Origin of the sequence: Streptomyces montanisoli, assembly GCF_017813245.1 — a bacterium.
Lineage (GTDB): Bacteria > Actinomycetota > Actinomycetes > Streptomycetales > Streptomycetaceae > Streptomyces > Streptomyces montanisoli.
On the sequence record NZ_JAGIQL010000030.1, the window covers coordinates 1 to 54,470 of the forward strand.

Annotated in this window: 50 protein-coding genes and 1 pseudogene; 31 read left to right on the top strand and 20 right to left on the bottom strand. The window is 73.6% G+C overall.

Annotation, left to right across the window (positions count from 1 at the left end):
• Positions 1 to 280: 280 nt before the first annotated feature.
• Complete coding sequence (locus tag JFN87_RS10195) at positions 281 to 2,695, top strand: ATP-binding SpoIIE family protein phosphatase (RefSeq protein ID WP_209339628.1); 2,415 nt, start codon at positions 281 to 283, stop codon at positions 2,693 to 2,695.
• Positions 2,696 to 2,774: 79 nt separating this feature from the next.
• Here JFN87_RS10195 and JFN87_RS10200 read toward each other — a convergent pair whose 3' ends face one another.
• Positions 2,775 to 2,966 (bottom strand): DUF1918 domain-containing protein, encoded by a 192-nt coding sequence (locus JFN87_RS10200; protein WP_209339671.1) that lies wholly within the window; start codon positions 2,964 to 2,966, stop codon positions 2,775 to 2,777.
• 255 nt (positions 2,967 to 3,221) lie between these two features.
• Between JFN87_RS10200 and JFN87_RS34320 the strand changes: the two genes are divergently transcribed.
• On the top strand, positions 3,222 to 3,692 hold the full coding sequence (locus JFN87_RS34320; protein ID WP_209339629.1) for a hemerythrin domain-containing protein: 471 nt from the start codon (positions 3,222 to 3,224) through the stop codon (positions 3,690 to 3,692).
• A gap of 24 nt (positions 3,693 to 3,716) precedes the next feature.
• On the opposite strand, the gene JFN87_RS10210 is transcribed toward JFN87_RS34320, so the two are convergent.
• Positions 3,717 to 4,409, bottom strand: a complete 693-nt coding sequence (locus JFN87_RS10210) for a chloramphenicol phosphotransferase CPT family protein (RefSeq protein WP_245179126.1) — start codon at positions 4,407 to 4,409, stop codon at positions 3,717 to 3,719.
• A 196-nt stretch (positions 4,410 to 4,605) separates the two neighbouring features.
• On the opposite strand from JFN87_RS10210, the gene JFN87_RS10215 reads away from it, so the two are divergent.
• The gene (locus JFN87_RS10215) at positions 4,606 to 5,838 is read left to right on the top strand and encodes a serine hydrolase domain-containing protein (RefSeq protein ID WP_209339630.1); all 1,233 of its coding nucleotides are present in this window, start codon (positions 4,606 to 4,608) and stop codon (positions 5,836 to 5,838) included.
• A 14-nt stretch (positions 5,839 to 5,852) separates the two neighbouring features.
• On the opposite strand, the gene JFN87_RS10220 is transcribed toward JFN87_RS10215, so the two are convergent.
• From JFN87_RS10220 to JFN87_RS10230, 3 genes are all read right to left on the bottom strand, one after another.
• A complete protein-coding gene (locus JFN87_RS10220) occupies positions 5,853 to 6,518 on the bottom strand; it encodes a DUF305 domain-containing protein (RefSeq protein WP_209339631.1) in 666 nt (221 codons plus the stop codon).
• 83 nt (positions 6,519 to 6,601) lie between these two features.
• Positions 6,602 to 7,042 carry a DUF6153 family protein gene (locus tag JFN87_RS10225; protein WP_245179128.1) on the bottom strand — a complete coding sequence of 147 codons (441 nt, stop codon included), beginning with the start codon at positions 7,040 to 7,042 and terminating at the stop codon, positions 6,602 to 6,604.
• Between the two features lie 87 nt (positions 7,043 to 7,129).
• Complete coding sequence (locus JFN87_RS10230; protein ID WP_209339633.1) at positions 7,130 to 7,561, bottom strand: VOC family protein; 432 nt, start codon at positions 7,559 to 7,561, stop codon at positions 7,130 to 7,132.
• Between the two features lie 156 nt (positions 7,562 to 7,717).
• Here JFN87_RS10230 and JFN87_RS10235 point away from each other — a divergent pair, with 156 nt between their 5' ends.
• The 8 genes from JFN87_RS10235 (at position 7,718) to JFN87_RS10270 (ending at position 15,510) form a co-directional block, all read left to right on the top strand.
• Positions 7,718 to 8,590: an SDR family NAD(P)-dependent oxidoreductase gene (locus tag JFN87_RS10235; protein WP_209339634.1), complete on the top strand. Its 873-nt coding sequence runs from the start codon at positions 7,718 to 7,720 to the stop codon at positions 8,588 to 8,590.
• Positions 8,591 to 8,745: 155 nt separating this feature from the next.
• A complete protein-coding gene (locus JFN87_RS10240; protein ID WP_209339635.1) occupies positions 8,746 to 10,158 on the top strand; it encodes a cellulose binding domain-containing protein in 1,413 nt (470 codons plus the stop codon).
• Positions 10,159 to 10,241: 83 nt separating this feature from the next.
• Positions 10,242 to 10,943, top strand: a complete 702-nt coding sequence (locus JFN87_RS10245) for a type 1 glutamine amidotransferase (protein ID WP_209339636.1) — start codon at positions 10,242 to 10,244, stop codon at positions 10,941 to 10,943.
• Positions 10,944 to 11,068: 125 nt separating this feature from the next.
• On the top strand, positions 11,069 to 11,920 hold the full coding sequence (locus tag JFN87_RS10250; RefSeq protein WP_209339637.1) for a hypothetical protein: 852 nt from the start codon (positions 11,069 to 11,071) through the stop codon (positions 11,918 to 11,920).
• A gap of 43 nt (positions 11,921 to 11,963) precedes the next feature.
• Positions 11,964 to 12,500 (top strand): chloramphenicol phosphotransferase CPT, encoded by a 537-nt coding sequence (gene cpt, locus JFN87_RS10255; RefSeq protein ID WP_307865386.1) that lies wholly within the window; start codon positions 11,964 to 11,966, stop codon positions 12,498 to 12,500.
• Positions 12,501 to 12,681: 181 nt separating this feature from the next.
• Entirely contained in the window at positions 12,682 to 14,349 is a 1,668-nt protein-coding gene (locus tag JFN87_RS10260; RefSeq protein WP_209339638.1) for an MFS transporter, read from the top strand.
• A gap of 152 nt (positions 14,350 to 14,501) precedes the next feature.
• Positions 14,502 to 14,867, top strand: a complete 366-nt coding sequence (locus JFN87_RS10265; protein WP_209339639.1) for an STAS domain-containing protein — start codon at positions 14,502 to 14,504, stop codon at positions 14,865 to 14,867.
• 148 nt (positions 14,868 to 15,015) lie between these two features.
• Positions 15,016 to 15,510 carry a spore-associated protein A gene (locus JFN87_RS10270; protein ID WP_372449213.1) on the top strand — a complete coding sequence of 165 codons (495 nt, stop codon included), beginning with the start codon at positions 15,016 to 15,018 and terminating at the stop codon, positions 15,508 to 15,510.
• Positions 15,511 to 15,622: 112 nt separating this feature from the next.
• Here JFN87_RS10270 and JFN87_RS10275 read toward each other — a convergent pair whose 3' ends face one another.
• Positions 15,623 to 17,995: a glycoside hydrolase family 65 protein gene (locus JFN87_RS10275; protein WP_209339641.1), complete on the bottom strand. Its 2,373-nt coding sequence runs from the start codon at positions 17,993 to 17,995 to the stop codon at positions 15,623 to 15,625.
• The gene (locus JFN87_RS10280; protein ID WP_209339642.1) at positions 17,992 to 18,729 is read right to left on the bottom strand and encodes an HAD family hydrolase; all 738 of its coding nucleotides are present in this window, start codon (positions 18,727 to 18,729) and stop codon (positions 17,992 to 17,994) included. Before JFN87_RS10280 ends, JFN87_RS10275 begins: the two co-directional genes overlap by 4 nt.
• A gap of 157 nt (positions 18,730 to 18,886) precedes the next feature.
• Between JFN87_RS10280 and JFN87_RS10285 the strand changes: the two genes are divergently transcribed.
• The 8 genes from JFN87_RS10285 to JFN87_RS10320 all read left to right on the top strand — a co-directional run bounded on the left by JFN87_RS10285 (position 18,887) and on the right by JFN87_RS10320 (position 29,049).
• A complete protein-coding gene (locus JFN87_RS10285) occupies positions 18,887 to 19,513 on the top strand; it encodes an alpha-ketoglutarate-dependent dioxygenase AlkB (RefSeq protein WP_209339643.1) in 627 nt (208 codons plus the stop codon).
• A gap of 81 nt (positions 19,514 to 19,594) precedes the next feature.
• Complete coding sequence (locus tag JFN87_RS10290) at positions 19,595 to 20,800, top strand: cysteine desulfurase-like protein (protein WP_209339644.1); 1,206 nt, start codon at positions 19,595 to 19,597, stop codon at positions 20,798 to 20,800.
• 12 nt (positions 20,801 to 20,812) lie between these two features.
• Positions 20,813 to 21,295, top strand: coding sequence for a MarR family winged helix-turn-helix transcriptional regulator (locus tag JFN87_RS10295; protein ID WP_209339645.1), 483 nt, complete (start codon positions 20,813 to 20,815; stop codon positions 21,293 to 21,295).
• 62 nt (positions 21,296 to 21,357) lie between these two features.
• Positions 21,358 to 22,629, top strand: a complete 1,272-nt coding sequence (locus JFN87_RS10300) for an MFS transporter (protein WP_209339646.1) — start codon at positions 21,358 to 21,360, stop codon at positions 22,627 to 22,629.
• Positions 22,630 to 23,058: 429 nt separating this feature from the next.
• Complete coding sequence (locus JFN87_RS10305; protein WP_209339647.1) at positions 23,059 to 24,564, top strand: FAD-linked oxidase C-terminal domain-containing protein; 1,506 nt, start codon at positions 23,059 to 23,061, stop codon at positions 24,562 to 24,564.
• 1 nt (position 24,565) lies between these two features.
• Positions 24,566 to 25,708 carry an FAD-binding oxidoreductase gene (locus JFN87_RS10310; RefSeq protein WP_209339648.1) on the top strand — a complete coding sequence of 381 codons (1,143 nt, stop codon included), beginning with the start codon at positions 24,566 to 24,568 and terminating at the stop codon, positions 25,706 to 25,708.
• Positions 25,709 to 27,310 carry a (Fe-S)-binding protein gene (locus JFN87_RS10315; protein WP_209339649.1) on the top strand — a complete coding sequence of 534 codons (1,602 nt, stop codon included), beginning with the start codon at positions 25,709 to 25,711 and terminating at the stop codon, positions 27,308 to 27,310.
• A 44-nt stretch (positions 27,311 to 27,354) separates the two neighbouring features.
• On the top strand, positions 27,355 to 29,049 hold the full coding sequence (locus JFN87_RS10320) for an L-lactate permease (protein WP_209339650.1): 1,695 nt from the start codon (positions 27,355 to 27,357) through the stop codon (positions 29,047 to 29,049).
• A gap of 21 nt (positions 29,050 to 29,070) precedes the next feature.
• Here the strand turns inward: JFN87_RS10320 and JFN87_RS10325 are convergent, their stop codons facing one another.
• Positions 29,071 to 29,904: an aldo/keto reductase gene (locus JFN87_RS10325; RefSeq protein ID WP_209339651.1), complete on the bottom strand. Its 834-nt coding sequence runs from the start codon at positions 29,902 to 29,904 to the stop codon at positions 29,071 to 29,073.
• Between the two features lie 165 nt (positions 29,905 to 30,069).
• Here JFN87_RS10325 and JFN87_RS10330 point away from each other — a divergent pair, with 165 nt between their 5' ends.
• Positions 30,070 to 30,459, top strand: coding sequence for a DUF805 domain-containing protein (locus tag JFN87_RS10330; protein WP_209339652.1), 390 nt, complete (start codon positions 30,070 to 30,072; stop codon positions 30,457 to 30,459).
• Here the strand turns inward: JFN87_RS10330 and JFN87_RS10335 are convergent.
• Complete coding sequence (locus JFN87_RS10335; RefSeq protein WP_209339653.1) at positions 30,434 to 31,306, bottom strand: serine hydrolase; 873 nt, start codon at positions 31,304 to 31,306, stop codon at positions 30,434 to 30,436. The two genes, JFN87_RS10330 and JFN87_RS10335, sit on opposite strands and share 26 nt — an antisense overlap.
• Positions 31,307 to 31,364: 58 nt before the next feature.
• Positions 31,365 to 32,669, bottom strand: a complete 1,305-nt coding sequence (locus JFN87_RS10340; RefSeq protein WP_307865387.1) for a D-arabinono-1,4-lactone oxidase — start codon at positions 32,667 to 32,669, stop codon at positions 31,365 to 31,367.
• A 124-nt stretch (positions 32,670 to 32,793) separates the two neighbouring features.
• On the opposite strand from JFN87_RS10340, the gene JFN87_RS10345 reads away from it, so the two are divergent.
• The 3 genes from JFN87_RS10345 (at position 32,794) to JFN87_RS10355 (ending at position 35,293) form a co-directional block, all read left to right on the top strand.
• On the top strand, positions 32,794 to 33,510 hold the full coding sequence (locus tag JFN87_RS10345; RefSeq protein ID WP_209339654.1) for a YoaK family protein: 717 nt from the start codon (positions 32,794 to 32,796) through the stop codon (positions 33,508 to 33,510).
• A 135-nt stretch (positions 33,511 to 33,645) separates the two neighbouring features.
• Entirely contained in the window at positions 33,646 to 34,416 is a 771-nt protein-coding gene (locus JFN87_RS10350; RefSeq protein ID WP_209339655.1) for a sulfite exporter TauE/SafE family protein, read from the top strand.
• Positions 34,417 to 34,507: 91 nt separating this feature from the next.
• Complete coding sequence (locus JFN87_RS10355) at positions 34,508 to 35,293, top strand: VOC family protein (protein ID WP_209339656.1); 786 nt, start codon at positions 34,508 to 34,510, stop codon at positions 35,291 to 35,293.
• Here the strand turns inward: JFN87_RS10355 and JFN87_RS10360 are convergent.
• Positions 35,274 to 35,600 carry a UBP-type zinc finger domain-containing protein gene (locus JFN87_RS10360; RefSeq protein ID WP_245179133.1) on the bottom strand — a complete coding sequence of 109 codons (327 nt, stop codon included), beginning with the start codon at positions 35,598 to 35,600 and terminating at the stop codon, positions 35,274 to 35,276. The two genes, JFN87_RS10355 and JFN87_RS10360, sit on opposite strands and share 20 nt — an antisense overlap.
• A gap of 219 nt (positions 35,601 to 35,819) precedes the next feature.
• On the opposite strand from JFN87_RS10360, the gene JFN87_RS10365 reads away from it, so the two are divergent.
• Together JFN87_RS10365 and JFN87_RS10370 are read left to right on the top strand one after the other, a co-directional pair.
• The gene (locus JFN87_RS10365; RefSeq protein WP_209339657.1) at positions 35,820 to 36,779 is read left to right on the top strand and encodes a hypothetical protein; all 960 of its coding nucleotides are present in this window, start codon (positions 35,820 to 35,822) and stop codon (positions 36,777 to 36,779) included.
• Between the two features lie 50 nt (positions 36,780 to 36,829).
• A complete protein-coding gene (locus JFN87_RS10370; protein WP_209339658.1) occupies positions 36,830 to 37,306 on the top strand; it encodes a hypothetical protein in 477 nt (158 codons plus the stop codon).
• 64 nt (positions 37,307 to 37,370) lie between these two features.
• Here JFN87_RS10370 and JFN87_RS10375 read toward each other — a convergent pair whose 3' ends face one another.
• Positions 37,371 to 38,168, bottom strand: a complete 798-nt coding sequence (locus tag JFN87_RS10375) for an alpha/beta fold hydrolase (RefSeq protein WP_209339659.1) — start codon at positions 38,166 to 38,168, stop codon at positions 37,371 to 37,373.
• A gap of 200 nt (positions 38,169 to 38,368) precedes the next feature.
• Between JFN87_RS10375 and JFN87_RS10380 the strand changes: the two genes are divergently transcribed.
• Positions 38,369 to 38,878 (top strand): SRPBCC family protein, encoded by a 510-nt coding sequence (locus JFN87_RS10380; RefSeq protein ID WP_209339660.1) that lies wholly within the window; start codon positions 38,369 to 38,371, stop codon positions 38,876 to 38,878.
• 152 nt (positions 38,879 to 39,030) lie between these two features.
• Positions 39,031 to 40,461 (top strand): SpoIIE family protein phosphatase, encoded by a 1,431-nt coding sequence (locus tag JFN87_RS10385; RefSeq protein ID WP_209339661.1) that lies wholly within the window; start codon positions 39,031 to 39,033, stop codon positions 40,459 to 40,461.
• 25 nt (positions 40,462 to 40,486) lie between these two features.
• Here JFN87_RS10385 and JFN87_RS10390 read toward each other — a convergent pair whose 3' ends face one another.
• Positions 40,487 to 41,980, bottom strand: a complete 1,494-nt coding sequence (locus JFN87_RS10390) for a DNA-binding protein NsdB (RefSeq protein WP_209339662.1) — start codon at positions 41,978 to 41,980, stop codon at positions 40,487 to 40,489.
• 230 nt (positions 41,981 to 42,210) lie between these two features.
• Between JFN87_RS10390 and JFN87_RS10395 the strand changes: the two genes are divergently transcribed.
• A complete protein-coding gene (locus JFN87_RS10395; RefSeq protein WP_209339663.1) occupies positions 42,211 to 43,326 on the top strand; it encodes an aminoglycoside phosphotransferase family protein in 1,116 nt (371 codons plus the stop codon).
• A 52-nt stretch (positions 43,327 to 43,378) separates the two neighbouring features.
• Here JFN87_RS10395 and JFN87_RS10400 read toward each other — a convergent pair whose 3' ends face one another.
• Together JFN87_RS10400 and JFN87_RS10405 are read right to left on the bottom strand one after the other, a co-directional pair.
• Positions 43,379 to 43,879, bottom strand: a complete 501-nt coding sequence (locus JFN87_RS10400; RefSeq protein WP_030902223.1) for a glycosyltransferase family protein — start codon at positions 43,877 to 43,879, stop codon at positions 43,379 to 43,381.
• Between the two features lie 120 nt (positions 43,880 to 43,999).
• Positions 44,000 to 44,728 (bottom strand): alpha/beta fold hydrolase, encoded by a 729-nt coding sequence (locus JFN87_RS10405; RefSeq protein WP_209339664.1) that lies wholly within the window; start codon positions 44,726 to 44,728, stop codon positions 44,000 to 44,002.
• A 108-nt stretch (positions 44,729 to 44,836) separates the two neighbouring features.
• Here JFN87_RS10405 and paaK point away from each other — a divergent pair, with 108 nt between their 5' ends.
• A complete protein-coding gene (gene paaK, locus JFN87_RS10410) occupies positions 44,837 to 46,129 on the top strand; it encodes a phenylacetate--CoA ligase PaaK (RefSeq protein WP_209339665.1) in 1,293 nt (430 codons plus the stop codon).
• On the opposite strand, the pseudogene JFN87_RS10415 reads toward paaK, so the two are convergent.
• Positions 46,119 to 47,235: pseudogene (locus JFN87_RS10415) on the bottom strand (calcium:cation antiporter). The gene paaK and the pseudogene JFN87_RS10415 sit on opposite strands and share 11 nt — an antisense overlap.
• A 96-nt stretch (positions 47,236 to 47,331) precedes the next feature.
• On the bottom strand, positions 47,332 to 48,099 hold the full coding sequence (gene map / locus JFN87_RS10420; RefSeq protein WP_209339676.1) for a type I methionyl aminopeptidase: 768 nt from the start codon (positions 48,097 to 48,099) through the stop codon (positions 47,332 to 47,334).
• A gap of 93 nt (positions 48,100 to 48,192) precedes the next feature.
• Between map and JFN87_RS10425 the strand changes: the two genes are divergently transcribed.
• A complete protein-coding gene (locus JFN87_RS10425) occupies positions 48,193 to 48,459 on the top strand; it encodes a helix-turn-helix transcriptional regulator (protein WP_209339666.1) in 267 nt (88 codons plus the stop codon).
• A gap of 18 nt (positions 48,460 to 48,477) precedes the next feature.
• On the opposite strand, the gene JFN87_RS10430 is transcribed toward JFN87_RS10425, so the two are convergent.
• The gene (locus tag JFN87_RS10430; RefSeq protein WP_209339667.1) at positions 48,478 to 49,224 is read right to left on the bottom strand and encodes a phosphotransferase family protein; all 747 of its coding nucleotides are present in this window, start codon (positions 49,222 to 49,224) and stop codon (positions 48,478 to 48,480) included.
• Between the two features lie 187 nt (positions 49,225 to 49,411).
• Here JFN87_RS10430 and JFN87_RS10435 point away from each other — a divergent pair, with 187 nt between their 5' ends.
• The gene (locus JFN87_RS10435; RefSeq protein WP_209339668.1) at positions 49,412 to 51,214 is read left to right on the top strand and encodes a serine hydrolase domain-containing protein; all 1,803 of its coding nucleotides are present in this window, start codon (positions 49,412 to 49,414) and stop codon (positions 51,212 to 51,214) included.
• 126 nt (positions 51,215 to 51,340) lie between these two features.
• Here the strand turns inward: JFN87_RS10435 and JFN87_RS10440 are convergent, their stop codons facing one another.
• Together JFN87_RS10440 and JFN87_RS10445 are read right to left on the bottom strand one after the other, a co-directional pair.
• On the bottom strand, positions 51,341 to 52,882 hold the full coding sequence (locus JFN87_RS10440; protein WP_209339669.1) for a phytoene desaturase family protein: 1,542 nt from the start codon (positions 52,880 to 52,882) through the stop codon (positions 51,341 to 51,343).
• Positions 52,883 to 53,010: 128 nt separating this feature from the next.
• Positions 53,011 to 54,470: tetratricopeptide repeat protein (locus JFN87_RS10445; protein WP_209339670.1), on the bottom strand; the 1,460-nt coding region annotated here is incomplete at its 5' end.

A 54,470-nucleotide genomic window follows, 5' to 3' on the forward strand; every position in this document is an offset into this window, starting at 1 on the left:
GCGTCGATCAGGCGGCCCCGCCCGAGGGGCGCCGCCGCCAGTAGCAGGGCCGCGCCCTGGCCCGGCTCCTCTGCCTCCCCCGAGATCGTCACGACACACACGGTAACTCCTCCGCGCCCGGCGCCGTCCTGCCCACCCGGTGGTCGGAGGTCTCGCCGCGCGCGGCGGAGAGGTCTCGCCGCGCGCGGCGGGCGCCGCTCCCCCGCACCCGCCACCCTTCGCGTCCGGCGATATCGGGTTAAAGTTGGTGAAACTCTCTCGCGCGGCGGGAGGAGCCAGCGTGGAATCAGACGAGGGCAGCGACCTCCTCGGGGGTTTTCGGTTCGATGCCGTCGCCGTCGCCGTGGTGGACCGTGAGGGGCTGGTCGTCTCCTGGTCAGCGGCCGCGGCCCGGCTCTTCGGGCGCGACACCCGCGAAGCCATGGGTGTCCCCCTGTGGGAATTGCTCTCCCCGCCCGGCGAGTGCCGCTCCGTGATCCTCGCGGACACGGTGCGCGCCGGGCACGGCAGGGCGGGCGGGACCGCCGTCGACTTCGGGGTGTGCCCCGTGCCGCCCACCGGGCACCGGGTCGTCATGCTCCTGCCCTCGCGGCAGGCGGTGGAGTGGGCGCAGGGCATCTCCTTCTTCCAGGCGCTGTTCGCCCAGGGGCGCATCGGCGTCGGCGTCCACGACAGGGACCTGCGACTCGTTCGGACCAACATCAGCCACGGAATGTTCGGCCAGCCCGCCCCGGGGCCGGGAGAGCCCTGGGAGAAGGGGCTGCACGCGGCGGACGCCGACTCCCTGCGCGCCCTGCTCGCGGACGTCCTGCGCACGGGCGTGCCCGCGCTCGGCGCGCAGCAGTCGCTGCGGCTCGCGGACGCGCCCCTGCGCAGGCCGCAGGTGGCGTCGATCTCCGCCTTCCGCCTGCACGACGGCGAGGGCGTACCGAACGGTGTGGTGGCGCTCGTCGACAACGTGACGAAGCAGCTGCGGGACCAGCGGCACCTGGCCCTGCTCCACGAGGCCGCCGCCCGCATCGGCTCTTCACTCGACATCCGGCAGACCGCGCACGAGCTGGCGGACGTCCTCCTGACGGATCTGGGCAGCCTGGTCACCGTGGACCTGACCGAGGGCGTGCTCGCGGGCGACGACCCGCCGAGCACCCTCGGCACCCGCACGCCGCGCCTCACGCGCGCCGCGGTCGCCTGCGAGGACAGCCGCAGGGCCGAACCGCTGCTCGGCGAGGGGGACACCTACCCCATGCTCCCGGAGAGCCCTCAGCTGCAGCGGGTCCAGCAGGGGCACGCGGTGACCATGACGCGTGACGAGGCCATCGGCGCCCTGTCCGATCCCCGGCTGGTCGAGCTGCTCGTGCCGGAGGGCGCCGGGTCGCTCACGGTGGCGCCGCTGCTGGCGCGTGGCCTCGGCCTCGGCGCCGTCTCCGTGTGGCGCACGGAGCGGCCGGAACCGCTCGACAGCGACGAGCTGTCCCTGCTGAGCGAGATCGCCTCACGCGCCGCCCTCGGCATCGACAACGCGCGCCGCTACGCGCGCGAGCACCGGGCGGCCGTCTCCCTCCAGGAGAGGCTGCTGCCGCGTGCCGCCGCCGACATCGCCGCGGTGGAGGCGGAGGGCATCTACCGGCCCGCGACGGGCCGCGCGGACATCGGCGGCGACTGGTTCGACGTGGTCACCCTGCCGTCGCTGCGTGCGGCGCTCGTCATCGGCGACGTCATCGGTCACGGCCTGCCCGCGACGGCCACCATGGGCCGGCTGCGCACCGCGATCCTGACGCTCGCGGACCTGGAACTCGACCCCGCCGAGGTGCTGACGCGGCTCGACGACCTCATCCAGCGCCTCGCCGCGGAGACGGCGGCCGAGCAGAAGGACGCCGTCGGCGCCACCTGCCTGTACGCGGTGTACGACCCGGTCGAGGCCCGGATCACGCTCGCGAACGCGGGCACACCGCCGCCGGTGCTGATCTCCCCCGACGGCGCCGTGTCCTTCGTCGAGGCGCCGCCGGGGCCGCCGCTCGGCGTGGGCGGCGTCCCGTACGAGTCGGTGACGCTGGAGCCGGAAGCCGGCAGCGTGCTGACCCTCTACACCGACGGCCTGCTCGCGCTGACCGAGTACGACGACGAGCTCGGCCTTTGGCGCATCCAGGAGGGGCTCTCGTCGTCGTGGCACCCCGGTATCGATCTGCGGGAGCTCGGCCGCCGGATGCTCGGCGAACTCGGCGACACGCAGCCGCGTGACGACATCGCGCTGCTGATGGCGCGCACGCGCGTCGTCGACGCGTCGCACACGGCGAACTGGCAGCTGCCCGCGGCCCCGGAATCCGTCGCCGAGGCGCGGAAACTGGCGGACGACCAGCTCGACGCGTGGGGACTCGATCGGCTGAGCCTGTCCACGGAGCTGATCGTCAGCGAGCTCGTCACCAACGCCGTCCGGTACGCGGGCGGCCCGGTCGGGCTCCGGCTGATCCGCGACGCGGCGGTCCTCATCTGCGAGGTCTCGGACCCGAGCAACACCCAGCCCCGGCTCGTCCGCGCCGGCGACACGGACGAGGGAGGGCGCGGACTGTACATCGTCGCGCAGTGCTGCCAGCGGTGGGGCAGCCGCTACGGCCACCGCGGGAAGACCATATGGACCGAGCAGTCGCTGGACGAGCAGGGTCTTGGCTTCCTGGCGGACGCGTGGGCGGAGGAGTGAGCCCGAGCCCGGGGCCGGGGCGCGGCGGGTACGGGCAGCCGCGCCGGCGCCTGCCCGCGCCCACTCGCGGGGTGCCGGCCTACGCCTGGGACGGGCGCTCGACCACGGCGTCGGGCCCGGGCTGGATCAGCGTCTCGTGCCCGTCCTCGAAGCGGATCCGGTAGGGCGGAGCGCCGTCCTGACCGAGCACCTCGACGACCTCCCCGGTGCGGTCGTGCTGTCCCACGGTCCTGCCGTGGATGTGGATGCGGTCGCCGATACTGGCCTGCATGTCGTCGCCTTCCTTGCCGATGGGTTTCGTGGGGGTCGCCACCACGGCAGCGTAGGAACCGCGGCACCGCGACACGCCTGTGACGCCGCGCCACCGCGCACGGTGCACCCGGACAGAGGCACGGACCGGGTACGAACCGGTAGGGACCGGGGTAGGGTGCGGGGAGCGTCGCGTGCCGGTGGCAGACCGTGTCAGGCATGGAGGCGCCGGACCGAAGGAGGCCGACGATGCGTTCGTCGCACCCTTCGCTCTCGCGTGACTGAGCGCGAGACGACCAGGCTTGTGGCCTGGAGCCAGGAAATCCGCCGGGTGCACGGCAGGCTGCGGGAAGCTCTGGCCGTGACCCGCGCGGCCCTTGCCGACGGCACCCCGGGCGAGGCGGCCACCCGCGAACTGCTGCTGTACTGCCATGGCTTCTGCGCGGCTCTCGACGGCCATCACCGTGGCGAGGACCGCACCCTGTTCCCGGCCGTCGCCGCCGCGCACCCGGAACTGCGGCCGGCACTGCGCACGCTCGAACAGGACCACTCGACGATCGCGCACCTGCTCACGGCCTTGAGCGCCGCCACGGCGCGGGCGGCGCCACCGGACGAGCTGGACCGCCACGTCGGGGGCCTCGCCGCGCTCATGGAGAACCATTTCCGCTACGAGGAGCGGCTGCTGCTCACGGTGCTCGACACGCTAGAACCGGGGGCCGTGCCGGGCGAGACGCTCGGCCCGCTGTGAGCACGCGGTGGGCAGCGGGTGGCGTCAACCGGTATTCCGGCTCGCCAGGAGGGCGGACAGTCGTTCGAAGGCGGTCGGACGCGGAGGGTTCCCGTACAGATGCCGCGCGATGCGCTCCGCGCACTGACGCGGTGTCTCGCGGCTGGTGTCGACGGTGACGTCGTGGACGCCGTGCGCGTGCACCACCGGGTACTGTGCCGCGGCGAGCCCGGGCGTGCGGTCCCCGCGCTCGGTCTCGCGGCGCACCAGTTCCGCCCGCGGGCAGTAGACCTTCACGAGCACGACACGGCGGGCGTCGAGGAGCGCGAGACAGTCGAGGAGCCGCCAGCGGCGGCTCAACGGATAGTCCACCACCAGGTTGTTGCCCGCGGCCGCCATGCCCGCGACGGCCCGGTGGAACCCCTTTGAGGTCCGGTCGATCTCCGCTTGGAGGTCATCGTCCGCGATGTCCCGGTCGACGCGCATCGCATGGAACGCGTCGACGGGCATGTGGAAGTAGGTCTCGGCCAGCAGCGGCAGCAGCGCCTCGGCGATGCTCGACTTGCCGGAACTGGACGTGCCGTTGAGCAGGATCACCGTCCCGGGCTCAGCGGTGTGCGGTACGTCGTCGCGGAGGAGATCGGCCGTCGCGATACGGCCGCCCGGCATACCGGTGCCGGATGCGGCCGGCTCCGCGCTCGCCATCTCACCGGCGTGCCCGGTGTGCTCCCGTGGCATCGTGTCCGCCTCTCCCCCGCCGCCTCCGGGCAGTCAACCACGGGCGCCGTCCCCTTGTGGCGTGTCGGTGATCAGTGACACGCTGGCACGCCGTGGCGCCACCAGCGGCGATGCCGTCCGCGGACGCGTCGCGCGCGGGTGCGGTGCGCGGTGCCCGTGCCGTCAGAGGGGCCCTACTCGCTCGTGGAGGCGACGCATGGCTGATTTCGCCGTGGAGGCGGAGGCCGGTGAACTCGGTTTCGACGCCGGCCGGCTGGCCCGCATCGACCGGTACTTCCGGTCGTACGTGGACGACGGGCGGCTGCCCGGCTGGCTGATCAGCGTGAGCCGGGCGGGGCGGATCGTGCATCTGTCCACCTACGGCCACCGCGACGTGAGCAGCGGGCGACCGGTCGAGACGGACACCCTGTGGCGCTGGTACTCAATGACGAAGCCCGTCACGTCCGTCGCGGCGATGATGCTCTTCGAGGAGGGCGTGCTCCAGCTCACGGACCCCGTCGAGAAGTTCATCCCCTCCTTCGCTGACCTGAGGGTCTTCACGGCGGGCAGCGACCTCAAGCAGGAGACCGTGCCGGTCACCGAGCCGATGACCGTGTGGCATCTGCTCACGCACACCTCCGGGCTCACCTACGGCTTCCACCGCGCCCACCCCGTCGACGCGATCCTGCGCGCCCGCGGGTTCGAGTGGGGGCAGCCCGACGGCTACACGCTGGCGGACGCGTGCGACGCGTGGTCGCGGATCCCCCTGCTGTTCCAGCCCGGCGCCGAGTGGAACTACTCGCTCTCCACCGACGTGCTGGGCCGCGTCGTCGAGGTGGCCTCCGGCCAGAGCCTGGATGCCTTCTTCCGTACCCGGATCTTCGAGCCGCTCGGGATGGACGACACCGGCTTCCACGTCTCGGGCGACGGGGCCGACCGGCTCGCCACCCTGTACGTGCGGGGGCCGGACGGCGCGCTCGCGCCGACCGGCGCGCCCGCCGGCAGCCTGGTTCGGCCGCCGCGCTACCTCTCCGGCGGCGGCGGGCTCATCGGGCCCGCCGCCGACTACCACCGGCTGACGCAGATGCTGCTCGGCCGCGGTGCGAGCGGCGGTGCCCGGCTGCTCGGCTCCCGGACGGTGGACCACATGACGCGCAACCAATTGCCGGGCGGCGTGGACCTGGCGCGTTTCGGCCGGCGGCTGTTCAGCGAGACGGTGTTCGACGGGACCGGGTTCGGACTCGGTTTCTCCGTCGTCACGGACCCGGTGGCGCTGCGCAACATCGCCTCGGCGGGCGAGTACGGCTGGGGCGGCGCGGCGAGCACCGCGTTCTGGGTGGATCCGGCGGAGGACATCACCGTCTCGTTCTTCACCCAGCTGCTGCCGTCCAGCACGTACCCGATCCGCGCCCACCTGCGCACGCTGGTGCAGCAGGCGCTGGTGGACTGACGGCCGCCGGTGTGTCAGTGCGCGGCCAGCAGCGTTCGCATCCGTGCGATCTCCGCCGTCTGTGACGAGGTGATCGACGCCGCGAGGTGCTGCGCCGGGCCGTAGGCGCCGTCGGCGTGCTCCTTGTGCGCCATGGCCACCGCGCCACGGTGGTGACCGATCATCATGCGCAGGAACGCCGTGTCGAAGGCGGCGCCCGTCTCCTTGCGCAGCGCGGCCATGTCGGCGTCGCTCATCATGCCCTGCCCCATGTGGGCGGAGTGGGCAGCGGCCGGCGGGACGGGGCGCCCCCAGGCGGTGAGCCATCCGGACATGGTGGTGATCTCGGGGCCCTGCGCACGCGCGATCCCTGCGGCCAGGGACTTGACGGACGACGATCCGGCCCGCGACGCGGCGAGCCGCGCCATGGTGACGGCCTGACGGTGGTGCGGGATCATGGCCTGGGCGAATGCCACGTCCTGCGCGTTGTGCGCTCCGGTGGGTGCCGCGGAAGGGCTGCTGCTCGACGCGGTGCTGCCGGCCGGCGCCGTGGTGGCGGCCGAGGCGGGGCCGGTCGCGGGACGGCCGTTCCCCGCGTCCTGTCCGCCGCAGGCGGTGAGGACGAGCGCGGCCGCCATCAGGGCGGTGGCGGCGGCGAGGGCCCGGCGGGCCGGCTGACGTGTGGTCGTGGTCGTGGTCATGGAAGTGCGACTCCTTGCGCGAGGTTGTCCAGGGCAGGCAGGGGCGCGGCGCCGGCTGTCGTGCCGGTGCCGTGCGGGTGCCTCTAGACGCGCAGGAGTTGCAGTTCGCTGAGATCGGGCGGGGCCCGGCAGGCGGTCTGCGCGGGCGCGCCCCGGTCCGGCGCCACCGAGGGCGCGTCGACCGGAGTCCCGGGCACCTGCGGGAGGGCCGGCGGTGTCCAGGTGGTGACGGTCGTGTCGGCCGCGCACAGTGTGGTCGCGCAGTCGTGCCCGGCGTCCGTGCCACCGCCGCACGGGCCGGGCCGGGGCGCCCGCGCGGGCATGGGCGGCCGGGCGTGCCCGTGGACGACGGAGGCCGTGGAAGTGCCGGACGCCGCCAGGTGCGTACGGTGCGGGGCGATCGGCGCCGGGAGCGCGGCGTGCGCGGCCAGGCCGTGCATGGCCAGGAGGCCGGAGAGCAGGGCCAGGACGAGCAGCGCCCGCGAGCGGCCGTCACGCGGCTGCGTCGGGCGGCTCCTGGTCATGAAGGCCATCGTAGGGGGCGCGACGGATGCGCCCGGCGGCGCGCGTCCTCCACACGCGCGCCGGGTCCCGGCGGGCATCGTCCGAGGTCAGCCGATGAGCCCGAGCCGCACCGTGCCGTCCGGCTGCACGCTCCAGGCGGGGTTGTGCGCGATCTCCCACACGAGGCCGTTCGGGTCGGCGACATGGGCGTGATATCCGCCGAAGGCCGCCTCCTGGGGCTCCTTGAGCACCGTGCCGCCGGCGGCGACGGCACGCTCCACGGCCGCCCGCACGGCCTCGGGTCCTTCGACGTTGTGGGAGAGAGTGACCCCGCGGATCGGCGCGTCGCGCACGCCGAGGTCCTCGGCGAACTTCTCCGCGTCGAACAGGCCGAGTACGAGTCCGTGGCCCACCTGGAAGAAGACGATCTCACCGGGAACGTCGAGCAGGGGCGTCCAGCCGAGCCCGTCGCGGTAGAAGGCGCGGGCCGCGTCGAGGTCGGCGGTGGAGAAGGTGAGGAAGTCGGTTCGCTGTTCCATGGGGCGAGTGTGGCGCGTGCGCCGGGGTCATGTCTTGAACGGAACGGACACGCACGGTGCCGCGACCTGGGCGGCCTGCCGCGGGTCCCGTTCCGCGTGGACCGCGGCGGCGGCGCATGATGGGTGGACGGTTTCCTCCAGGGACGGGAGTGCGAAGTGAGCGGCGTACCAGGCAGGCCGGAGGCGGCGCGGCGCCCCGGGACGGCGCTCGTCACCGGTGCCTCCTCGGGCATCGGCTTCGAGTACGCGCGGCGGCTCGCGTCGCTGGGGCACGACCTCGTGCTCGTCGCGCGTCGCGGCCGGCGGCTCGCCCTGCAGGCGAAGCGGCTGCGCGACGCTCACGGCGTGCGGGTGGAGGAGGTGCCGGCGGACCTCTCGCAGGACGGGCCGCTCGCCGAGGTGGCGGAGCGCGCCGGTGGCGGCGACGTGAACCTCGTCGTCAACAGTGCGGCCGTCAACGGTTACGGCCCCTTCGCCGAGGCCGACCCCGCGCTGCTGACGAAGGTCGTGGCGCTGAACGTGACGGCGGTGATGCGGCTGAGCCGGGCGGCTCTGCCCGGGATGCTGGAGCGGGGCTCCGGCGCCCTCGTGAACGTGGCCTCGCTGCTGGCGTTCGCGGGGAGCCTGCCGCCCTCCCCGGGCGGGCTGCCGCAGCGCACGGTGTACGGCGGGACGAAGGGGTTCGTCGTCACGTTCACCCGCACGCTCGCGGCCGAACTGGCCGGCACCCCGGTACGCGTCCAGTTGCTGTGCCCCGGCCTGACCGCCACGGAGTTCCACCTCACGCGTGGCGAGGAGCCGGTGCCGGGTGATGCGCCGCGCGTCCACGACTCGGGCGGGATGGACCCGGCGGATGTGGTCACGGCGTCGCTCGCCGCGCTGCGTTCCGGCGAGACGGTGTGCGTGCCGGGGCTCGACGCGGCGGAAGCGATCGACGGGCTGGCGGACGCCGAGCGGGACATCCGCACCGCCGCGGGCGCCTCGCTCGCGCCCCGTTACCGCGACGCCGGCGGGGCCGGGTGCCGCTGATCTTTAACCGTCGCCGATGCGTGCCTTAAGCGCGCCCTAAGAACACGCACCTCTGCCCGATAAGCGGATTTCGCGGCTGCCGGCCGGGCTAGCGTCCTGGAGCGCAAGGCCTCCTTGCTCCCCACCAATCCCGGCTACGCAGAGGCAGACACACGATGGGCAACAGCACACACCGCCGCACGGTGACCACGAGGACCAAGGTGATCGGGGCCGTGGTCGCGGCGGGCGTCATAGGCGGCGCCGGGTTCGCGGTCGCCGGCAGCGCGCAGGCCGCCACGGCGGGCGCCGCCTACTCCAGGACCTCTTCCTGGTCGGGCGGCTACGCCGGCCGGTACGTCGTGACCAACTCGACGGACAGGACGCTGTCCGGTTGGACGCTCGAGTTCGACCTGCCGGCGGGGACCACGCTCAGTTCGCTGTGGAACGGCACGCACACCGTCGACGGGCGGCACGTGACGGTGAAGCCGGCGAGCTGGAACGGGGACATCGCGCCCGGCGCGTCCGTCACCGTCGGCTTCGTGACATCGTCGCCGGGCAAGGCGGCCGACCCGACGTCGTGCCTGCTCGACTCCGCCGAGTGCTCCGCCGGCGGCGGCGCGGCCCCGGAGCCCAGCGGCCGTCCCACCAAGGAGCCGACCACCGGGACGCCGACCGCCCCGACCGGCCCGGCCGCGTCGGGCGGCGGGTTCTCCCCCTATGTGGACACCTCGCTCTACCCGTCGTACAACCTGCTGGACACCGCGTCGAAGACGGGCGTCACCACGTTCAACCTGGCGTTCGTCACCTCGGGCGGCGGCTGCGTGCCCAAGTGGGGCGGCGTGAGCGCCATCGGCTCGGACGGCACGCCCGGGCAGATCGACGCCCTGCGCGCCAAGGGCGGTGACGTGCGCGTCTCGTTCGGTGGTGCCTCGGGCACCGAACTCGCGAGCGCCTGCTCGTCCGCCTCCGACCTCGCGGCGGCGTACGGGAAGGTCATCGACCAGTACAGGCTGACCAAGGTGGACTTCGACGTGGAGGGCGCCGCGCTGCCCGACACGGCGGCCGGCACGCGGCGGTCGCAGGCCATCGCCGCGCTGCAGATGTCGCACCCGGGGCTCGACGTGTCGTTCACGCTGCCGGTCATGCCCGAGGGGCTGACCCAGGCCGGCGTCGACCTCGTGTCGGACGCGCACAAGAACGGCGTGAAGATCGGCGCTGTCAACGTGATGGCGATGGACTACGGGGCGTCCTACGGCGGCGACATGGGCCAGTACGCGATCCAGGCGGCGACGGCGACGCAGGCGCAGATCAAGGGCGTACTCGGCCTGTCCGACGCCGCCGCGTGGAAAACCGTCGCGGTCACGCCGATGATCGGGGTGAACGACGTGAGCTCCGAGAAGTTCACCGTCGCCGACGCGTCGAAGCTGGTGGACTTCGCGCGGTCGAAGAAGCTCGCCTGGCTGTCGATGTGGTCAGCGGCCCGCGACAAGCAGTGCGCGGGCGGCGCGAAGAACTCCGCGGACCCGACGTGCAGTTCGCTCACGCAGCAGCCGCTGGAGTTCACGAAGGCCTTCGGCGCGTACGAGTGAGACCGGCCCGCGCGCGGCGTGCCGCGCCCTCGCGGATAGGGTGACCGGCGCGGCAATTCACGCGGAAAGGCGAGGTCACGGCGATGGCGAAGGCACTGGTTGTGCAGCACGGCCCGGGGAGCGGGCCGGGACGGTGGGCCGGCTGGCTTGCGGAGGGCGGCCTCGCGCTCGACGTCGTCGCCGCGTACGAGGGCGACCCGCTCCCCGCCTCGCTCGACCACCAGGCGCTGATCGTGCTCGGCGGTGGCTACCTGCCGGACGACGACGCCCGCGCGCCGTGGCTCGCGCCGACGCGCGCGCTGGTGCGCGAGGCGCTGGACCGTGACATCCCGCTGTTCGGGATCTGCCTGGGCGGCCAGATGCTGGCCCAGGTAGCCGGGGGCGCCGTGCGCGGCGAGTACGGGGAGCCGGAGTTCGGCAGCACACCGCTCACGCTGCGGCCCGAGGCCGCGGACGACCCGCTGTTCGCGGGGCTGCCCGCGCGCCCGAGCGCCATCGAGAACCATGTCGACCGGATCACCGAGCTGCCGCCGGGCGCGCGCTGGCTCGCGCTCAGCGAGCACTGCCCCTACCAGGCGTTCCGCCTCGGATCCCGCGCGTGGGGCGTGCAGTTCCACCCGGAGGCCGAGGCCGACCGGATCCAGGGGTGGAGCACGGAGCGGCTCGGCAGGTACGGGAGGGACCGCGCGGAGCTGCACGCGGCGGCGGTACGCAACGAGGCGGCCGAGAGCGCGGTCTGGCGGCAGGTCGCCGCCCGTTTCGCCGCTCTCGCTTCCGCTGCGTGAACGGGCACGGCCTGACGCGCGTCCGCTGCGTGAACGGCCGCCGGACGGCCCGTTCTTGGTAAGATCCACGTTTCGATGACTGTGATCGCCCGCGTACCCGCCCCGTCCGCCGCCGGGATGAGCCGGTGACGGGCTCCGGCGCGGACTCCGCGGCCGGGCGGCGGCGGTTCCTGCCCGCGTTCCCGCGGCTGTGGCGGCGGGCGGCCGTGGTCGGTTCCGTGGCGGCGGCCTACGACGCGGCGCACGGCGGCGGGCGCGCGGGCACCCGGCCGATCGGCAGGGAGGACGAGCAGCGCGTCCTGCGGGAGTGGGAGGTGCTGCGGGATCGGCTCACGTCGCTGGCGCGGGCGCGCCTGGCCGACGTGGGCGATCTGCTGTCGGACGCACGCCTCGAGCTCCCCGGCGGGGCGGAGTCCGCCGTGCGGCGGGAGTACGACGCGGCGCTCGAGGCGTTCCAGGCGGCGGGCAAGATCCTCGACGAGGCGGTGGACCTGCCGGACCTCACGGCGTCCGTGGTGCTCGCCGACCGCGCGGCGGAGCTGTTCGCCGCCGCGCACGCACGCCACGAGGGCAGGCGTCCGCCGAAGAGGGTGGTGCGCTGCTTCTACAACCCGCTGCACGGACGCGCCGAGCTGCCCACCGACCGGGCGACGCACGGAAAGCGCGGTAAGGGCGGCAAGGGCGCGAAGGGCGGCGGGCGCGTACGTGTCTCGCCGCGCGAGGCTGCCGCCGACCGGCGGCCCGCCTGCTCCTCGTGCCGGCTCGCGATCCTCGCGGACCAGGCCCCCGACGTGCTGCCCGCGCTGTTCACCGTCAAGGTGTCCAAGCACCGCAGCGCGAAGGTGTTCGTGCCGTACTACGCCCTGCCGCAGCAGATGTCGCTGTGGTCGGCGACGGGGTGCGGGGCCTACGACGACGAGGCGCCGGCCCGGGTGCTGCGCGGCGAGCACCGGCGGCGAGCAGAAGGCGCCCGCTGAAATCCCGGTGACCCGCGGGGGCGCCGGGGCTAGGTTGGCCCGTGTGTCCTTCCAGGTGATCGTGCTCAACGGTGGTTCCAGTGCGGGGAAGTCCGGAATTGCCCGGTGCCTGCAGCACGTCCTGCTCCCTGAGCCGTGGCTGTCGCTCAGCGTCGACACACTGGTCGACGCGCTGCCGGCCGCGCTGCGCGACGCCGAGGACGGCCTGACGTTCGAGCCGTCGGGCGAGGTGCGCGCGGGCGCCGGCTTCCGCGAGGTGGAGGCGGCGTGGATCGAGGGGGTCGCGGCCATGGCGCGGGCCGGTGCGCGGGTGGTGGTGGACGAGGTGTTCCTCGGCGGCGCCGCGTCGCAGGAGCGGTGGGTGGCGCGGCTCGGCGGGCTGCGGGTGCTGTGGGTGGGGGTCAGGTGCGACGCCCGGGTGGCGGCGGGCCGGGAGACCGCGCGCGGCGACCGGGTCGCCGGCATGGCCGCCGCGCAGGCCGGTGTGGTGCACCGGGGCGTGCGCTACGACATGGAGGTGGACACGACCCGTACGGAGGCGCGGGACTGCGCCCTGGCCATCGCGCGGCGCGTGACGTGAACTCCCAGGACGCCTGAGGCAGTCGGCCGTCCGGGGCCTCGGACGCGACCCCGCCGGAATTGACCGCTGCACGCATCTAGGCCGTACCGACCGGTCGGTACTAGCCTCTCCCCCACCTCGGAGCGGGCGCGGGCGCGGGGTGCGCCCGCACGGCGTGCTCCGGCATGCGGAGGAGGCCCCCATGCCCACCCGTCCTGGCAGTCCCGGCGTCGCCTCCCGGCTGTGGTACCGGGAGTTGCCGCACTATCCGGCGCCGCCCCGGCGGTACGCCAACCTGGCGATCGTCGTGGTGACGACGGTCGTGCTCTACTACATGCTCTACGTGCAGTACGCGGTGGCGACGTCGATCATCACCCACTACGGCATGAGCTACACGTACTTCGTCTGGGTGTCCGTGCTGGGCAACCTCGTCGGCGCGTTCACCTCGCTCGTCGCCGGGCTCGCCGACCGGTGGGGCCGCGCGAACCTGGTGGTCTACGGGCTGCTGGTGGCGGGTCTGCTGCTGGTGTTCGCGCTGCCCGCCGCGCCGGACAAGACGCTCTACACGGTGGTGTTCTGCCTGGTGGGTCTCGTGGAGGGGATCGTGCTCGTCGCGACGCCGGCGCTGATACGGGACTTCTCGCCCCAGCTGGGCCGGGCGACGGCGATGGGCTACTGGACGATGGGGCCGGTGCTCGGCTCGCTGGTGGTCACCGTCGTCACCAGCACCACGCTCGACTCCTCGTCGTGGCAGGACGAGTTGCGGTACTCGGGCGTCGCCGGGCTCGTCGTGTTCGCCGTCGCGCTGTTCGCGCTGCGTGAGCTGTCCCCGGGGCTGCGCGGCCAGGTGATGGTCAGCCTGCGTGACCGTGCGCTGGTGGAGGCACGGGCCCGGCGCGGGGCGGGTGCGGCGGCCACCGGCGACGGGTCGCCGTGGCGGCAGATGCTCCACCTCGACGTGGTGGGTTCCGCCGTCGCCATCAGTGTGTTCCTGCTGCTGTACTTCGCCGCGGTGGGCAACTTCGTGGTGTACTTCTCCGCCAACTTCGGCTACAGCCAGCAGCGGACGAACGCGCTCGCCAACTGGTACTGGGGTGCCAACGCGATCGCCCTCGTGGTGGTCGGGCTGCTGTCGGACAGGCTGCGGGTGCGCAAGCCGTTCATGCTGGTGGGCGCGGCCGGCTCGATCGCGGCGACGTCGTACTTCGCGGTCCTCGCCACGCACCACGAGGCGAGCTACTCGACCTTCGCGTGGCTGTTCGTGGCGATCGGTGTCTTCTCGGGCGTGGCCTACGCGCCGTGGATGGCGAGCTTCACCGAGACGGTGGAGAGGCGCAACCCCGCGGCGACGGCGGCCGGCCTCGCGGTGTGGGGGTGGACGCTGCGGATCGTGGTGGCCGCGTCGAGCGCCGTGCTGCCGCTGGTGGTCACCTCCGCGTCACCGCTCGTGGAGCACGGCGAGGCGGTCGCGGCCGCGCAGCGCGAGGCGGGCCCGGCGCTCGCGGTGGTGAACGCGCACCCGGACCTGTTCGCGCGGCTCGCGAAGTACCCGGCGGGCAAGGCGCCACGGGAGCTGGCGGCGCGGGCGGCGCGCGAGGTGGGCCCCTCGGGCCTCGCTCTGGTGCAGAAGGCGCAGCCGCAGCTCGACGTACTGCGCCGGTACGGTCCCGAGGTCGCCAGGGCGAGCCGGCAGGGTCCCGGCCAGTGGCAGACGTGGTGGTGGGTGACGGTGGGCGGCCAGGTCGTGTTCGTCCCGTTCGTCTTCGTCATGGCGGGACGCTGGAGCCCGCGCCGGGCCAAGGAGGACGAGCGGCGCCACCGGGAGGCCGTGGCGGACGAGGAGCTGGCGCTGGCGGGCGACGGCGCCTGACGCGACGTCCCGCTCGCAACCCGGCCGCCGCGGCTCTGTTCAAGCCGGGCGTTCGGTGAGACGGTGGGGGCCGGGCGCCTGCCCGGCCCTCCAGGCCGGCGGGCCCGAGGCCATCAGGCAGGTGTGGCCGCACCCGGAGAGGGGGACGCGGCATGTCCACGATGACGTTCACCTCCGCGCGCCATGCCCGTGCCGTCGTACTGTCACCGCACGGCGATCTCGACTTCGGCGCGCTCCCGCTGCTCTGCCGCGCTCTCGCCGAGATGCCGGCCGGCACGCGCGACGTGACGCTCGACATGCGCGACGTGCCCTTCATGGACGTCGCGGGCGTCCATCTGATGGAGGAGCTGCGCCTGTTCGGGCTGCGGCGCAGGGCGAGTGTGGAGACCGTCGGCTGGCAGCGGCAGCCACTGCGCGTGCTGCGCCTGAACGGCAGGGCCGTGCGGGACGGCCGGTACCGGGTGAGCGCCGCGCGCGTCCTGATGCACCGCCCGCGTCCGGACGGCGCGGGCGGCTGAGCCGTCACGGATCGTCCCGGGTCTGTAACAGGCCTGCGCCCGTACAACTCCCCCCGGTGATCGGCGGTCTGACGTTGTGTGGCGTTGACCGACGCCGCTTCTGCCAAGAGCAGGGGGAACAACGATGAAGTTCACTCAGCGTGGTGCCGTGGCCGGAGTCGCTCTCGCGGGTCTGGCATGTGCGGGCGTGGTCCTCGCGCCTGCCGCCGGGGCCGCTCCATCCTCGGGCGCCGCCCCCGCGGCATCCGCCTCCGCCGCATCGCACGCGGTACCGGCCGCGGCGGCGGTCACCACCGGCGCGAAGACCCCGGCCGTCGCCTACAACAACGCATGCGGCTCCGGGTACGGCGTGGTCAACTCCGCGCCCATCGGGACCGCGGGCACCGTCTACCTCACCTACAGCTCGAAGACCAAGAAGAACTGCGTCGTCACCGTGCGCAGCAGGCCGGGCGCCGCGGTCCACATGACGGCGTCCATCGGCGTCGGCACGCACACGCGTGACGTCGTCGACTCGGGCGACTACACCACGTACGCGGGTCCCGTGTACCTCTACGCGCCGGGCCAGTGCGTCAGCTGGCGCGGCGAGATCGCGGGCGCGGTCGCGGGCAAGAACCAGACGAACTGCGCGGCGCTCGCGCGCTGACGCCTGGCACCGACACCCGCACTGACGCCGGTGCGGGCGGCCCGGCAACCACCGGGCCGCCCGCACCCACGCGAAACGCGCTCCCACGCGGACGCGTGCGCAGGCGCCGTGCTCAGGCGCCGTCGCGGTCGAAGGGCTGCTGGTGGTCGTGCGAGGGCGCGCGGCCCGGCGGCTGGGCGGGAGCCGGGTGCACGGACCACACGGGCAGCTTGCGCTCCACCGGGGCCCCGGCGGTCACGGTGATCTGCTCCCCGCAGTGCTTGAGCGGCAGCGGGTCGCCCTCCAGGAGCGTGTACGTGACCGACGACGTCCTGATCTCCACTGCCAGCCTGCGCCCGAAGATGTGCAGCTTGAACGCGAGCCGGCGCAGCCGCTCGGGGAGCTTCGGGGTGAACTCCAGGTCGTCACCGCGGTGGCGCATGCCGCCGAACCCCGCCACCAGGGCCATCCAGGTGCCGGCGAGCGACGCGATGTGCACGCCGTCCCTGGTGTTGTTCTCCGTGTCCTCCAGATCCAGGAGGGCCGCCTCGACCAGGTAGTCGTAGGCGAGCCTGAGGTGGCCGACCTCGGCGGCCACCACGGACTGGACGCACGCGGACAGCGACGAGTCACGGACCGTCAGGGGCTCGTAGTAGGCGAAGTTGCGCGCCTTGTGGTCCGCGTCGAACTCCTCGCCGCGCAGGTACATCGCCAGCACCAGGTCGGCCTGCTTGACGACCTGCTTGCGGTAGAGGTCGAAGTACGGGAAGTGCAGCAGCAGCGGGTACTGGTCGGCGCGCGTGCCCGCGAAGTCCCACAGCTGGTGCCCGGTGAAGCCCGCGTGCTGCTCGTGCACGCGCAACTCGCTGTTGTACGGCTTGTGCATGGCGTCGGCGGCGTCGCGCCACGCGGCGCTCTCCTCGTCGTCGACGCCGAGCTCCGCCGCCTTGCGCGGGTGGCGCTCCACTGCGTCGGCCGCGTGCCTGAGGTTCGCGCGGGCCATCAGGTTCGTGTACGTGTTGTCGTCCATCGCGGCGCTGTACTCGTCGGGGCCCGTGACCCCGTCGATGTGGAAGACGCCGTGGTGGTCGTGATGGCCGAGCGAGCGCCACAACCGCGCGGTCTCGACGAGGAGTTCGACGGCGATCTCGCGTTCGAACCCCTCGTCGCCGGTCGCCGTGACGTAGCGGACGGCGGCGTCGGCGATGTCCGCGTTGACGTGGAAGGCGGCCGTGCCGGCCGGCCAGTACGCGGAGCACTCGGACCCCTCGATGGTGCGCCAGGGGAACGCGGCGCCCTCAAGGCCGAGTTGCTCGGCACGGTCCTGGGCCGCGGGCAGCGTGCTGTGCCGCCAGCGCAGGGCCTCCTCGACGGCGTTCGGCGACGTGTACGTCAGCAGCGGCAGGACGAAGGTCTCGGTGTCCCAGAAGCTGTGCCCGTCGTAGCCCGACCCGGTCAGGCCCTTCGCGGGGATGGCGCGCTGCTCCGCACGCGCGCCCGCCTGCAGGACGTGGAAGAGCGCGAAGCGCACGGCCTGCTGCACTTCCTCGTCGCCGTCCAGCTCCACGTCGGCCCTGGACCAGAAGTCGTCGAGGTACTGGCGCTGTTCCCCGACGAGGCCGTCCCATCCGGTGGACATGGCCTGCGCGAGGGCCGCGTCCACCTGGTCGCGCACGCCCGGCAGTGAACGGGTGGACGACCAGCCGTAGGAGACCGTCTTCTCCAGCCGCAGCACCTCGCCGGGCTTGAGCTGGGCCGTGCATGTCACGCGTCCGACATCGGCGCCGCTCTCGCTGCTCGTGCGCGTCGAATCGGGGCCGGTGACGACGTGGTCGGCGGCCACGGCGACCCGCAGCCCGCTGCGCGCGGTGGTGTGGACGAGCCTGAGCCTGGCGTCGGCGGCGAAGTGCTCCTCGGAGACCAGCGGCGACTCCAGCGCGACCGCGGCGCGCGGGTCGCCGTCGGAGCGCGGCAGCTGCTCGTTGGCCATCAGTTCGGACTGCACGACGAGGCGCACGTCACTGTCGACGGCCTCGACCTCGAACCGCACGGCGGCGATGGCGCGCTGGGTGAAGGAGACGAGGCGGGTGGAGCGGACCTTCACGGTGCAGCCCGCGGGCGAGACCCACTCGCACGTCCTGTGCAGCAGCCCGGTCCTGAAGTCGAGTACGCGCTCGTGCGAGCGGACGGTGCCGTAGCGCAGGTCGAAGGGCTCGTCGTCCACGAGCAGCCGGATGATCTTGCCGTTGGTGACGTTGATGACCGTCTGCCCCGACTCGGGGTAGCCGTAGCCCGCCTCCGCGTAGGGCAGCGGGTGCAGTTCGTGGACGCCGTTGAGGTACGAGCCGGGCAGACCGTGCGGCTCGCCCTCGTCGAGGTTGCCCCGCCAGCCCACGTGCCCGTTGGAGAGGGCGAAGACGGACTCGCTCTGCGGCAGGACGTCGAGGTTGATGCCGCACTCCCGCAGGACCCACGGCTCGACGGTGTAGTTGGAGTGCTTGATCATGCGTCCGTCCCCAGGTCGGCGAGGTCCTTCACCACGATATCGGCGCCGTGGGCGCGCAGCGCGTCCGACTGCCCCACCCGGTCGAGGCCGACGACGTAGCCGAAGTGGCCCGACCTGCCGGCGTCCATGCCCGCGAGCGCGTCCTCGAACACGGCGCTGTCCGACGGGTCGACGCCGAGGTCGTGCGCGGCGGCGAGGAACGTGTCGGGGCGCGGCTTGCCGGGCAGCCGCCGCTCGGCCGCCACCACGCCGTCGATGCGTACCTCGAACAGGTCCTCCGCGTGCACGGAACGCAGGATGTCCCGGCAGTTCGCGCTGGAGGAGACGACGGCGGTGCGCAGGCCGCGCTCGCGCGCGTCCCGCACGTAGCGCAGGGTCCCCTCGTACGGTTCCACGCCGTCGGTGCGGATCTTCGCCAGCACGAGGGTGTTCTTGCGGTTGCCGAGCCCGTGGACGGTGTCCTTGTCCTCCGGGTCGCCGTCCTCGCCGTCAGGCAGTTCGATGCCGCGCGATGCGAGGAAGGAGCGCACCCCGTCGGCGCGGGGCAGGCCGTCCACGTACCGGTCGTAGTCGTCCGGGGTGAACGGGCGGAAGTCCGCGCCGTCCCGTCGTCGCAGGAACTCGTCGAACATCTCCTTCCACGCGGCGGCGTGCACGACGGCGGTCTTGGTGATGACACCGTCGAGGTCGAACAGACAGGCCCGGATGTGTTCGGGCAGACCCAGGTTCTTCATGGCACCCACCTTCCCCCGTCGGCGCGGATCTCCTCCCGCGGACGCGCAGATGAGGCACGTTCCACTCGCGGAGCCGCAGGTCGCACGGGCGTGTGTGACGCGCGCCACGGAGAGCCAGATTGGCACATGTGTTCGGTTTTCGCGTTACGCTGGCTCCATGTCCGTTCCACTCCAGGGTTCGCTGTTCGACCAGGCCGCGGCGCCCGGGCTCGGGCCGCTCGCCGGTGCACGGCGGACGGTGCTGGGCGACGGGGCCTGGATCGACCTCCTGCCCGCCTGGCTGACCGGCGCCGACACGGTCTTCGGCACGCTTGCCGCCGACGTGCCGTGGCAGGCCGAGCGGCGCCGGATGTACGAGCGCGAGGTCGCCGTGCCCCGGCTGCTGTGCTTCTACCGCGCGGGCGCGCCGCTGCCGCATCCCGTGCTGGCCGAGGCGCGGGACGCGCTCACCGCGCACTACGCCGGCGAGCTACGGGAGCCGTTCACCACCGCCGGGCTCTGCTTCTACCGGGACGGCCGCGACAGCGTCGCCTGGCACGGCGACCGCGTCGGACGGGGGTCGCGCGAGGACACCATGGTGGCGATCGTCTCGGTGGGGCAGCCGCGCGAGCTGGCCCTGCGGCCGCGCGGCGGAGGCAGCGCACGGCGCGTCCCGCTCGGCCACGGCGACCTGGTGGTGATGGGCGGCTCGTGCCAGCGCACGTGGGAGCACGCCATCCTCAAGACGGCACGTCCCGTGGGCCCCCGCATCAGCATCCAGTTCAGGCCGCACGGCGTGCGCTGACAGCCCGTGACGTGCGACGACGCGCTCCCTGGCGCAGGGGCCGCGGCGCGCGCACGGCCGGGTCCGATCTACCGTGGGCCCGTGAGCTACGACATCGCCTCCATACGCGCCCTCTTCCCCGCCCTCGACAGCGGCGTCGCCTTCTTCGACGGCCCAGGGGGCACGCAGACGCCCCGGCCCGTCATCGACGCCGTCGCCGCGGCCATGTCCGCGCCGCTGTCCAACCGCGGGCGGCTGACGGCCGGCGAGGTGAACGCCGACCGTGTCGTCACCGGCGCCAGAGCCGCGCTCGGCGACCTGCTGGGCGTCGCGCCCGGCGGGGTCGCGTTCGGGCGGTCCGCGACGCAGCTGACCTACGACCTGGCGCGCACTCTTTCGCGCGGCTGGGCGCCGGGCGACGAGGTGGTCGTCACCCGTCTCGACCACGACGCGAACATCAGGCCGTGGGTGCAGGCCGCGGCCGCGGTGGGCGCGACCGTCCGGCACGCGGACTTCGATCCGGAGACCGGCGAGCTGACGGTCGCGGACATCGAGGCGGTGCTCAGCGACCGGACGCGTCTCGTGGCCGTGACCGCGGCGTCCAACCTGATCGGGACCCGGCCGCCCGTCACCGCGATCGCCGAGGTGGTCCACGCGGCGGGCGCCCTGCTGCACGTGGACGGCGTCCACCACACGGCGCACGCGCCGGTCGACCTGGCGACGCTCGGCGCGGACACCTACGTCTGCTCCACGTACAAGCTCCTCGGCCCGCACCTGGGCGTGCTGGCGGCCGACCCCGCGTTCCTGGAGGGGCTGCGGCCCGACAAGCTGCTGCCGTCGTCGGACGCGGTGCCCGAGCGGTTCGAGCTCGGCACGCTGCCGTACGAGCTGCTGGCGGGCGCGGAGGCCGCCGTGGACTTCCTCTCCGGGCTCGCCGGCGAGACGGAGGGGACGCGGCGGCAGCGCCTCGCCGGGGCCTTCGCCGCGCTGGAGGGTCACGAGAACGCGCTGCGCGCACGCATCGAGTCGGGCCTCGCCGCCCTGCCCGGCCTGACCGTGCACTCGCGGGCGAAGGACCGCACGCCCACGCTGCTCGTGACGTTCGAGGGACGCGACGCGGCCGGCGCGTACCGCTTCCTCGCCGAGCGGGACGTCGCCGCGCCCGCCTCGTCCTTCTACGCGCTGGAGGCCTCGCGCAGGCTCGGCCTCGGGGACACGGGCGGACTGCGCGTCGGCATCGCCCCGTACAACGACACTCAGGACGTGGACCGCCTGCTCGCGGGCCTGGCCAGTTACATAGGTGCGTGATACACCTTAAGGGTGAGTGAGGAGAACCACCCTCAGGACCATCAGGGCGACGTGGCCGACTTCGTCGAGGCGGCCGCGCTGCTGACCATCCGGTACCTGACGGCACGCGACATCAGCTTCAGCGCGGCGACCACGCTCAGCAGGCTGTCCCGCACGGGTCCCGCGCGGCTGACCGTGCTGGCCGCCGAGGAAGGCGCGTCGCAGCCGTCCATGACCCAGCTGGTGCAGCGCCTCGAACGCCAGGGCCTGGTCAGCAGGGTCGGCGACCCGGACGACGGACGCGTCGTCCTGGTGTCGATCACCGACGCGGGGCGCGCGCTACTCGACGAGCGGCGCCGCACCCGCGCGCGCCGGCTCAAGGCCCTGCTGCGCACCCTCTCCCCCGAGGACGGCGCCGCACTCACCGAGGCGGCGCGGCTCGGCATGCCCGCGCTGCGCCATCTCGCGGAACACGCCGCCGACACCGACGGGCCCGTGGGCGCGCCGCCAGGCTGACGGTCCCCCGAACGGAGCGTTCCGCGACCCACCCGTCCCCCGTCCCCTGTCTGGAGCTGCACGTGTCGTCACAACCCGGCGCTGTGAGCCCGTTCCGCCAGCCGAAGGCCGTCTGGGCCGTGGCCTTCGCCTGCGTCATCTCGTTCATGGGCATCGGCCTCGTGGACCCGATCCTGCCCGCGCTGGCCAGCGGCCTGAAGGCGTCGCCGAGCCAGGTCACCCTGCTGTTCACCAGCTACCTCGTGGTCACCGCCGTCGCGATGCTCTTCACCGGCTTCGTCTCCAGCCGGATCGGCGCCAAGCGCACGCTGGTCGCCGGGCTGGCGATCATCGTGGTCTTCAGCGCGCTCGCCGGGGCGTCAGGCAGCATCGGCGGGATCGTCGGCTTCCGCGCCGGCTGGGGGCTCGGCAACGCGCTGTTCATCGCGACCTCGCTCGCGGTCATCGTCGGCTCCGCCAGCGGCGGCTTCGCCGGCGCGATCATCCTGTACGAGACGGCGCTCGGCATAGGCATCGCCATCGGGCCGCTGCTCGGTGGCGAGTTGGGCGGGATCAGCTGGCGCGGGCCGTTCTTCGGCGTCGCGGTGCTGATGGCGATCGCACTGGTCGCGACGGTCGTACTGGTGGCGCCCACGCCGAAGCCGCAACGCAAGCAGTCGATCGTGGAGCCGCTGAAGGCGCTGCGCCACCGCGGGCTGCTGACGATGGGTCTGACGGCGCTGCTGTACAACTGGGGCTTCTTCACGGTTCTCGGCTACGCGCCCTTCCCCATGCACCTCGGGACACACCAGCTGGGCTACGTCTTCACCGGCTGGGGCGTGCTGGTCGCGTTCTTCGCGGTGTTCGGCGCGCCGTGGCTGCAGGCGAAGCTGGGCATCGCGAAGGCCCTGTACCTCAACCTGGCGCTGTTCGCGCTCGACATCCTGGCGATCGCGGTGTACACGGATCACAAGACGGGCCTGATCGTGGCCGTGATCGTGTCGGGCGCCTTCATCGGCATCAACAACACGATCACGACCCAGGCCGTCATGACCGTCTCCCCCGTGGAGCGGCCGACGGCCTCGGCCGCGTACGGCTTCGTGCGGTTCATCGGCGGCGGTCTGGCGCCGTTCGCCGCGGGCAAGCTGGCCGAGCACTACGACGTCCACGTGCCGTTCTACCTGGGCGCGGCGGCCGTGGCGGTGGCCATCGGCGTACTGTCCACGGGCCACTCGCTGCTCGCGGACGCCGAGCGCAACCAGCGCGCCGACGCCGCCTCGCACGGCGGCGAGGACGCCGAGGAGGATCGGCTCACGGAGCAGGCGGAGGCGGAGGACGTCGGGTCGAGCAGCTGATCCCTCAGGGGCCCGAGGGGCCGGTGCCGGGGTGTGGACCACCCCGGCACCGGCCCCTCGCGCATGTGGCGCGTGTGACGGATGCGGCGGCGGCGCGGCGCGCGCTCGGGTGGCGGCGCGGCGCCTTCCGCGCGGTCAAGGCGTCCGTCCCACCATGTGGTTGAGCCGGAAACCATGTGCCGCACCGACCTTGACACAGCACCCGCGGAGCAGCAGGCTTCCGGCATCCGATAGATCCATACCGGTATCCGGTAGCTCCACGCCGGGTGTACGACGAAGCGGTGATCCGTCGCGCCACGCCCGCGAAACGCCGACCGGAGCCGGGCACGGAGGAGGAGACGGCAGGACAGTGGGCCTCGCGGCGCCGCGGCCACGCCAGGCCGAGGCGCCCGAAGAAGCCACGGGCAGGCCTCAGGACGAGGAGACGCGATGAGTCGGCATCTGGTTCGGGAGAGCGCCACGGCGCCGGAGGAGGCGGCGCCGCGCGCGCTGCTGCTGGCCCAGCGGCTGCGCGGGCGCATCGGCGCCGACAAGGTGCTCACCGACCCCGCCCAGCTGCGGACGTACGAGTGCGACGGCCTCGCCACGTTCCGGGTGCGGCCCGCCGTCGTGGTCCTCGCGGGACACCGCGACGACGTCGTGGAGACGGTGCGCATGTGCGCGGCGGACGGCGTGCCGTTCGTGGCACGCGGCAGCGGCACGGGCCTGTCAGGCGGCGCGATGCCCGTCGCCGACGGCGTGCTGATCGTGCTCTCGCGGCTGCGGCGCATCGTGTCCGTCGACCCGGACAACGCGCGCGTCGAGGCGGAGCCGGGCGTCATCAACCTGTGGGTGACGCGGGAGGCGGCGCCGTACGGGCAGGCGTACGCGCCCGACCCGTCCTCGCAGCAGGTCTGCTCGATCGGCGGCAACGTCGCGGAGAACGCGGGCGGCGCGCACTGCCTGAAGTACGGCTTCACCGTGAACCACGTGACGGGCGCCGAGGTCGTCCTGCCGGACGGTGGGGTGGTGCACCTCGGCGGCACGGCGCCCGAGCACCCCGGGCTCGACCTGCTGGGCGCGTTCGTCGGCAGCGAGGGGACGCTCGGCATCGCCACGCGGGTGACGGTGCGCACGATCCAGGCGCCCGAGGCGGTGCGCACCATGCTGGTGGGTTTCCGCACCGTCGCCGACGCCGCCGGGACGGTCAGCGACATCATCGCCGCCGGGATCCTGCCCGCGGCCGTCGAGATGATGGACGCACTCGCCATCGAGGCGGCCGAGGCCGCGGTCAGCTGCGGCTACCCCGAGGGCGCGGTCGCCGTGCTCGTCATCGAACTCGACGGGCCGCTGGCCGAGGTGGACGAGCAGTTCCGGCAGGTCGAGACCATCGCGGACGCGCGCGGCGCCTTCGAGACGCGGATCGCCGAGGACGACGCCGAGCGCGCCCTGATGTGGCGCGGACGCAAGTCGGCGTTCGCGGCCGTCGGCCGGATCAGCCCCGCGTACTACGTGCAGGACGGCGTCATCCCGCGCACCCGGCTGCCCGAGGTGCTCACCGAGATCGGACGGCTCGCCGACGCGGCGGACGTGCGCGTCGCGAACGTCTTCCACGCGGGCGACGGCAACCTCCACCCGCTCATCCTCTTCGACGACACGGTGCCCGGGGCCGCCGAGGTCGCCGAGGAGCTCGGCTTCGCGATCCTCGACCTCTGCGTCGACCTCGGCGGTTCGATCACCGGCGAGCACGGTGTCGGTGTGGAGAAGAAGTCGAGGATGGCGCGGCAGTTCACGTCCGCGGACCTCGACACCATGCAACTGGTGCGGTGCGCCTTCGACCCGGCGGGGCTCGCCAACCCGGGCAAGCTGTTCCCGACGCCCCGGCTGTGCGGCGAACGCCCGGGCGTGCGCACCGGCGCGGACACGCACGACCCCGCCCTCGGCGAGGTGTTCTGACGTGGCGCCGGTGACGGGCGGGGCCCGGGACGCCGTCGCGGGAGTGGCGGCCGCCGAAGTGGTGGCGCCGTCGACGGCCGGCGAGGTCGCCGAGGTCCTGCGATCGACGCGCGGCAGCGTGGTGCCGGTCGGCGCGGGCACGAAGACGGGCTGGGCGGCGCCGCCGTCCTCCTGCGACCTGCTGCTGCGCACGTCGGGCCTCGACCGGATCGTGGAGCACGTCCCCGGCGACCTGATCGCGGTGGCGGAGGCGGGTGTCCCACTCAACGCGTTGCAGCGCCGGCTGGCCGAGCACGGCCAGATGCTGGCGCTCGACCCGCCCGAGGAGGGCGCCACGCTGGGCGGGATCGTCGGCGCGAACGCGTCGGGGCCGCGCAGGCTGCGCTACGGCACGGTGCGCGACCTGCTCATCGGGGTGCGTGTGGTCCTCGCGGACGGGACGGACGCCCGTGCGGGCGGAAAGGTCGTCAAGAACGTGGCGGGGTACGACCTCGGCAAGCTCTACACCGGCGCCCACGGGGCGCTGGGCGTCGTGGTGTCCACGGTGTGGCGGCTGCACCCGCTGCCGAAGGCGACGGGCGCCGTGGTCGTGCCGGTGGCGGACGGCGCGCAGGCCGGCCGGCTCGCCGCGCTCGTCGCGCGCTCGACCCTCACGCCGACCGCCGTGGAGCTGCGGTTCCACGACGGGGCCCGGGAGCTCGTGCTGCTGTTCGAGTCGATCGAGGCGTCCGTGCGTGCCCAGTCGGCCGAGGCGGTCCGGCTGCTCGGCGGTGGTGAGCGCGCGTCCGCGCCGCCCGCGTGGTTCGGCCGGCGGCCCGAGGGCCCGCTGGTGCTGCGCCTCGCCTACGCGCCCGCGGCGCTGCCGCACATCCTGGCGGCGCTGCCCGGGGGCGCTTGTGGCACCGCCTCCGCGTGTACCGGGGTGGCATACGCGGCGGTGCCTGAGGAAACGGACCTGGCGGCGCTTCGGGCGGCGATCGCGCCGTACGACGGCTCCGCCGTGCTGGTCGCCTCGCGCGAGCCGCGGGACGCGGCGGACCACTGGGGGCCCACGGCCGACTCGTTCGGCCTGATGACACGCGTGAAGGACCAGTTCGACCCGGCGCGGCGGCTGTCGCCCGGTCGCCTGCTCGGAGGGCTCTGAATGGCCATGGCACAGGACTCGGAAGGCCCCGGCCAGGCCGGTGGCGGCGCGGAAGACCCCGGGTCGCGGGACGGCGCCGTGCGCGCCACGGACCGGGCGGCGGCGCAGGCCGTCGGCGCGCGTGCCCCCGCGTCCCTCGGCCAGGGCGGCCCCGTCTCCGCCACCGCGGCGGCCGCGACCGTGGGCCTCGGGATGCCGGGCAGTGGTCCGCCCGACGGCGCGTTCGACGGGCTGCACCCGCCGGACGCCGCGTTGATCGGCGACTGCGTGCACTGCGGGTTCTGCCTGCCGACCTGCCCCACCTATGTGCTGTGGGGCGAGGAGATGGACAGCCCGCGCGGCCGGATCGACATCATGAAGGGCGGCCTTGAGGGCGACGCCTTCGACGCGGGCAGCGTGCGCCATCTCGACCAGTGCCTGGGCTGCATGGCGTGCGTGACGGCCTGCCCGTCCGGCGTGCAGTACGACAAGCTGATCGAGGCGACCCGGGCTCAGCTGGAGCGCCGGGTCGAACGACCCCGCGCCGAGCGGCTGCTGCGCACGGCGGTCTACTCGGTGTTCCCCTACCCGCGCCGGCTGCGCGCGCTGCGCGGGCCGCTGCGCGCCTACCAGGCCACGGGACTCGGACGGTTGCTCGCCCGGTCGGGCGTGCTCGGGCGGCTGCCCGAGCCGCTGCGCGCCATGGAGTCGCTCGCGCCGAAGCTGGGACGGACGAAGGCGCTGCCGCCGCGCATCCCCGCGCGGGGCACCCGCCGCCGCACGGTGGGCCTTCTGACCGGTTGCGTGCAGGGCGCGTTCTTCCCGGACGTGAACGCGGCGACGGTGCGCGTACTCGCGGCCGAGGGGTGCGATGTCGTCGTGCCGCGGCGGCAGGGGTGCTGCGGCGCGCTGTCGGCGCACGCCGGGCGCGAGAGCGAGGCGCTCACGTTCGCGAAGCAGGCGATCGAGACGTTCGAGGCGGCGCGGGTGGAGACGGTCGTCGTGAACGCGGCGGGCTGCGGATCCCACCTCAAGGAGTACGCGCACCTGCTGCGCGACGAGCCCGGCTGGCCCGAGCGTGCGCGGGCGATGGCGGCGAAGGTCAGGGACATCACCGAACTGCTCGACGAACTCGGGCCGGTCGCGAAGCGCCACCCGCTGCCGATGAAGGTCGCCTACCAGGACGCCTGCCACCTCGCGCACGCCCAGCGGGTGAGGGAGCAGCCGCGGCGGCTGCTGCGCGGCGTGCCGGGCGTTCAGCTGAGGGAACTCGCCGAGTCGGAGATCTGCTGCGGCAGCGCGGGCACCTACAACCTGCTGCACCCGGGCCCCGCCCGCGAGCTCGGCGAGCGCAAGGCCAACGCCGTACTGGCCACGGGCGCCGAGGTGATGGTGACGGCGAACCCGGGGTGCTGGATGCAGGTGGCGACGACGCTCGCCGCCATGGGCGAGCGCATGCCGGTCGCACACACGATCCAGGTACTCGACGCGTCGATCCGCGGCGTCCCGGTCGACCGGCTCCTCGCGCGCGCCCTCGACGGCCCCGGCACCGCGCTGCCCGCCTCGGGGGCGTCCCGGGCCGCGCGTCCCGGCGCCGGACCCGCAGTCTCCCCGCCGTCCTAAACGCCGGGGCCCGCAGTCTTACCGCCGTCCCAGAAGGGATGCACATGCTGCTTGCCGACTATCAACAGGGCTACAGCCCGATAGCGGACTCGGTCGGATGGTCGTCGCTGGTCGCGATCCTTCCGCTCCTCGTCCTTTTCGTGCTGCTCGGCGTCCTGCGCATGCGGGCCTGGCTCGCCTCGCTGATCGCCACGGCGGTGGCCGTCGTCACCGCGGTCGCCGCGTACTCGATGCCGATCGGGGACGCCCTGAACAGCGGCGCGCTGGGCGCCGCGAACGGGTTCTTCCCGATCATGTGGATCGTGATCAACGCGATCTGGATATACAACTTGACCGTCGCGACGGGCCACTTCGACGTGCTGCGCAGGTCGTTCGCGTCCGTGAGCGACGACCAGCGGGTACAGGCGATCATCATCGCGTTCTGCTTCGGCGCGCTGATGGAGGCGCTGGCCGGGTTCGGCACACCGGTCGCCATCAGCTCCGTCATGCTGATCGCGCTGGGGTTCAAGCCGCTCAAGGCCGCCACCGTCTCCCTGGTCGCCAACACCGCGCCGGTCGCGTTCGGTGCGATCGCCGTGCCGATCACCACGCTCGCCGGGGTGACGAATCTGCCGGTCGACCACCTGGGCGCGATGGTGGGCCGCCAGACGCCGGTGCTCTCGGCGTTCGTGCCGCTCGTGCTGGTGCTGATCGTGGACCGCAGGAAGGGGCTGCGGCAGGCCTGGCTGCCGGCCGTGGTGGCCGGTGTGGTCTTCGGTGTGTTCCAGTACCTGTCCTCGAACTTCTGGTCGGTGCAACTGGCCGACATCATCGCGTCGCTGGCCGCCGCGCTCTCGGTGGTGCTGCTGACCAGGGTGTGGCAGCCGAAGGAGACGTACCAGGAGGCAGAGCGCGAGGACGGCGCCGCCGCCTCCGGGGAGTCGCCGCGTGCCGCGGACGGCGCCGTACGGCCGGTCCACGACTCACCGTTCGAGGTGTTCCGCGCCTACGCGCCCTACCTCGTGATCATCGTGGTGTTCGTGCTGGCGACACGCGTCCCGGCCATCCAGGGCAAGCCGCCTTCCGGTGTGGGCGACACGTCCGGCACCGGCATCGAGTCGGTGACCCGGATCGTCAACTGGCCGGGCCTGCACATAACCAACGCCGCCGGTGACGCGGTGGGCACGACGTTCAAGCTCAACTACCTGTCGACGGCGGGAAGTCTGCTGCTGATATCCGGTCTCGTCACCCTGCTGCTGCTCGGCGTCGGCCCGGGCCGCGCGCTCAAGGCGTACGGACGGACCCTGAACCAGCTGAAGTTCGCCATCGTGACGGTGATGCTGGTGCTGGGCCTCGGCTTCATCATGAACGAGTCGGGTCAGACCACCACGCTCGGCGTGTGGGTCGCGGGCGCGGGCGGCCTGTTCGCCTTCCTCTCGCCGATCCTGGGGTGGTTCGGCGTCGCGGTGACCGGCTCCGACACGTCCTCGAACTCGCTGTTCGGCGCGTTGCAGATCACCGCCGCGCATCAGGCCGGTCTCTCACCGACACTGATGGCCGCGGCCAACTCGTCGGGCGGTGTGCTCGGCAAGATGATCTCTCCGCAGAACCTGGCGATCGCGGCGTCGGCCGTGGGCATGCAGGGCAAGGAGGGCATCATCTTCCGCAGGGTCATCGGCTGGTCGCTGGTGTTCCTGCTGTTCATGTGCGTGCTGGTGTATCTCCAGTCGACACCGGTGCTCGGCTGGATGGTGGTGTGACGGCGCGCGGGGGCGCGGCCGTCAGGACGAGGGGTTGAACGTGTCCGGGTCGAAGCCCCTGCGCTCGTTCCTGTTGAGTGCGGAGATCTGCGCGATGTCGTCCTCGCTGAGCGCGAAGTCGAACAGGTCGAAGTTCTCCTTCACACGCGCCGGTGTGACCGACTTCGGGAAGACGATGTCGCCCCTGTCGATGTGCCACCGCAGCGTCACCTGCGCCGGTGTCTTGCCGAGCCGCTCGGCGATGGAGGTGATCACCGGGTCGCCGAGCACGGCGCCCTGGGCGATCGGCGACCACGCCTGCGTGGCGATCTCGTGCTCCGCGTCGAAGGCGCGCAGTTCGTCCTGCGTGAGGTAGGGGTGGATCTCGATCTGGTTGAGCGCCGGCACGATCGTGGAGTTGTCCAGCAGGCGCCGCAGGTGGTGCGGCTGGAAGTTCGACACGCCGATCACGTTCACGTCGCCCGAGCGGTACATCTCCTCCATGGCGTGCCACGTCTCGACGAAGTCGCCGATCTTCGGCAGCGGCCAGTGGATCAGGAAGGCGTCGACGTGGCCGATGTCGAGCGTCTCCAGCGTCCGCCGGAACGCCCGCTGCGCCGCCTCGGGCTCGTGCGCGTCGTTGTCGAGCTTGCTGGTCACGAAGATCTCGGTACGGTCGAGGCCGGAGTCCCTGACCGCCTGGCCGACTTCCCGCTCGTTGCCGTACATCTGCGCGGTGTCGATGTGGCGGTAGCCCGTCTCGAGCGCGGTCAGGACCGCCGCACGGGTGTCCTCCGGGGGGATCTGGAACACCCCGAAGCCCAGTTGGGGGATGCCGACACCGTTGTTGAGGGAGATGCTCGGTACCTCGGTCACGTTCATTCCTCCGTCGTGGGTGGTGCGGCCCTCGCCCCTTTCGGGTCCCCCGCGCGCGGCCGCGGAAACGTGTACCCGGCAGTCACCACCCGCTCGGCTCACATCCGCGGCGCCGCCGGGCGCGCCGGCCGTATGGAACACTGATCACCGAAAGACCGTACGACCGTGGGGGCAGCCCTGTACTGGTACATCGAAGTCCTGAAGAAGTACTCCGTGTTCACGGGGCGAGCGCGCCGCGCGGAGCTGTGGGTCTACGTGGTCGTCAGTCTCGTGGTGGCGTACGTGGTGAGCTTCGCGGGTTCGGTGGCCGGGATCTCCGAGCACCTGGAAGACGCCTACGGCCTCGCGGTGCTCGTGCCCACACTGGCGGTGCTGACGCGCAGGCTGCACGACACGGACCGCTCGGCGTGGTGGCTTCTAGTGCCACTGGTTCCGCTGGTCGGCACGCTCTTCTTCCTCGTCGTGCTCTGCTTCCGCGGGAACAGCGGCGGCAACCGCTACGGGGAGGCTCCCGGGGAGGCGGGTCCTGTCAGCCCCTCAGCCCCAGCGAGGTGACGGCGGCGCGCGCGCCCTTCTCCACGAGGGAGACCCCGGCGGGCATGTCCGCGTTGCCGGACGACAGGGCCGCGAGCAGCACGCGGTGCCCGCCCACCGTGACGAGTCCGATGCTGTTGATGTCCCACTTCTTCGTCGCGCTGCGCGGCAGCCAGCCGTTCTTCAGCCCTTCGGCGCTGCCGGCGGCCGACACGCCCCAGCGCTGGTCCTTCTCGACCTGGCTCATCAGCGTGCGCGCGTAGGTGCGTGAGGACGCGCTCAGCGGCGAGTGGCCGCCGTAGACGGCGGAGAGCAGGGTGAGCTGGTCGTGTGATGTGGTCTGCGTGAGCCCCCACAGGCCGCCGGCCCCCGCCGTGGTGTGGCCGAGACCGATGCGGTGGTTGGCCCGGGTGAGGCCCGAGGTCCCGCCGATGGTGTCCCACAGGGCGTCGGTGGCCTTGTTGTCACTGGCCCTGATCATGTCGCCGGCGAGGCTCTTCTGCTTCGCGGTGAGCGGGCGGCCGGCGTCCTGGGCCTGCAGGAGCAGCGCCGCGAGTATGTCGACCTTGACGATGCTCGCGGTGTCGTGGACGGGTTCCGACGCGGTCCCGTACCCGGCCCTGCGGCCGTCGGTGAGGTCGAGCGCCGCGACGGAGAGCGAGGCGGACGAGTCCTTGCTCAGGGTGATGGGGATCTCGTGCACGGACCCTTCCGGTGGTGCGGCGGCGGCGCGGCCGTGGGCGGGTGAGGCCGCGAAGGCGTCGTCGGCGGCCGTCCACCCCGCCAGGAGCAGGGCGACGGCCGCGGACGTGCCGAGCAGGCGGCGGCGCCGCACGGGGGCGTGCGTGGTCGACAGGGGCCGGGGCATAAGGGCGAGCGTAGGAAGTCGTGCCCCGCGAAGACCACCGTTTCCCGTGCACGAAAAATCACACTGCCGGGCCCTCGTCGAAGAGGCGGCGCGTGTAGTCGTTGCGGAACGTGCCGGCCGGGTCGAGCCTGCCGGCCAGCGCCCGGAAGTCCTCGTAGCGCGGGTAGAGCTCCCTCAGCCGGTCGCCGCCGGTGCGGAAGACCTTCCCCCAGTGCGGGCGCGCGGCGAAGGGGGCGAGCGCCTCCTCCATGGCGTCGAGCACCGGGGTGACCGCGTCGATGTCCTGGACCCAGGTGAAGTGGAACGCGACCGAGTCGCGGCCGTGCGCGGGGTCGAGCCACAGGTCGGTGGCGGCGACGGTGCGGATCTCGCTCACCAGGAGTACGGGCGCGATGCGGTCGGCCACCGCGCGCAGCGCCTCGAAGGCGGCGGGGCCGTCCTCGCGGGACACGAAGTACTCGCTCTGCAGCTCGTCGCCCTTGCTCGGGGTGAACTCGGCCCTGAAGTGCGGCAGCCGCTCGTGCCAGGGGCCGGCGTCGCCGCCCTGGACGGTGCAGTGGACCGGGTCCACGCCGGGCACGGGGTGGCGCGGGGCTTCGGCGAGGCGCGCGCCGTGCCAGACGGGCGGCGCCGCGCCGTCGGCGCCGGGCCCCGGGTCGCCCACGCGCTGCTTGAGCCACACCTGGTCGGCCGCGTCGCCCTGCCAGCGCGTGAACACGCTGACGCTGTAGGCGGACGTGAGTATCTCGTCGAAGCGCTCGGCCAGCACGGCGTGCGGCAGCCCCTCGTACACCCACTGCCGGACGTCGAACGCGGGCACCAGGTCGAGGGTCGCGCGGGTGACGACGCCGAGCGAGCCGAGGGCGACGACGGTGCCGGGGAAGTCCTCGTCGCCGCGCTCGAAGGTGCGCAGGGCGCCGTCCGCCGTGACGAGTTCCACCGCGCGCACGGCGGTGGCGAGGGAGCCGTTGCCCGCGCCGGACCCGTGGGTGCCGGTCGCGAAGGCGCCGGCGAGCGAGATGTGCGGCAGCGACCCGAGGTTGTGCAGGGCGAGCCCGGCCCTGTGCAGCGCGCCGGTGAAGGAGGCGAACCGCAGTCCGCCGGAGACCGTCGCCGTGCGCGCCGCCGGATCGATGTCGACGCACGCGGGCAGCGCGGCGACGGACACCTGATCGCCCGTGGTGTCCGCGATGGTGTTGAAGGAGTGCCCGCTGCCGAGGACGCGCAAGGAGCCGCTCGCCGCGACGGTCTCTCGGAGCTCGTCGACGGTGGCGGGAGTACGCAGGCGCGCCGCGTGGAAGACGATGTTCCCGGCCCAGTTGGCGGGGATCCGGTCGGGTGTCGCTCCGGGTGTACGGCGCACGGCTGTCTCCTTGACTGCGTTCGGACGTGCTCGAATCGGCGTGGCACTCGTCGTCCTCGTGCGCGCCGGGAGCTGGAAGAACTCTGACACGGCCGGTCGGGGCCGGTGGAAGGCAGGTGGCGATGTGGCAGGGCGACTCCCCGTCGCGGCACGGTGGGCCGTCCCCGGGCTGCTGATGCTCACGTTCGCCACGGGGCTGGTGGACGCCTTCTGCTACCTGGGGCTCGGGCGCGTGTTCGTCGGCAACATGACGGGCAACGTGCTGCTCCTGGGCTTCTCGGTGGCTCCCGGCACGGGGCTGCCGGTCGCCGACCCGCTCGTGGCGATGGCCGCGTTCGTGGTCGGCGCGCTGCTGGGCGGCAGGATCGCGGGATCGGCCGAGGCGGTCGGGTGGCGGCCGGGGGCGGTGTTCGCGGCGGAGGCCGCGGTGTTCACCACGCTGGCGGTGCTGCTCGCCACGGACGTCCTGGGCATGAACGGCCCCGGGCGCTCCGTGCTCATCGTGGCGCTCGCGGTCTGCCTGGGCGCGCAGACCTCGCTGGTGCGGCTCATGGGGTCGCGTGACGTCACCACGACCGTCATCACCCAGTCGCTCGCCGGGTGGGCGGCGAACACCGCGGTCGGCGAGGGCGGGCGCGCCACGCAGCTGCGCAAGGCCGCGTCGGTGGTGACGATGCTCGCCGGAGCGGCCGCGGGCGCGCTGCTGCTCCAGGTGACCGCAGCGGGCGTCCTGGCCCTCGCGGCAACCCTCGCGGCGTGCGCGGCCGCGCTCTTCCTCGTCCCCAGCGCGCCCGCCACCGAGCAGAAAAAGGACGCGACCGACGGCCGGCCCCGGCCGTAGCCTCGGCACCATGCCGACGACCGAAGCCCCCCGCTGCTGCCGCGGAGGCCAACGTGCGGGAGCGCTGGGGCGGGTCTTGTCGCTGTTGACCGGCTCGGCCGGTGGCGGGCGGCGGGTATAGCGTCTGGGGGCGTCATGGGTCTGTCACTGTGGGGGTTCGCCGCGCTCGCCGCCGCCACCGCGCTCGTCGGGTTCTCCAAGACCGCCGTCAGCGGTGCCAACACCGTGTCGCTCGCCGTCTTCGCGGCGGTTCTGCCCGCGCGTGCGTCGACGGGTGTGCTGCTGCCGTTGCTGATCGTCGGGGACCTGGTGGCCGTGGCGAGCTACCGGCGGCACGCGCACTGGCCCACGCTGCTGCGGCTGTTCCCCGCCGTCGCCGCGGGCGTCGTGGTCGGCACCGGGTTCCTGGTGTGGGCGGGCGACGCGGTGGTGCCCGTCTCGATCGGCGCCATCCTGATCCTGATGGCCTGCGTCACGATGTGGCGCAGGCGTGCGGCCGCGCGGCGGGAGGGCGACGATCAGGGCGCCGATCGGGAGCCGGGCACGGGTGCCGGGCGCGCCAAGGCGCGGTCCTACGGGGTGCTCGGCGGGTTCACGACGATGGTGGCCAACGCGGGCGGTCCCGTCATGTCGATGTATCTGCTTTCCGCGGGGTTCGACAAGTGGCGCTTCCTCGGCACGTCCGCGTGGTTCTTCCTCGTCGTCAACGTGTCGAAGCTTCCTTTCAGTGCGGGTCTCGGCCTGATCGACGGCCATTCGCTGCTGCTGGACCTCTCCCTCGCCGCGTTCGTGTTCCCCGGCGCGTACGTCGGCCGGCGCTGCGCCGCCCGGCTCGACCAGCGGCTCTTCGAACGGCTCGTGATCGCCGCGACGCTGCTCGGCGGCGTCGAACTGCTGCTGCGGTGATCGTCGCGGCGCCTCCCCCGTGCGCCCCGGCCCGACGGGCACTGGCAAAATCAGGGCTCGGGACGTCGTCGACCGGGGTGGAGACAACCGCATGGCACAGGATGAGAAGACCGGTTCTGACACGGTGACCGGGGCGCCGTGCTGGGTGACGCTGCTGTCCCGTGAGCTGTCCACGGCCCAGGCGTTCTACTCCGACGTACTGGGCTGGACGTACCGGGACACGAGCCTCGGCGACAACTTCTGCGTCGCGCTCACGAACGGCTCGCCGGTCGCCGGCATCGGCGGCGTCGCCTCGTCACTGCAGGTCGCCGCCGCCTGGACGCCCTACTTCGCGGTCGCGGACGTCGACGCGGCGGCGGCCAGGATCAGGGAACGCGGCGCGACGGTCGCCGTCGGGCCACTCGCGTTCCACACCGGCCGCGCCGCGCTCGCCACCGACCCGGACGGTGCCGCGTTCGGCATCTGGGAGGGCGCGGTGCGCTCCGACTGGACCGTGGGACAGGGGTCCGCGCCCGCGTGGCTGGAGCTGCGCACGCGGGACGCGCCGGCCGCCACCCGCTTCTACGACGAGGTGCTCGGCTGGTCGGGGGACGCGCGCAGCGCCCTGTCGCCCGCGTACGAGGACGGGAACGCGGTACTGCGTCAGCACGGGCACATGGTGGCGCGCATCAGCGAGGGCGCGGTGCCCGCGTCGGCGGATCCGCAGGTCAGGCCGCGCTGGCACGTCTACTTCCGGGTGCCGGAGGTCGGCGCTTCGGTGGCTGCGGCGGTGGCGGCGGGCGGCGGCCTCGTGGGCCCGGCCACCGAGGGCGCTCAGGAGCGCGACGCGACGCTGCGTGACCCGGACGGCGCGCTGTTCACGGTGACCCCGGCCTGACCGGTCCCATGCCCTCGACCTCGAAGGCGACGCCGTCCTCGTAGCACCACCACCAGCCCTCGCCGGGCTCGTAGCTGCGGATCAGCGGGTGGCCCGTCGACTCGTAGTGCGCCGTGGCGTGCTTGTTCGCGGAGGAGTCGCAGCAGCCGATGTGGCCGCAGCTCTGGCATTCGCGCAGGTGCACCCAGGTGTCGCCGGCGGCGACGCACTCGGGGCAGCTGTCCGCGCTGTCCGCCGTCACCGGCTCGACGTCCGCCAGATGGCTGCAGATGGCCATCTGTCCCGCGAGCCCTTCGTTCTCCGCCATGGTGCTGTCCGCCCGTCCCGTCCTGTTCCGGTCACGTCGCGTAGTCGTTCGCACCTCAACCGTACGGCCGTGCGCACCGTACCGCCAGCAGGACGGGCCGGGCGCCGGTGACCGCCCGTACCCGTTCGGGTGTCTTGACAGCGCTGCCGGGCCGGAGAAGCCTGAGAAGCCGGCGCCGGGGGGGCGCAGGCCGGGGGATCGGGGGGCACCGTCATGACCGTGACGCGTCCGCATGTCAGGAGCGGCTGCCGGGGGCTCGTGTCGGCGGGGGCAGCCTGCGCGCTCGCGCTGCCGCTCGCCGCGTGCGGCGGCGGCTCGCACCATGACAGCGCGCTGCCGGCCAGGACGCCTGCCGCCGCCCTGTCTTCCGCGAGTGCGACGCCCACGGTGTCGGCCGCCGAGTACGACACGTCGCTCGCCGCCGCGCTCGGTCCGCTGGACAGGTCGCTTCGCGCCGTCGACCGCGCGAAGACGGACAGCGCGCTGACGCACGCCCTCGGCGATGCGGCCGCAGCCTCGACGACGGCGGCGGAATCCGTGGGGTCTGCGGACACTCCGGACGCCGCGGTCGCGGGCAACACGCGGCTGGCCCAGGCGCTGCGCGACCTGGGCGACGGCCTGCGGAGCGCGCGCGGCACGGGCGACCGGTGCGCCACGTCGCCGCGCGTCGAGATGGGGACGGGCACGTACCTGCAGTCGGTGCGGGACGCGCAGAAGGCGCTGTCCACGCTCGGCTACACGGCGCCGCTCACCCTGCCGAGGACGGCGAGGGCCCAGCACCGCAGGCTCTCCAACGGCCACTTCATCAAGGACTCGCGGCGCTCGGGCCTCGGCAGGCTCACCATCGACAACGACTCCGACAGCGACGCCGTGATCTCCGTCGGCAAGGGCAGGTCCGTCTCGTTCATGGTGTACGTGCGCGAGAACCACAAGGTGACGGTGCGAGGCGTCAGGAACGGCTCGTACACCGTCTACTTCACGACCGACAGCGACTGGAGCGCGGGCAAGGAGTCGTTCACGCGCGACTGCCGGTTCCAGAAGTTCGACGACAGGGCGAAGTTCAGCACCAGGTCCGTGACCGGGGGAACGCAGTACGACGTCCTCACGTTCTCGCTCGGGCTCACCCCGCTGGGCAACGCGACGACGAGCGAGGTGCCGGCCGGCGACTTCCCATCCTGACCGTCCTGACCGTCCTGTCCGGCGGGCGGCCGGGCATGTTTTGATGCGGTGTGGCGGATGACGGTGAGGGACACGGCGGCTTCGAGGCCGCCACCGGCTACGGGCCCGCGCGGGCGGAAACCGTGCCCGGCGGCCGTGCGGCCGAGGTGCGGGTGGCGTATGAGGGGCTCCTCCAGATCCGGCGCCTGACACACGCGGGCCCCGGCGATCCGGCGGCCGTGCCCGCCTCCTGGGAGCGGCTTCGTCCGGTGCGCGCGGTCGCGCTGGCGCTGGAGGCCGCGGGGATCGCGCCGTCGGCCGTGGACGGCGCGGGCGCCCGCACGGCGACGGGCTACGCCGTACGGGAGGGGGACGGCACCGGCACGGCGCGGGTGGAGTGGCTCGGTCCTGCCGGCAGCGGCGCGTCGCTCGACGAGGAGGCCGCGCTGACGCGGTGCGCGGCAGCGCTGGAGCGCCTCGGCTGGGAGGCCCTGATGTACAGGGGGCCGAGGCGGCGCCGGCACCTGGAGGTCGAGCCGGCGCGCTGAGCCCCCGGCCGCCAGGTCATCGGGCTGCCGCGTCCCAGGGCCCCCGGGCCGCCGGGCCTCCGCGTCAGCTCCGTTCGGCGCGGGCGAGATGCGCGACCAGCAGTTCGGTGACCGCCGCGGGCTCCTCCACGACGGCGAGATGGCCGCCGTCCACGACGTCGAGGCGCGCGCCGGGTACGGAGTCGGCCAGTTCGCTCCCGTGCGACACCGGGGTCGCCACGTCGCCCGCCCCCGCCACCACCTGCGTGGGCGCGGTCACCGCGGCGAGGCCCGGCCGCTCGTCGAACGCGGCGAGCGCGTCGCAGCAGGCCGCGTACCCCGCGGGGTCGGCTGCCGCGTGGTCGGCGAGCAGCGCGGCGCCCCGCGGCGTGGTGGCGGTCTCGGGGTGGGCGAACCACCGGGCCGGTGCCGTGGCGGCGACCGGGGCCATCCCCTTCTCCCGTACCAGCGCGGCCCGCTCGCGCCAGGGCTGCGCGCCGCCGAAGTGGGCGGAGGTGCACACGAGCGCCAGCGAGGCCACCCGGTCGGGGCGGTGGACGGCGAGGTACGTGCCGATCGCACCGCCGAGCGATACGCCCGCGTAGTGGAATCCGCCGATCCCGTGCCGGTCGGCGAGGTCGAGCACGAGGCCCGCGAGGTCGGCGACCGTGGTGGCGCCGGGTTCCTGACGCGGCAGCAGCGAGGCCGGGGAACCCCCGTGGCCGGGAAGGTCGTACCTGATCACACGGTGGGCCCTGGCGAGGGCGGCGAGTTGCGGGACCCAGATGTCGAGCGAGGTGCCGAGGGAGGGGCCGAGGAGGAGCACGGGGGCGTCCTCGGGACCGGTGGCTTCGTGGTGGAGAACAGGGGCGTTGTCGGTCACCGGCCCATCCTCTCAAGCGGCCGGTGACGGCAGGAGGGCGCGGCGGCGAGCGCTGGTGCGGCGGGGGCTCCGCCGCGGGGGCGCCTGCACGGGGGAGGGTGCCTGCACCCTGTACGGGGAGGGTGCCTGTACGGGGAGGGTGCCGTCCGCGTACCGTCGGCCCGAGCCATTACTCACCAGTAGGACAGATCGGAGCCGTCATGCCGCGCACCCTCACCGTCTCGGACAGCGTCGTCGTGGCCCGCGCGCCGCTGGCCGTCTACGAGCAGGTCAGCAGCGTCTGGCGGATGGGCGAGTGGAGCCCGGAGAACCTGGGCGCCCGGGTGCGCGGCGGGCAACGGGCGGCGGAGACCGGGATGGTGTTCGACGGGCGCAACCGGCGGGGCGCCTTCGGCTGGACGACCCGCTGCACCGTCGTGGCCGCCGACCCGGGCGAGCGGTTCGCGTTCGCGGTGCGGGCGATCGGCCTGCGCACCCCCCGGCTGCGCGGCCCCATCGCCACCTGGGAGTACCGCTTCGAGGCTGTACCCGAGGGGACGCGCGTCACCGAGACGTGGACGGACGACCGCACGCGCTGGCCCGATCCGGTCGCGAACGCCTTCGACCGGATCGCCACGCGCGGGCACACGTTCGCCGTCTTCCAGGCCCGCAACATCGCCACGACGCTGCGCAACCTGAAAGCGGCCCTCGAGCGGCAGCAGGAGCAGTGACCCGAGGCACCCCGGAACCGCCGCTGACATATGCCAAAAGCACCCGCGCGCCCAGTGTCGCCAAACGGCTTACGCGTCACAGGCGCCTGTGCCAGAGTCGGGACGGTCCTGTCAGCCAGAGGCGCACGACCGCGCCCGTATCGGAGAACGAGATGCCGTCCCCCCTCTTCGCGGACCACTCCGCCCCACCGCCGGGCCGGGACACGGTGGACGCCCTCATCACGCAGACGCGCCGGCTGCGCGGCGAGGTCGACGCGGTGCGCCAGGACACGGCGCCGGACGAGGACGACGCGCTCTGGCGCTGGCAGCGCGCCCTGTGCGATCTCGCGGTGCACCAACTGGACGATCTCGGGGCGCACTTGGACCAGCTCAGGGCCGGGCGCCCCGGCGGCGGCGCGGGTGACGGGCCGGCCGCCGACGCGGGCGCGACCACGTCGGGGGCGCTGACCGGCCGGGTCGGCAGCGCCGAGTGGGACCTGACCACCGACGAGGTCAGCTGGTCCGACGAGCTGTTCGGCATACTCGACCGGCCGCGCTCCAGCGGCCCGCTGTCTCTGGACGAGTTGCCGTCGCTGGTGTTCGCGGAGGACCGGGCGCTGCTCACCGCGATGGTGACGGGGTGCCTGATCGACGGCAGCCCGATCGACGGCGAGTTCCGCGTGGTCCACGGGGACGGCCAGGTGCGCACGGTGCACATGATGGGGGAGCCCGTACTCGACGGGTCGGGGTGCACGGCGTCCATGTGGGCCGTCGTACGCGACGTCAGCGACCTGCGCCGCGGCGAACGAGCGGTCAGGGCAACCCGCGACTCGGTCGTCAGGGACCGCGACTCGGTCACCCACGACCGCGGAGCGCCCGGCCCCGGGGACACCCACCGGTCCGCGGTGGTGGAGCGGCCCGCGCTCGGCACGCCCGCGCGGTCGCTCCACCGGGGGTACGCGGCACACGCGGCACACGCGGCACTCGATGTCGCCGCGTACTGCCCGCAGGGCGGGGGCGGCCCGCTGCTCGGCGGCGACTGGCACGACGTGTTCGCACTCCCCGACGGCGACACGCTGCTCGCCGTCGGCGACCTCATCGGGTACGGCGCCGCGGGCGCCTCGTCCCTCGCGATGGTTCGCGGCGCGCTGCGCGGCATGGCCGTGGCGGGGGTCGAGCCGGGAGCGCTCCTCGGGCATCTGGGCCATCTCGGCGACGCCCGGGACCAGCCGACGCTCGGCAGCGTGGTGTGCTCCCGCTACCACCCGCCGGCCAGGACGTTCACCTGGGCGGGGACCGGCGGTCCCGTGCCACTGCTCGTCCGGGACTCCACGGCGCGTGCCCTGGCGCGGCCGGACGGCGCAGCGCCCGGCGCGGGCCCCGGCGCTCCCTGCGGGCAGTCCCGGAGCCGGCTGCTGCCGGGGGACGTGCTGGTGCTGCACACGCGGGCGCTCGCCACCGACACCCCCGCACGCCTGCGTGCGCTCGCCGCACGCCTCACGGCCGCGTCGTCCGCGCGGGAGTGCGCGGCCGTCGTCGCCGCCGCGTTCGACGGCACGCCGCGCACGGACGACGCCTGCCTCCTGGTGGCCAGGGTGGCGTAGGCGGCCCCGCCCGCGGCCGACGCCGCTACGCGCGCACGCCGCGGGGGCGCGACGGTGCCTTCGAGAGGGCCTGCGCCATGTCGTCGCGCAGGTCGTCGACCTCGGCCGTGCCCGCGTACCTGCCGGTGAGGCGGTACATCTCGCGCAGCCGGTCCCAGGTGCGGTGCGACGAGGTCTCTCCCATCGACACCAGCGCCAGGCGCGCGTACCGGTCGGCCTCCTCGGGATCGTCGGAGATGAAGCAGGCCGACGCCATCGACAGGTAGTCGAAGATCGTGGACCTCTTGCGGCCCTGCGCGCGCAGGTCGAGCGCCTTCTTCGCGTGCTTCCTCGCCGTGCCCGCCGCCGCGGGGTCGTGGTCGGCGAGCGTGCGGTACGCCAGGGCCTCCATGCCGTGCAGGTCGGCCTCGTCGAACAACTCCATCCAGCTCGGCGGCTCGTCGCCGTCGCGGTCGGAGACGAACAGTTCCTCGGCCTCGCCGAGCGTGCGCCGCATCGCCTTGCCGTCGCCCATGGCCGCCTCGGCCCAGGCCTCGATGGTGCGCAGCATCGCGCGCGTCCTGGGCAGGGCCTGTTCGCCTGAGCCCGAGGAGGCGAGCTTCATCAGGTCGAGCGCGTCGTCGGGGCGGCCGAGGTGGACCATCTGGCGGGCGGCCCTGGACAGTGCCTCGCCGGCCCTGGGGCGGTCGCCACCCTCGCGCGCCGCGTGGGTGGCGATGACGAAGTACTTCTGCGCGGTGGGTTCGAGGCCCACGTCGTGCGACATCCACCCGGCGAGTACCGCGAGGTTGGCGGCGACGCCCCACAGGCGGCGCTGGATGGAGTCGGGGTGGCGGTAGGCGAGCATGCCGCCCACCTCGTTCAGCTGGCCCACCACGGCCTTGCGCTGGAGTCCGCCGCCTCTGGCGGCGTCCCAGGCGCGGAACACCTCGACGGAGCGCTCCAGCGCGTCGATCTCCTGCGACCCGACGGGGGCCGCCTCGTAGCGGTCGAAGCCTGCCTGGTCGGCCCGTAGCGGCTCGGCGGTCGCGGGGGCGTCCGCGCTGAGTACGGGGTCGGCGTGCAGCCAGTCGTGCATGGCGCTGCTGAGTGCGGAGCCTGCGGTGAGCGCGGCACCCGCGCCCACCAAGCCGCGTCGGTTGAGCATGAGGTCCATTCCCGTGAATTCGGTGAGGACCGCAGCCGTCTGCTCGGGCGCCCAGGGCAGCGCGCCGGGGTTGTCTTCCGTCGTCCCGGCGTCCCGCCGTTTCCTCGCGCGCCCCGTGCGTACGAACCCGAGGTCCTCGATGGTCACGACACGACCGAGCCGCTCGGTGAACAGAGCCGCGAGCACCCGCGGCACGGGATCCCTCGGGGTCTCCCCCATGTCGATCCACCGCCGCACCCGCGAGGTGTCGGTGGACAGTTGGGGGTGGCCCATGGCCGCCGCCTGCCTGTTCACCAGCCTCGCGAGCTCGCCCTTCGACCAGCCGGCCAGGCCGAACAGGTCGGACAGGCGGGTGTTGGGTTCTCCACTCACAATCAAGCCCCCAGGTTCTCGGCTGACTTGACAGTAGCCCCCTGGCAGGTGCGTCGCGACTATTCGCCAGGGTTCGCCAGGGTCCGCCAGATGGTGTGCCACCCGTGGCCGGGTGTCGGGTAGGAGTGCGCCATCCCGCCCCGGCGGCCGGCCGTACTCCCCAGGGTGCGGAGGGACACCGGGGTGGCGGCGCACGCAACTCGTCGGCACACGAAGGGATCTGTCCCCCCATGTACACAGCATCGTCCTCCGTGTCCGCCCCGTCCGGACCGCAGCGCTCGGTCATCGCCGGAGGCGGACCGTACGCCGCCCCTGGTCAGGCAGGCCGGGCACGGCGCCAGGCAGGCGCGGGCACCCCCCAGGTCAGCGGCAGGCTGGACCTGTCGGGCCCGCAGGGTGCCCAGCTGCGGACGGCGGTCGCGTCGGTCCACCGCATCTGCCCCGACTTCCATCCGGCGCAGGTACTGCGCCGCAGCGGCCGCTCCGTGCTGCTCGTCGGGTCGGCCGGCCGTGCCACGGTGGTGGCCAAGTGCCTGCTCGACCAGTCCCCGGTGTGGGTCGAGCGGTTCAGGCACGAAATAGCGTCGTACCGCGCGTTCGTCAGGAACCGCCCGCCGGTGCGCGTCCCGCGCCTGGTGGCGGCCGACCCTGCGGGCGGCGCGCTCGTCCTGGAACGGATCCCCGGCCGGCCGGCCGCGCTCTCCCGCCACCCGCTGCAGGCACCGCCGCGCACGGACGTCCGTGCGGTGCTCGGCGCGATCGCCGGGCTCAACGCGTGGCAGCCGCCCGCCGGGCGGTTCGAGGCACCGCTCGACTACGCGTCGCGGATCTCGCGCTACCACGAGCTGGGCCTCTTCACCGACCGCGACCTCGGCGACCTGCAGAAGCTGCTGCACGGCATCGCGGCCCAGCGGCACGGCGCCCGCCAGTTCTGCCACGGCGACGCACTGCTGTCCAACGTGCTGATCGCCCCGACCGGCCCGGTGCTGGTCGACTGGGAGCACGCGGGCTGGTACCTGCCTGGCTACGACCTGGCGACGCTGTGGGCGGTCCTCGGCGACGATCCCGCCGGGCGCCGCGAGGTCAGCAAGCTGGCGCAGTCGGGCGGGCCTGCCGCACGCGACGCCTTCCTCGTCAACCTGATGCTGGTGCTGACGCGCGAGATCAGGATGTACGAGACGGCCGTGCAGCGCACGCTGCGTGAGGCTCCCCCGGTGGGCGGTCAGGTGGCGCAGACGCAGAGCGGCCTCGCGCCGGGCGAGGAGCAGCGGCTGCTGCTGCGGCGGCTGCACGACGACTGCGCGCTGGCGCGGCGCGCCGTGCGGGCCGCGGTCGGCACCAGGTGACCGTGCGGTACCGCCGGGCGGACGCCTGCGCCGACGGACTGGACGGGGGAGGTCAGCCCTGCTGGAACAGTTCGGCGGGGAGCGGCTTGAGCAGCGCGTAGAGGTCGTCCGTGATCGGGCGGTCCCAGCTCGCGATGGTGACGAGGACGTTGTCGCTGCGGTCGAACTGCACGCAGGAGACGCGGTCCTCGGACAGCTTGAGGCGGCGCACGATCAGCAGGTTGTCCCCCTGCATCACCGGGGAGTCCTCCGCGCCCACGACCTCCACCGGCTCGTCGTTCTCCAGCGCGAGCAGCAGCTGGGCGACCTCGAAGGGGACCTGGCCCTCGGAGAGCTCGCGCGCCGGGGACCCCTCGGGCAGGTTCCCGATGATCATCGCGGGGCCGCGGCCGCCGAAGAGGTCGTACCTCAGGAACACGCCCTGGCAGGTCCCGTCCGGCGCGGGGAGCAGCCCGGCGCCGAGGTTGCCGGGCCAGTCGCCGGGGTCCATGGCCAGGACGTCGAAGTCGGGGCCGGCGGGCGTGGCTGCGCTGCGGCGGCGGAGGAAGGACATCTCCCCATCGTACGGGTCCCGCGGCCTCCGCAGGAGCCGGGGCGGCCGTCGCCGGGCGCGTAAGGACCCACCTCGGCGGGCCGGGGAACGCCCGGCCGCGGGGGGTGCGTCGGGCCGCGTTCAGATGCCGAACGCGGCGAGCGCGTCGAGGAATGCGTGTGGTTTCCGCCCGTGCACGAGGTGGCCGGCGTCGATGGTGACGAGCCGGGCGCCCGGGACGCGCTCGGCCTGCCGGGCGTAGCCCTGCTGCGGGAACGGGCTCGACGGGCCGCCGGCGACGACGAGTGTAGGCGCCGCGATGCGTGCGAGCCCTTCGTACCAGGCGGGGTCGGGCGCGTTCAGCGCATCGTCCACGGCGGGCACGACGGCCCAGTCGAACCCGAGCGGTCCCGGCGGATGCTCCGCGGGCGGGCGCGGCGGGTCCAGCGGCAGCAGCGGCGGGCTCTCCTCCAGCACGAGGCGGCCGACGAGGCCCGGCGCGTCCTGGGCCAGCAGGGTGGCGGCGAACCCGCCCATCGAGTGGGCGACGATGTCGGCGCCGGTGAGGTCGAGCGCGGCGAGGAAGCCGCCGAGGTCGTCGCGGAAGCCGGGCAGCGAGTACCGGCCGGGCCAGTCGCTGCGGCCGTGGCCGCTGAGGTCGAGTGCGAGGACGCGACGGCGGTGCGCGAGGGCGGCCGCGACGGTGGTCCAGTCGAGGCTGTCGGCGGTGCGGCCGTGCACGAGGACAACCGGCGGGGCGTCGTGCTCGGCGCCCCAGACCCGGTAGGCGAGGCGCAGCCCGTTCGCCCGTACGGTCAGGGGCGCCGGGGCGCCCGGCGGGTCCGTGGCGTGGATGGCTTCAGGCGTCATGGTGCGATGCTCGCACCCCGCCGAAGTGTTGACGGGGCGCCGCAGTGGCTGGATAACGTGTCCCACGGCCGCTCAACCGAATGATCGGTCGACGGAAGGGAGCGTCGGATGGCACCTCTGCTCGACTCCGGGGAGCGGCTGACCCGCGTGGAGCTCGAAGCGCTCCAGCTGGAGCGGTTGCGTGCGACCCTGCGGCACGCCTACGACAACGTCGGCTTCTACCGCCGCGCTTTCGACGCGGCGGGCCTGCGTCCCGAGGACTGCGAGAGCCTGGCCGATCTGGCGCGCTTCCCGTTCACCGCGAAGGCCGACCTCAGGGACAACTACCCGTTCGGCATGTTCGCCGTCGAGGAGTCCCGGGTGCGCCGCATCCACGCGTCCAGCGGGACGACGGGCCTGCCGACGGTCGTCGGGTACACCGCGCGTGACCTGGACACCTGGGCCGACGTGATGGCGCGCTCGATCCGCGCCGCGGGCGGCAGGCCCGGGCACAAGGTGCACGTGGCGTACGGGTACGGCCTGTTCACGGGCGGCCTCGGCGCACACTACGGCGCCGAGCGGCTGGGCTGCACGGTCATCCCCGCGTCCGGCGGCATGACGGCCAGGCAGGTGCGGCTGATCACGGACTTCCGTCCCGAGGTCATCATGGTGACGCCCTCCTACATGCTGACGCTCCTCGACGAGTTCGAGCGGCAGGGCGTCGACCCGCGGTCCACGTCCCTGAAGGTGGGCATCTTCGGTGCCGAGCCGTGGACGGAGGCGATGCGGCGGGAGATCGAGGAGCGGTGCGGGATCGACGCCGTGGACATCTACGGCCTCAGCGAGGTGATGGGCCCGGGGGTGGCGCAGGAGTGCGTGGAGGCCAAGGGGGCGCTGACCGTCTGGGAGGACCACTTCTACCCGGAGGTCGTCGACCCGTTCACCGGGGAGGTGCTGCCCGAGGGCGAGGAGGGCGAGCTCGTCCTCACGTCGCTGACGCGTGAGGCCATGCCGGTCGTGCGTTACCGGACGCGTGACCTCACCCGTCTGCTGCCGGGGGACGCGCGGGTGTTCCGCCGCATGGCGAAGGTGACGGGCCGCTCGGACGACATGGTCATCCTGCGCGGGGTGAACCTCTTCCCCACCCAGATCGAGGAGATCGTCCTGCGTACGCCGGCCGTCGCCCCGCACTTCCAGTTGCGGCTGACGCGCGAGGGCAGGCTGGACGCGCTGACGGTACGGGCCGAGGCCCGGGCGGGCGCCACGCCTGAGCAGCGGGCGGAGGCGGCGATCATGATCGCGGCGGCCGTCAAGGACGGCGTAGGGGTCTCGGTCGCGGTGGAGGTGGTGGACCCGGAGACGCTGGAGCGTTCCGTGGGCAAGATCCGGCGCATCGTGGACCTGCGTGAGGTTACGGGCTGACCGCGAGGAAGACGAACGCCGCGCAGAGCACGAGGTGCACGCCGCCCTGGAGCATGGTGGCGCGGCCGGGCAGCACGGTGAGGGCGCCCACCACCAGAGTCAGCGCCAGCAGCACTATGTGGGTGGGGTCGAGCCCGAGCACGAGCGGGCCCTTGATCCACACGGTGGCGAGCGCGATGGCCGGGATCGTCAGCCCGATGCTGGCGATGGCGGAGCCGTACGCGAGGTTCAGGCTGGTCTGGACGTGGTCGCGGCGTGCGGCCCGCACGGCCGCCAGCGTCTCGGGCAGCAGGACGAGCAGCGCGATGACCACGCCGACGACCGCCTGCGGCAGCCCAGCCGAGGACACGCCCGACTCGATGGTCGGCGACACGGCCTTGGCGTCGCCGACGACGGCCACGAGCGCCACGAGCAGCAGGCCGAGGCTCACCAGCGCGGCGCGTCCCGTGGGGGGCGCGCCGTGCTCGTCGCCCGCGCTCTCGTCGGGCCTGCCCTCGTCGGTCACCGGCAGGAAGTACTCGCGGTGGCGCACGGTCTGCACGGTGACGAACAGCCCGTACAGGGCGAGCGACGTGAAGGGCGGCGAACGCCAGCTGCGTGCCGGAGTAGCGCGGTCCCGGGGTGCTGGTGGTGAACGTGGGCAGGACGAGTCCGAGCGTGGCGAGTGTGCCGACGGTCGCCAGTGCCGCGCTCGCTCCCTCCGCGCTGAACACGGCGACCCGCCGGCGCAGGGCGCCGAGCAGGAGGCAGGCGCCGGCGATGCCGTTGCAGGTGATCATGACGGCGGCGAAGACGGTGTCGCGGGCGAGCGAGTGGCTGTCCGAGCCGCCGTCGATCATCAGGGTGACGATGAGGGCCACCTCGATGAGGGTGACGGCCACGGCCAGGACGAGTGACCCGAACGGCTCCCCCACGCGGTGCGCCACCACCTCGGCGTGGTGGACGGCCGCGAGGACCGCGCCCGCGAGGCAGAGCGCGATCAGCGCGACGGCGAACCCCGGGATGCCCTTCCTGCCCCAGCTCAGGACGAGTGCGACCACGGCGACGAGCGGCACGGCGACGGTCCACCGGGACAGCAGGGAGCGCAGCACGGAACGCGTCGTCATGGTCGACACGCTGCCAGAGCCCGGCCTCTCGCGCCCGTCGGCAGCGGCGGGACGCACGCGCGGCGGCGCGCGGGGCCGAGGCCCGTCCTGGCGGCCCTACGGGCGCCGGGTGAGCACGAGCGGGCCGGTCTCGGTGATGGCGACCGTGTGCTCGGAGTGAGCGGTGCGCGAACCGTCGGCCGAGCGGATCGTCCAGCCGTCCGGGTCGAAGACGATCTTGTCCGTCCCGGCGGCGAACCAGGGCTCGATCGCGATGGTCAGCCCGGGGCGCAGCTTCCAGCCGCGGCCCGGACGTCCGTCGTTGGGGATGTGCAGGTCCTCGTGCATCGTGCGGCCGATGCCGTGGCCGCCGAACTCCAGGTTGACCGGGTAGCCGTACTCGGCGGCGACCGCGCCGATGGCCGACGAGATGTCCCCGAGCCTGTTGCCCGGCAGGGCGACCTCGATCGCGGCTTCCAGCGCGACCTCGGTGGCCTCGATGAGCCGCAGGTCCTCGCGGGCCGGGGTGCCGACGACGACGGAGTGGGCCGAGTCCGCGGCCCAGCCGTCGATGGTCACGGCCATGTCCATGGACAGCAGGTCCCCGTCGCGCAGCTTGTAGCCGTGCGGCAGGCCGTGCAGCACGGCGTCGTTGACCGAGAGGCACACCACGTTGCGGAACGGGCCCCTGCCGAACGAGGGGGCGTAGTCCCAGTAGCAGGACTCCGCGCCGCGCTCCTTGATCCGGCGGCGGGCGTGGTGCTCGAGATCCATGAGGTCGACGCCCACCGCGGCGAGGCCGCCCAGCTCGGCCAGCACCTCGCCGACGAACCGTCCGGTGACGTGCATGCGTTGGATGTCCTTGGGGGACTTGTGCTCGATCACCGTGATCCTCGACTTCCCGGAGCGCCAGAGAGGTATATTTATACCAGAGGCAAGGTGGTTGCCGCCGAAATCGGGCGGCTCTACCATGTGCGCATGGTTCGCCACCCGCTCGCCCCAGAACAGATCGAGGCGGGCCGGCGCCTCGGGGCGGCACTGCGCTCCGCCCGGGCCGGACGCAGCCCCGCCGAGGTCGCCCTGGCCGCGGAGATCTCGCCTGAGACCCTGCGCAAGATCGAGACCGGCAGGCTGCCCACGCCCGCGTTCGGCACCATCGTCCGGCTCAGCGAGGTACTCGGCGTACCGCTGTCCGAGCTGGCCGGCGTCTGGCGCACGGACCCCGCCCTGAGCAAGGCCTCCTAGGCCGCCTCTCCCCGGCCCTCACATCCGTGACTTCAGCACGTCGACCTCACAGCCGGGCGCGAACGGGTCGAAGCCGTGCTCGACCAGCCAGCGAACCCCCAGCAGGCTGCGCAACGACCACCACGCGCGGATCACGTCGAGGTCGACGCCGGTGCCGTAGCCTGCGGCGACGTCGCCCAGGTGCTCCTCGTGCCCGAGCGTCAGGGTGGCGAGGTCGAACAGGGCGTCGCCCCGGCCCGCCTCCGACCAGTCGATGATGCCGGTGACCCTGTCGTGCGCGACGAACACGTGATCGCTCTGCAGGTCGCCGTGAGTGAACACCTCGGTCCACGGCCGGAGCGCGGCCTCGGCGACCCGGCGGTTGCGGGTGACCAGGCCGGCGGGCAGGACGCCGTTCCTGACGAGCGCCTCGCACTCGCCGTCGAGTTCCGCCGCCAGCTCGGCCGGATCCCGCCGGCGCCGGCCGCGCCAGGGCGGCAGCGGCGCGTCGTGCAGCTTGCGGATGGCGGCGCCGGCCGCGGCCCACGCCGCGGGGGAAGAGGTCGACGGCTCGCCGAGGCGGCCGAGCGCAGTCCCGGGGACCGCCGCGATCGCGAGCACGGGAGGTTCGCGCCACAGCACCTTCGGGGTCGGGACCGGCGCCAGGGCCATCGCACGTACCTCGACGTCGACGCGCGCGCGATCGGCGTCCACCTTCAGGAAGACGTCGCCGACGCGCAGGGTCGCCCGCTCGGAATGGGCGACGACGACTTCCACCTCATCCATGAGTGACCAGTATCCGGGCAGTGGGCGCCGCCGCCACCGGTTTTCCGCGCGTGACGGCACCTCAGGCCGCGTCCGCCACGGAGCGAACTCGCGGGACTCGCGGTGCGAGGGTTGACAGGCGCGCCCTGCCGCAAGAAAGTTTCAGCTGTTTGCGCAGTCCCGAAAGATACTTTCAGGGAGGGCTTGGATGTCGGAGGACCATGTCATCGCGGGCAGATCGGTGAGCCGGCGCCAGTTCGCGGGCGCCGCGCTGGCGTTGGGCGGCGCGCTCGCCGTCGGCCCGTTGCCATTCGCCGGTACGGCGGCCGCCGCGCCCGCCGGGCACGGGCGGCAGCGCACCACCACGCTGCGGCACGGTTCCGCACGCGCGGCCGGCCTGCTCGGCGACCAACTCGACGAGCTGGTCACGGCAGCGGAACGCTACCTCGGCCCCTCCCCCACCCACCCCTACTACGCGGGGGCGGTGCTGCTCGCCGGGCGCGGCGGCACGGTCGCGCTGCACCACCCCATCGGCAAGGCCGTGCGCTACAGCGGCTACGACGACAAGACCGACACCGGCATCGAGTTCCCGCCGGAGCAGCAGATCGACGCGGCCCGTGACACCGTCTACGACCTGGCGTCGCTGTCCAAGCTGTTCACCTCGCTCCTCGCGGTCCAGGAGGTCGAGCGCGGCCGCCTCGACATCGAGTCGGCCGTCGCGCACTACCTCCCCGAGTACGCGGGCGGCGGCAAGCAGGACATCACCCTCAGGATGCTGCTCACGCACACCTCGGGGCTCCAGGCCGACCTGCCGTTCTACGACGAGCCCGACCGGGCCGCGAGGCTGCGGTTGCTGTGGAACGAGGCACCCGTCAATCCGCCCGGCACGGTGTACCTCTACTCGGACCTCAACATGATCTCGCTGCAGCTGGTGCTGGAGAAGATCACCGGCAGGCCGCTGGACGAGCTGGTGCGCACGCGGATCACGGCGCCCCTCGGCATGACCCGCACCCGCTACAACCCGCCCGCCTCCTGGAAGCCGAGGATCGCCGCGACCGAGGACGAGCGGCCGCCGTGGTCGGCGCTCACCCGCGGCCTCGTCTGGGGCGAGGTACACGACGAGAACGCGTACGCCTTCGACGGTGTGGCGGGCCACGCCGGGGTCTTCTCGTGCGCCTGGGACCTCGCGATCCTCGCGCGTACCCTCCTCAACGGCGGGGCCTACGGCAGGGCGAGGATCCTGCGACCCGACTCCGTGAAGCTGATGTTCACCAACTTCAACACGGCGTTCCCGGGTGACGAGCACGGCCTCGGCTGGGAGCTCTACCAGCACTGGTACATGGGTGCCATGGCCACCCCGCGCACGGCGGGCCACACCGGGTTCACGGGCACCAGCATCGTCATCGACCCGACGAGCGACTCGTTCCTGATCGTCCTCGGCAACTCCGTGCACCCGGTGCGCAACTGGCGCACCGGCAGCGCGCCTCGCGTGGCCACGGGCGACCGGATGGCGCGTGCCGTCGCCGTCACGCCGCCCGACGGGCACACGGCCTGGTTCTCGGGGATGGCGAGCGCGTCGACGGCCACGCTGACGCTGCCCGACCTGACGCTGTCCTCGTCCGGTCCCCGTTACGAGTCGTCGCTGTGGTGGGACACCGAGCCGGGTTCGGACTTCGCCTACCTGGAGGCGTCCACGGACGCGGGCACGACCTGGAGTCCTGTCCCGTTCACGACGTCGGTCGGCTCGGACTCGGCGCAGGAGCACACCGCGGGCTCGGCCACCGGGTGGTCGGGGCGCGTGTGGCACCGGCTCTCCGCCGACCTCACCGCCTGGCGCGGCAAGCAGGTGCGGCTGAGGTGGCGGTACAGGACCGACCCGCTGTACGTGGGGCGCGGTGTGTACGTGGCCGGGCAACGCGTCGACGACGGCGGACGTGCCCTGTTCGACGAGAGGCGTCGCGCGGACGCGTCCCGTGTCACGGCGGACGGCTGGACCAGGTCACGCACCTGACGGCCCGTGCGGCCCGCTGATCGGCGGCCGGTGGCGCGCGACGGGGGCGCGCCACCGGCCGCGTCCCTGTCGGCCGCGTCCCTGTCGGCCGCGTCCCCGTCGCGGGCGGCCCACCGGCCGCGCCGGTCACTTGCCGAGTACCGCCATCGCCGCGTTGTGTCCCGGCACACCACTCACTCCCCCGCCGCGCACGGCGCCCGCCCCGCACAGCAGGACGGCGGGGTGCGCGGTCTCCACGCCCCAGCGGCCCGTCTCGGACGTCCCGTACGGGAAGGACAGGTCGCCGTGGAAGATGTGCCCGCCCGGCAGGCCGAGTTCACGCTCCAGGTCCAGCGGGGTCTTGGCCTCCACGCAGGGGCGGCCGTCGGCGTCCGTGGCGAAGCAGCCGGCGATGGGTTCGGCGAGCACGTCGTCGAGGCGGCTCAGCGTCGCGGTGAGCAGCCGCTCGCGCGCGGCGTCGTTGGCCGCGTCGCCGCCCGCGAACAGCCGGGCGGGGGTGTGCAGCCCGAACAGCGTCAGGGTGTGGTGTCCCTTGCCCGCGAGGCCGGGGCCGAGGATCGAGGGGTCCGTCAGGGTGTGGCAGTAGATCTCGGAGGGCGGAGCCGAGGGGAGCCGGCCGTCGGCCGCGTCGCGGTAGGCGGCGGCCAGCTCGCCGTATCCCTCGCCGACGTGCAGGGTGCCGGCGAACGCCTCCCGCGGATCGACGGACGTGTCCTTGAGTCGCGGCAGCCTCGTCAGCACCATGTTGACCTTGAACTGGGAACCTTCCGCGGGGCTCGGCTCCTGCTCCCCCAGCAGGGCGGCGAGCGTCCGCGGCGAAGCGTTCACGAGGACGCGTCCGGCCCCCACCGTCGACTCGCGGTCGCCGGCGCGGTAGGTCACTTCGGCGCGGCTCCCGTCGGTGTCGATGCGCACCGCCTCGTGCCCTGTGGCGATCTCGGCGCCGGCCGCCCGCGCGGCGCCGGCCAGCGCGTCGGTCAGCGCGCCCATGCCGCCGACGGGCACGTCCCAGCTTCCGGTGCCGCCGCCGATGACGTGGTAGAGGAAGCAGCGGTTCTGTACCAGGGAGGGGTCGTGCGCGTCCGCGAACGTGCCGATCAGGGCGTCGGTGAGTACCACACCCCGCACCAGGTCGTGGTGGAAGCGGTCCTCGATCGCGACGCCGATCGGTTCCTCGAACAGGGCGCGCCATGCGGCCTCGTCGTCGATGCGCTCGCGCAGCTCGTCGCGTGTGGGCAGCGGCTCGGTGAGCGTGGGGAAGACCCGCTCGGCCACGCGCGTGGTGGCGCCGTAGAACCGCTGCCACGCCACGTACTCCGCGTCGCTCCCGGTCAGCTCGGCGAACGAGGCGCGGGTGCGGCCCTCCCCCACGAGCAGCCCGCCGTCGCCGAGGGGCGTGTACGACGAGACGGGCCTGCGGCGCACCTCGAACCGCAGCCCCAGATCGGTGCGGATCTTGTCGGGCAGCAGCGACACGAGGTACGAGTAGCGGGACAGGCGTGCGTCCACGCCGGGGAACGGGCGGGTGGACACGGCGGCGCCGCCGGTGGCGCCGAGGCGTTCGAGGACGAGGACGGAGCGTCCCGCCCTGGCGAGATAGGCGGCGGCGACCAGTCCGTTGTGGCCGCCGCCCACGATCACTGCGTCGTACGAGGCATGTGCGGGCATGGCCCTTCGTAACACGCGGATCTTCGGCGGCCAAGGTGGCGCGGGCGATCCGGTGCCGTGGAGGTGGCGCCGCGGAGGTGGTGCCGCGGGCGTTGCGTGGGCGCGCTGTGCGCGTGCGTGGCGCCGGGTCAGGCCGTTGACGAGCCGCGTCCCGCGCGCAGGGCGCCGATGCTCGCGCGCAGCCTGCCCGCCTCCTCCGTGCGGCCCAGCTGCTCCAGGCAGCGCGCCTCGTCGCCCAGGGCGGTGAGCGTGTCGGGATGCGCGTCGCCCAGGACGCGGGCGCGGGCGGCGCAGACCTCCCGGTACTCGGCGAGCGCGTCGTCCCAGCGGCCGAGCCAGCCGAGCGCGACGGCGACCTCCCGGCGGCTGACGAGCGTGTCGAAGTGGTCGGGGCCCAGGGCGCGGCCGCGTACCGCCGCGACGTCGCGCGCCTCGGCGAGCGCCTCGTCCCAGCGGCCGAGCCGGCCGAGGTTCACACCGTAGCCGTGGCGGGCGCGCAGCGTCTCCTGGTCGTTCGGGCCGCCGAGGCGCGTGCGGTCGGCGGCCAGTGCGCGGAACTGTTCGAGGGCGTCCTCCGCGCGGCCGAGCCTGCCCAGGCAGATGCCGATCTCGTAGCGGGCGGCGAGCGTGTCGCGGTGATCGGCGCCGAGGACGCGGGTCCTGGCCGCGGCGACCTCGCCGTAGCGGTCGAGCGCCTCCTGCCAGCGGCCGAGCCGGCCGAGGGCGTAGGCGGCCTCGTACCGGCTGACGAGCGTGTCGGGGTGGTTCTCGCCCAGCTTCTCCGCGCGGGCGGCGGCGACCTGCTCGGCCATGGCGAGCGACTCCTCGGTCCTGCCGAGCCTGCTCAGGCTGAATGCCAGGTTGTGGCGGCAGCGGAGGGTGTCCGGGTGGTCGGGGCCCAGGGTGCGCTCGCGTGAGGCGAGCAGCGACGCGTACACCTCGTGGGCCTCGGCGTGACGGCCGAGCCTGCCGAGGACGTGTGCCGTCTCCTGGCGGGCGGCGAGCGTCTCGGGATGGTCGGGGCCGAGGGCTCGTTCCCTGCCCTCGGCGACCTCCGCGAAGGCGGCGAGGGCCTCGGCGTGCCTGCCGGTCCTGGTGAGGGCGTAGGCGGTTTCGTGACGGCTGCCGAGGGTGTCCTGGTGGTCGGGGCCGAGCAGGAGTGCGCGTTCCGCGGCGAGGGCGCGGTGCGCCTCGCCGGCCTCGTCCCAGCGGCCGAGGCGCCCGAGACGCAGGGCGGCACTGTGCCGTTCGGCGAGTTCGGCGAGTTCGTCGAGGCGTTCCGCGGTGGGCTGCGCGGGTGTCCGCCGAGTGGCGGCCGGTTGCGGCGGTCCGCTCGGTGCGGCGCGCGTCCCTTCGGCGTGCGTCCCTTCGGCGTGCGTCCAGGCCACGGTCAGGCCGTCGACCGGGCCGGGCCGCGGGCCGCGCGGGGCGGCCGTGCCCGTCGCGAGGCGGCCGGCGGTCATGCCGTGCGTCCAGGCGGGCAGCGCCGGGCCTCCTTCGGCGTTTGCCGGCTCGGGGGCGGGCGCCGGCCCGCGCGCTCCGTGGCTCGGCGTCACCCAGGCGCGCTCGCCGGTCCAGCCGTCCGCCG

What these genes read in the sequence shown, in the direction of transcription:
- JFN87_RS10320 (WP_209339650.1), top strand. Translation starts at nt 27,355, where the DNA reads ATGCTGCTTGCCGACTATCAACAGGGCTACAGCCCGATAGCGGACTCG.
- JFN87_RS10360 (WP_245179133.1), bottom strand. Translation starts at nt 35,600, where the DNA reads ATGGCGGAGAACGAAGGGCTCGCGGGACAGATGGCCATCTGCAGCCAT.
- JFN87_RS10260 (WP_209339638.1), top strand. Translation starts at nt 12,682, where the DNA reads ATGCCCACCCGTCCTGGCAGTCCCGGCGTCGCCTCCCGGCTGTGGTAC.
- JFN87_RS10225 (WP_245179128.1), bottom strand. Translation starts at nt 7,042, where the DNA reads ATGACCAGGAGCCGCCCGACGCAGCCGCGTGACGGCCGCTCGCGGGCG.
- JFN87_RS10395 (WP_209339663.1), top strand. Translation starts at nt 42,211, where the DNA reads ATGTACACAGCATCGTCCTCCGTGTCCGCCCCGTCCGGACCGCAGCGC.
- JFN87_RS10220 (WP_209339631.1), bottom strand. Translation starts at nt 6,518, where the DNA reads ATGACCACGACCACGACCACACGTCAGCCGGCCCGCCGGGCCCTCGCC.
- JFN87_RS10440 (WP_209339669.1), bottom strand. Translation starts at nt 52,882, where the DNA reads ATGCCCGCACATGCCTCGTACGACGCAGTGATCGTGGGCGGCGGCCAC.
- JFN87_RS10430 (WP_209339667.1), bottom strand. Translation starts at nt 49,224, where the DNA reads ATGGATGAGGTGGAAGTCGTCGTCGCCCATTCCGAGCGGGCGACCCTG.
- JFN87_RS10275 (WP_209339641.1), bottom strand. Translation starts at nt 17,995, where the DNA reads ATGATCAAGCACTCCAACTACACCGTCGAGCCGTGGGTCCTGCGGGAG.
- JFN87_RS10400 (WP_030902223.1), bottom strand. Translation starts at nt 43,879, where the DNA reads ATGTCCTTCCTCCGCCGCCGCAGCGCAGCCACGCCCGCCGGCCCCGAC.
- JFN87_RS10305 (WP_209339647.1), top strand. Translation starts at nt 23,059, where the DNA reads ATGAGTCGGCATCTGGTTCGGGAGAGCGCCACGGCGCCGGAGGAGGCG.
- JFN87_RS10385 (WP_209339661.1), top strand. Translation starts at nt 39,031, where the DNA reads ATGCCGTCCCCCCTCTTCGCGGACCACTCCGCCCCACCGCCGGGCCGG.
- JFN87_RS10380 (WP_209339660.1), top strand. Translation starts at nt 38,369, where the DNA reads ATGCCGCGCACCCTCACCGTCTCGGACAGCGTCGTCGTGGCCCGCGCG.
- JFN87_RS10355 (WP_209339656.1), top strand. Translation starts at nt 34,508, where the DNA reads ATGGCACAGGATGAGAAGACCGGTTCTGACACGGTGACCGGGGCGCCG.
- JFN87_RS10285 (WP_209339643.1), top strand. Translation starts at nt 18,887, where the DNA reads ATGTCCGTTCCACTCCAGGGTTCGCTGTTCGACCAGGCCGCGGCGCCC.
- JFN87_RS10435 (WP_209339668.1), top strand. Translation starts at nt 49,412, where the DNA reads ATGTCGGAGGACCATGTCATCGCGGGCAGATCGGTGAGCCGGCGCCAG.
- paaK (WP_209339665.1), top strand. Translation starts at nt 44,837, where the DNA reads ATGGCACCTCTGCTCGACTCCGGGGAGCGGCTGACCCGCGTGGAGCTC.
- JFN87_RS10240 (WP_209339635.1), top strand. Translation starts at nt 8,746, where the DNA reads ATGGGCAACAGCACACACCGCCGCACGGTGACCACGAGGACCAAGGTG.
- JFN87_RS10350 (WP_209339655.1), top strand. Translation starts at nt 33,646, where the DNA reads ATGGGTCTGTCACTGTGGGGGTTCGCCGCGCTCGCCGCCGCCACCGCG.
- JFN87_RS10200 (WP_209339671.1), bottom strand. Translation starts at nt 2,966, where the DNA reads ATGCAGGCCAGTATCGGCGACCGCATCCACATCCACGGCAGGACCGTG.
- JFN87_RS10215 (WP_209339630.1), top strand. Translation starts at nt 4,606, where the DNA reads ATGGCTGATTTCGCCGTGGAGGCGGAGGCCGGTGAACTCGGTTTCGAC.
- JFN87_RS10280 (WP_209339642.1), bottom strand. Translation starts at nt 18,729, where the DNA reads ATGAAGAACCTGGGTCTGCCCGAACACATCCGGGCCTGTCTGTTCGAC.
- JFN87_RS10265 (WP_209339639.1), top strand. Translation starts at nt 14,502, where the DNA reads ATGTCCACGATGACGTTCACCTCCGCGCGCCATGCCCGTGCCGTCGTA.
- JFN87_RS10245 (WP_209339636.1), top strand. Translation starts at nt 10,242, where the DNA reads ATGGCGAAGGCACTGGTTGTGCAGCACGGCCCGGGGAGCGGGCCGGGA.
- JFN87_RS10335 (WP_209339653.1), bottom strand. Translation starts at nt 31,306, where the DNA reads ATGCCCCGGCCCCTGTCGACCACGCACGCCCCCGTGCGGCGCCGCCGC.
- JFN87_RS10405 (WP_209339664.1), bottom strand. Translation starts at nt 44,728, where the DNA reads ATGACGCCTGAAGCCATCCACGCCACGGACCCGCCGGGCGCCCCGGCG.
- JFN87_RS10315 (WP_209339649.1), top strand. Translation starts at nt 25,709, where the DNA reads ATGGCCATGGCACAGGACTCGGAAGGCCCCGGCCAGGCCGGTGGCGGC.
- JFN87_RS10210 (WP_245179126.1), bottom strand. Translation starts at nt 4,409, where the DNA reads ATGCCACGGGAGCACACCGGGCACGCCGGTGAGATGGCGAGCGCGGAG.
- JFN87_RS10230 (WP_209339633.1), bottom strand. Translation starts at nt 7,561, where the DNA reads ATGGAACAGCGAACCGACTTCCTCACCTTCTCCACCGCCGACCTCGAC.
- JFN87_RS10425 (WP_209339666.1), top strand. Translation starts at nt 48,193, where the DNA reads ATGGTTCGCCACCCGCTCGCCCCAGAACAGATCGAGGCGGGCCGGCGC.